51 protein-coding genes, 2 tRNA genes and 1 pseudogene (2 of these 54 cut by a window edge) are annotated in these 57671 nt (G+C 44.0%); 22 read left to right on the top strand and 32 right to left on the bottom strand.

The features are described 5' to 3' along the window. From U2P89_RS00640 to trmB, 6 genes are all read right to left on the bottom strand, one after another. Positions 1 to 100, bottom strand: the beginning of a protein-coding gene (locus U2P89_RS00640) for a tetratricopeptide repeat protein (protein WP_091905938.1). Its footprint begins 2891 nt before the window's first position; the window shows 100 of its 2991 coding nt (coding positions 1–100); the start codon lies at positions 98 to 100; its stop codon lies off the left edge, out of view. An 8-nt stretch (positions 101 to 108) separates the two neighbouring features. After that, positions 109 to 423 carry a type II toxin-antitoxin system RelE/ParE family toxin gene (locus U2P89_RS00645; RefSeq protein WP_091905936.1) on the bottom strand — a complete coding sequence of 105 codons (315 nt, stop codon included), beginning with the start codon at positions 421 to 423 and terminating at the stop codon, positions 109 to 111. Continuing rightward, on the bottom strand, positions 411 to 632 hold the full coding sequence (locus U2P89_RS00650; protein WP_322190351.1) for a hypothetical protein: 222 nt from the start codon (positions 630 to 632) through the stop codon (positions 411 to 413). Before U2P89_RS00650 ends, U2P89_RS00645 begins: the two co-directional genes overlap by 13 nt. Further along, positions 629 to 1162 carry an NUDIX domain-containing protein gene (locus U2P89_RS00655; RefSeq protein WP_091905932.1) on the bottom strand — a complete coding sequence of 178 codons (534 nt, stop codon included), beginning with the start codon at positions 1160 to 1162 and terminating at the stop codon, positions 629 to 631. The genes U2P89_RS00650 and U2P89_RS00655 overlap by 4 nt, the downstream gene beginning before the upstream one ends. A gap of 144 nt (positions 1163 to 1306) precedes the next feature. Next, on the bottom strand, positions 1307 to 2416 hold the full coding sequence (locus U2P89_RS00660) for an Mrp/NBP35 family ATP-binding protein (RefSeq protein WP_091905930.1): 1110 nt from the start codon (positions 2414 to 2416) through the stop codon (positions 1307 to 1309). 20 nt (positions 2417 to 2436) lie between these two features. Then, positions 2437 to 3174, bottom strand: a complete 738-nt coding sequence (gene trmB, locus U2P89_RS00665) for a tRNA (guanosine(46)-N7)-methyltransferase TrmB (RefSeq protein WP_091905928.1) — start codon at positions 3172 to 3174, stop codon at positions 2437 to 2439. 282 nt (positions 3175 to 3456) lie between these two features. Here trmB and gdhA point away from each other — a divergent pair, with 282 nt between their 5' ends. After that, entirely contained in the window at positions 3457 to 4794 is a 1338-nt protein-coding gene (gene gdhA / locus U2P89_RS00670; protein WP_322190352.1) for an NADP-specific glutamate dehydrogenase, read from the top strand. A 94-nt stretch (positions 4795 to 4888) separates the two neighbouring features. On the opposite strand, the gene U2P89_RS00675 is transcribed toward gdhA, so the two are convergent. The 8 genes from U2P89_RS00675 to U2P89_RS00710 all read right to left on the bottom strand — a co-directional run bounded on the left by U2P89_RS00675 (position 4889) and on the right by U2P89_RS00710 (position 18551). Then, the gene (locus tag U2P89_RS00675) at positions 4889 to 6220 is read right to left on the bottom strand and encodes a DUF5121 domain-containing protein (protein ID WP_322190353.1); all 1332 of its coding nucleotides are present in this window, start codon (positions 6218 to 6220) and stop codon (positions 4889 to 4891) included. An 18-nt stretch (positions 6221 to 6238) separates the two neighbouring features. After that, positions 6239 to 7756 (bottom strand): glycoside hydrolase family 30 protein, encoded by a 1518-nt coding sequence (locus U2P89_RS00680; RefSeq protein ID WP_091905923.1) that lies wholly within the window; start codon positions 7754 to 7756, stop codon positions 6239 to 6241. A 204-nt stretch (positions 7757 to 7960) separates the two neighbouring features. Continuing rightward, complete coding sequence (locus U2P89_RS00685) at positions 7961 to 9361, bottom strand: hypothetical protein (protein ID WP_322190354.1); 1401 nt, start codon at positions 9359 to 9361, stop codon at positions 7961 to 7963. Between the two features lie 199 nt (positions 9362 to 9560). Continuing rightward, positions 9561 to 11099: a RagB/SusD family nutrient uptake outer membrane protein gene (locus U2P89_RS00690; protein ID WP_322190355.1), complete on the bottom strand. Its 1539-nt coding sequence runs from the start codon at positions 11097 to 11099 to the stop codon at positions 9561 to 9563. A gap of 11 nt (positions 11100 to 11110) precedes the next feature. Next, entirely contained in the window at positions 11111 to 14341 is a 3231-nt protein-coding gene (locus U2P89_RS00695) for a TonB-dependent receptor (protein WP_322190356.1), read from the bottom strand. A gap of 168 nt (positions 14342 to 14509) precedes the next feature. Continuing rightward, a complete protein-coding gene (locus U2P89_RS00700) occupies positions 14510 to 15499 on the bottom strand; it encodes a FecR family protein (protein WP_091905915.1) in 990 nt (329 codons plus the stop codon). 97 nt (positions 15500 to 15596) lie between these two features. Continuing rightward, entirely contained in the window at positions 15597 to 16133 is a 537-nt protein-coding gene (locus U2P89_RS00705; RefSeq protein WP_091905913.1) for an RNA polymerase sigma-70 factor, read from the bottom strand. A 570-nt stretch (positions 16134 to 16703) separates the two neighbouring features. After that, entirely contained in the window at positions 16704 to 18551 is a 1848-nt protein-coding gene (locus tag U2P89_RS00710) for a ChbG/HpnK family deacetylase (protein WP_091905909.1), read from the bottom strand. Positions 18552 to 18967: 416 nt separating this feature from the next. Between U2P89_RS00710 and U2P89_RS00715 the strand changes: the two genes are divergently transcribed. Continuing rightward, positions 18968 to 20026: a class I fructose-bisphosphate aldolase gene (locus U2P89_RS00715; RefSeq protein ID WP_313381710.1), complete on the top strand. Its 1059-nt coding sequence runs from the start codon at positions 18968 to 18970 to the stop codon at positions 20024 to 20026. A gap of 120 nt (positions 20027 to 20146) precedes the next feature. On the opposite strand, the gene U2P89_RS00720 is transcribed toward U2P89_RS00715, so the two are convergent. The 4 genes and pseudogenes from U2P89_RS00720 to U2P89_RS00735 all read right to left on the bottom strand — a co-directional run. Next, the gene (locus U2P89_RS00720; protein ID WP_416188601.1) at positions 20147 to 22189 is read right to left on the bottom strand and encodes a beta-L-arabinofuranosidase domain-containing protein; all 2043 of its coding nucleotides are present in this window, start codon (positions 22187 to 22189) and stop codon (positions 20147 to 20149) included. Between the two features lie 157 nt (positions 22190 to 22346). Next, positions 22347 to 24362: a glycoside hydrolase family 127 protein gene (locus U2P89_RS00725; RefSeq protein WP_322190357.1), complete on the bottom strand. Its 2016-nt coding sequence runs from the start codon at positions 24360 to 24362 to the stop codon at positions 22347 to 22349. A 14-nt stretch (positions 24363 to 24376) separates the two neighbouring features. Beyond that, the gene (locus U2P89_RS00730) at positions 24377 to 26239 is read right to left on the bottom strand and encodes a glycoside hydrolase family 127 protein (protein WP_322190358.1); all 1863 of its coding nucleotides are present in this window, start codon (positions 26237 to 26239) and stop codon (positions 24377 to 24379) included. A gap of 11 nt (positions 26240 to 26250) precedes the next feature. Further along, positions 26251 to 26886: pseudogene (locus tag U2P89_RS00735) on the bottom strand (RagB/SusD family nutrient uptake outer membrane protein); the annotation flags it as partial. Between the two features lie 125 nt (positions 26887 to 27011). Between U2P89_RS00735 and U2P89_RS00740 the strand changes: the two are divergent. From U2P89_RS00740 to U2P89_RS00745, 3 genes are read left to right on the top strand one after another with little or no spacing between them, the layout of a single operon-like run. Continuing rightward, complete coding sequence (locus U2P89_RS00740; protein WP_076928783.1) at positions 27012 to 27245, top strand: hypothetical protein; 234 nt, start codon at positions 27012 to 27014, stop codon at positions 27243 to 27245. Between the two features lie 4 nt (positions 27246 to 27249). Further along, positions 27250 to 27552 carry a type II toxin-antitoxin system RelE/ParE family toxin gene (locus tag U2P89_RS15205; RefSeq protein ID WP_409568063.1) on the top strand — a complete coding sequence of 101 codons (303 nt, stop codon included), beginning with the start codon at positions 27250 to 27252 and terminating at the stop codon, positions 27550 to 27552. Positions 27553 to 27558: 6 nt separating this feature from the next. Further along, a complete protein-coding gene (locus U2P89_RS00745) occupies positions 27559 to 30558 on the top strand; it encodes a PD-(D/E)XK nuclease family protein (protein ID WP_322190359.1) in 3000 nt (999 codons plus the stop codon). Here U2P89_RS00745 and U2P89_RS00750 read toward each other — a convergent pair. The 6 genes from U2P89_RS00750 to U2P89_RS00775 all read right to left on the bottom strand — a co-directional run bounded on the left by U2P89_RS00750 (position 30536) and on the right by U2P89_RS00775 (position 39708). Beyond that, positions 30536 to 31189, bottom strand: a complete 654-nt coding sequence (locus U2P89_RS00750; RefSeq protein ID WP_092026356.1) for an HAD family hydrolase — start codon at positions 31187 to 31189, stop codon at positions 30536 to 30538. The two genes, U2P89_RS00745 and U2P89_RS00750, sit on opposite strands and share 23 nt — an antisense overlap. Then, positions 31186 to 31998, bottom strand: a complete 813-nt coding sequence (locus U2P89_RS00755; RefSeq protein WP_313381705.1) for a copper resistance protein NlpE N-terminal domain-containing protein — start codon at positions 31996 to 31998, stop codon at positions 31186 to 31188. Before U2P89_RS00755 ends, U2P89_RS00750 begins: the two co-directional genes overlap by 4 nt. Before the next feature lie 235 nt (positions 31999 to 32233). Beyond that, on the bottom strand, positions 32234 to 34744 hold the full coding sequence (locus U2P89_RS00760) for a YfhO family protein (protein WP_322190360.1): 2511 nt from the start codon (positions 34742 to 34744) through the stop codon (positions 32234 to 32236). Between the two features lie 204 nt (positions 34745 to 34948). After that, a complete protein-coding gene (locus U2P89_RS00765) occupies positions 34949 to 35488 on the bottom strand; it encodes a hypothetical protein (protein WP_313381703.1) in 540 nt (179 codons plus the stop codon). 208 nt (positions 35489 to 35696) lie between these two features. After that, the gene (gene metG / locus U2P89_RS00770; RefSeq protein WP_322190361.1) at positions 35697 to 37739 is read right to left on the bottom strand and encodes a methionine--tRNA ligase; all 2043 of its coding nucleotides are present in this window, start codon (positions 37737 to 37739) and stop codon (positions 35697 to 35699) included. Positions 37740 to 38007: 268 nt separating this feature from the next. Further along, positions 38008 to 39708, bottom strand: coding sequence for an alanine/glycine:cation symporter family protein (locus tag U2P89_RS00775; RefSeq protein WP_091905890.1), 1701 nt, complete (start codon positions 39706 to 39708; stop codon positions 38008 to 38010). A 282-nt stretch (positions 39709 to 39990) separates the two neighbouring features. On the opposite strand from U2P89_RS00775, the gene U2P89_RS00780 reads away from it, so the two are divergent. Next, complete coding sequence (locus U2P89_RS00780) at positions 39991 to 41364, top strand: Gfo/Idh/MocA family protein (protein WP_091905888.1); 1374 nt, start codon at positions 39991 to 39993, stop codon at positions 41362 to 41364. Between the two features lie 83 nt (positions 41365 to 41447). Here the strand turns inward: U2P89_RS00780 and U2P89_RS00785 are convergent, their stop codons facing one another. The 3 genes from U2P89_RS00785 to U2P89_RS00795 form a co-directional block, all read right to left on the bottom strand. Further along, on the bottom strand, positions 41448 to 41996 hold the full coding sequence (locus U2P89_RS00785) for an NADPH-dependent FMN reductase (protein WP_076928801.1): 549 nt from the start codon (positions 41994 to 41996) through the stop codon (positions 41448 to 41450). 157 nt (positions 41997 to 42153) lie between these two features. After that, entirely contained in the window at positions 42154 to 42591 is a 438-nt protein-coding gene (locus U2P89_RS00790) for a nucleoside deaminase (protein WP_092026345.1), read from the bottom strand. A gap of 125 nt (positions 42592 to 42716) precedes the next feature. After that, positions 42717 to 42944: a hypothetical protein gene (locus U2P89_RS00795; RefSeq protein ID WP_394333045.1), complete on the bottom strand. Its 228-nt coding sequence runs from the start codon at positions 42942 to 42944 to the stop codon at positions 42717 to 42719. Between the two features lie 133 nt (positions 42945 to 43077). Here U2P89_RS00795 and U2P89_RS00800 point away from each other — a divergent pair, with 133 nt between their 5' ends. The 9 genes from U2P89_RS00800 (at position 43078) to U2P89_RS00840 (ending at position 50255) form a co-directional block, all read left to right on the top strand. Beyond that, positions 43078 to 43440, top strand: a complete 363-nt coding sequence (locus U2P89_RS00800) for a YraN family protein (protein ID WP_076928809.1) — start codon at positions 43078 to 43080, stop codon at positions 43438 to 43440. Positions 43441 to 43508: 68 nt separating this feature from the next. After that, positions 43509 to 43871, top strand: coding sequence for an MmcQ/YjbR family DNA-binding protein (locus U2P89_RS00805; protein ID WP_076928811.1), 363 nt, complete (start codon positions 43509 to 43511; stop codon positions 43869 to 43871). Next, positions 43855 to 44607, top strand: coding sequence for a biotin--[acetyl-CoA-carboxylase] ligase (locus tag U2P89_RS00810; RefSeq protein WP_091908623.1), 753 nt, complete (start codon positions 43855 to 43857; stop codon positions 44605 to 44607). The genes U2P89_RS00805 and U2P89_RS00810 overlap by 17 nt, the downstream gene beginning before the upstream one ends. Before the next feature lie 76 nt (positions 44608 to 44683). Next, positions 44684 to 45391: a UMP kinase gene (gene pyrH / locus U2P89_RS00815; RefSeq protein WP_076928815.1), complete on the top strand. Its 708-nt coding sequence runs from the start codon at positions 44684 to 44686 to the stop codon at positions 45389 to 45391. An 81-nt stretch (positions 45392 to 45472) separates the two neighbouring features. Beyond that, the gene (frr, locus tag U2P89_RS00820) at positions 45473 to 46030 is read left to right on the top strand and encodes a ribosome recycling factor (RefSeq protein ID WP_076928817.1); all 558 of its coding nucleotides are present in this window, start codon (positions 45473 to 45475) and stop codon (positions 46028 to 46030) included. After that, complete coding sequence (rsgA, locus tag U2P89_RS00825; RefSeq protein WP_313381698.1) at positions 46030 to 46992, top strand: ribosome small subunit-dependent GTPase A; 963 nt, start codon at positions 46030 to 46032, stop codon at positions 46990 to 46992. The genes frr and rsgA overlap by 1 nt, the downstream gene beginning before the upstream one ends. Then, positions 46989 to 48419: a cardiolipin synthase gene (gene cls, locus U2P89_RS00830; RefSeq protein ID WP_313381697.1), complete on the top strand. Its 1431-nt coding sequence runs from the start codon at positions 46989 to 46991 to the stop codon at positions 48417 to 48419. Before rsgA ends, cls begins: the two co-directional genes overlap by 4 nt. Before the next feature lie 91 nt (positions 48420 to 48510). Then, on the top strand, positions 48511 to 49050 hold the full coding sequence (locus tag U2P89_RS00835) for a shikimate kinase (protein WP_313381696.1): 540 nt from the start codon (positions 48511 to 48513) through the stop codon (positions 49048 to 49050). After that, a complete protein-coding gene (locus U2P89_RS00840) occupies positions 49047 to 50255 on the top strand; it encodes an NAD(P)-dependent oxidoreductase (protein ID WP_322190362.1) in 1209 nt (402 codons plus the stop codon). Before U2P89_RS00835 ends, U2P89_RS00840 begins: the two co-directional genes overlap by 4 nt. A 65-nt stretch (positions 50256 to 50320) precedes the next feature. On the opposite strand, the gene U2P89_RS00845 is transcribed toward U2P89_RS00840, so the two are convergent. The 5 genes from U2P89_RS00845 to U2P89_RS00865 all read right to left on the bottom strand — a co-directional run bounded on the left by U2P89_RS00845 (position 50321) and on the right by U2P89_RS00865 (position 53304). After that, positions 50321 to 51700 (bottom strand): MATE family efflux transporter, encoded by a 1380-nt coding sequence (locus U2P89_RS00845; RefSeq protein ID WP_139233464.1) that lies wholly within the window; start codon positions 51698 to 51700, stop codon positions 50321 to 50323. A 121-nt stretch (positions 51701 to 51821) separates the two neighbouring features. Next, positions 51822 to 51897: transfer RNA gene (locus tag U2P89_RS00850), tRNA-Gly, on the bottom strand. Positions 51898 to 51990: 93 nt separating this feature from the next. Continuing rightward, positions 51991 to 52073 (bottom strand) — tRNA-Tyr (locus U2P89_RS00855). Between the two features lie 25 nt (positions 52074 to 52098). Continuing rightward, a complete protein-coding gene (ribH, locus tag U2P89_RS00860) occupies positions 52099 to 52590 on the bottom strand; it encodes a 6,7-dimethyl-8-ribityllumazine synthase (protein ID WP_322190363.1) in 492 nt (163 codons plus the stop codon). A gap of 9 nt (positions 52591 to 52599) precedes the next feature. After that, positions 52600 to 53304: a tetratricopeptide repeat protein gene (locus U2P89_RS00865; RefSeq protein ID WP_091908609.1), complete on the bottom strand. Its 705-nt coding sequence runs from the start codon at positions 53302 to 53304 to the stop codon at positions 52600 to 52602. Between the two features lie 240 nt (positions 53305 to 53544). Here U2P89_RS00865 and U2P89_RS00870 point away from each other — a divergent pair, with 240 nt between their 5' ends. The 7 genes from U2P89_RS00870 to U2P89_RS00900 form a co-directional block, all read left to right on the top strand. Continuing rightward, positions 53545 to 54087: a hypothetical protein gene (locus tag U2P89_RS00870; protein WP_019539516.1), complete on the top strand. Its 543-nt coding sequence runs from the start codon at positions 53545 to 53547 to the stop codon at positions 54085 to 54087. A 209-nt stretch (positions 54088 to 54296) separates the two neighbouring features. Continuing rightward, entirely contained in the window at positions 54297 to 54536 is a 240-nt protein-coding gene (rpmB, locus tag U2P89_RS00875) for a 50S ribosomal protein L28 (protein ID WP_026327329.1), read from the top strand. A 19-nt stretch (positions 54537 to 54555) separates the two neighbouring features. Next, a complete protein-coding gene (gene rpmG, locus U2P89_RS00880) occupies positions 54556 to 54744 on the top strand; it encodes a 50S ribosomal protein L33 (protein WP_019539518.1) in 189 nt (62 codons plus the stop codon). 13 nt (positions 54745 to 54757) lie between these two features. Further along, entirely contained in the window at positions 54758 to 54919 is a 162-nt protein-coding gene (locus tag U2P89_RS00885) for a DUF4295 domain-containing protein (protein ID WP_019539519.1), read from the top strand. A gap of 214 nt (positions 54920 to 55133) precedes the next feature. Then, a complete protein-coding gene (gene ftsY, locus U2P89_RS00890; RefSeq protein ID WP_091908607.1) occupies positions 55134 to 56087 on the top strand; it encodes a signal recognition particle-docking protein FtsY in 954 nt (317 codons plus the stop codon). A 50-nt stretch (positions 56088 to 56137) separates the two neighbouring features. Next, on the top strand, positions 56138 to 57436 hold the full coding sequence (gene rimO, locus U2P89_RS00895) for a 30S ribosomal protein S12 methylthiotransferase RimO (protein ID WP_322190365.1): 1299 nt from the start codon (positions 56138 to 56140) through the stop codon (positions 57434 to 57436). Between the two features lie 83 nt (positions 57437 to 57519). Further along, positions 57520 to 57671, top strand: partial view of an HU family DNA-binding protein gene (locus U2P89_RS00900; RefSeq protein ID WP_091908603.1) — the start only. It continues 562 nt past the right edge of the window; only the first 152 of its 714 coding nucleotides appear in the window; it begins with the start codon at positions 57520 to 57522; its stop codon lies beyond the right edge, outside the window.

A 57671-nucleotide genomic window follows, 5' to 3' on the forward strand; every position in this document is an offset into this window, starting at 1 on the left:
GGTTGAACAGTTGTTCAGGCTGGGTGTGGTATGCCGTCCTTTGAGCTATGGAAACCTGTGCTATAAGGGCAAGGATAAACAGAAAGATGATTTTCTTCATATTTTGGATTATTTATTTTCTCGTAATAATTTTAATAATTTTCGTGGGTTTTGCCGGTTATCCCAAAATGCCATAATAAGAATTCGAGAGTTTTCAATTTTGTATAAAATGCTGTAATGTTTGATGGGTAATATTCTAATATCTTGAAATTCTGTCTTTTTTCCAATAAATGGATAACTTTTCAACAAAAGAATACGTTCTTTTATTTCTATATTCAACTTTATAGAATACTCATTACTCTTGTTTCGATTATTCCAATACCGAAAAACAAGATTACGTTGTAAAATCGCTGTTTGAGTCCAAAAAACTTTTAATAAAGCCATGCTTTGTCTATCTCTTCCAATTCTTCTTCCGAAAGGATATTACCGTATGCAACATCCTTTTCACTCATGATCAACATCTCTTTTTGTTCAGGAGAAAAATTTATTACATTTTCCTCTGATTCCGATATGTTGATAAGTTGTAAATCAGCAAGATTACGAAGTAGCTCTTCTGCTCTTGGATTTAAAATATCTATTTTAACTGTTTTCATATTTTGTCTTTTATTTCTCGTAATAATTTTTCAACTCCTTTGCGGATAGATACTAACCCGAAATCGGCCGGATTGAGTCTGTCCAACGCGATAAATTGCAACTCTGAAACATCGTCTTGTGCTGTTAAATAATTGAATTTATTTACTCTACACTTGAAGAAGATATCCACAGTATGTACTTCAAACCCCGAATATAGATAAATATTCGGAATAGAGAACAGATATTGCGATGAATTTACCGACAAACCCGTTTCTTCCCTTATCTCCCGGCTCACCGCCTCTTCCGCCGTTTCATGCATATCTACAAAACCACCCGGAAGATCCAGAGTATCTTTCGCAGGATCTTTTGCCCTGCGGGCGACTAATATTTCTCCCTTACTGTTCTCGATGACGGCCACCACGGCAGCCGAAGAGTTGAAGTAGTATATAAAACCGCAATCAGAGCATTTCTTTGATTTTTCGTTGTGTTCGATAAATTGCTTTGAACCGCATTTCGGGCAAAACTGGAATTGCTGTAGGGGATGCTTCATATGAATGTGACTGATGTGCCAATATAACTAATGAGACTAATGAGATTAATGAAGAAATAAGAAGTTAGAGTTGATCTGATTTTTTCACTCTTCATTTTTTAGTAATTGGTAATTGGTCATTAGTAATTAGTAATTTATAATTAACTACTTTCTGGTGACTTCTACGATCTGTGTTCTGGGTTGTTCCCGGTTTCGTTTGTCGACTGCTGCAATCAAGTTATCAGCCAGTGTGGAGAAAGCCATGCCGGTGATACTGTTTTGCTGCAATGCTACCGGTTGGCCGTCATCGCCACCTTCACGAATGCTCTGGACAATTGGTATCTGTCCCAATAGAACGTAACCCTGCTCTTCCGCCAATCGTTTACAACCCTCTTTCCCGAAGATATAATACTTATTCTCCGGCAGTTCCGCAGGTGTGAACCATGCCATATTTTCCACTAAACCCAGAATAGGTACATTCACCTTATCTCCTGTAAACATGCTGATCCCCTTACGTGCGTCTGCCAGTGCCACCTCCTGGGGAGTACTTACGATCACTGCACCGGTAATGGGAAGTGTCTGTACCAGGGTCAGGTGGATATCGCTTGTCCCCGGCGGAAAATCAATCAGGAAATAATCCAGCTCTCCCCAATCGGCATCGCCGATCAGTTGTTTCAATGCATTGCCTGCCATTGCTCCACGCCAGACCACAGCATCTTCTTTCTTGACAAAGAACCCTATGGAAAGCATTTTTATTCCATAGTTTTCGATCGGAACAATGAGGTCACGGCCATCTTTTTTCTCCAAAGCCGGCCCTTCATCTTCCACCCCGAGCATTTTAGGGACTGACGGGCCGAAGATATCGGCATCGAGCAATCCTACCTTATATCCTTTTTGTGCCAAGGCCACCGCGAGATTGGTGCATACGGTGCTTTTGCCTACTCCGCCTTTCCCCGAAGCCACTGCAATAATATTTTTTACTCCCGGCAGTAGTTCAGGGAGTTCCGGACGAGGAGGTTGTTTTGACTTGACAGAGATATTACCCTGTATCTCGATATTTTTGTCGGCATACATCAGGATAGCCTGCTCTGCCATTTTCACGACCGATTTAATAAACGGATCATTTACTTTTTCAGTGATGAGCGAGAAGCTCACTTTCATACCTTCGATTCGGATGTCGTCGGCTACCATGCCGGCAGAAACAATGTCTTGCCCCGTTCCCGGGTAGCGCACATTCTTGAGTGCGTCGATGATTAATTGTGGATATATAGCCATAATATTGATTTTTATCACATCTATATGCGGGCATCGCGACCAAAGCTGCGATACTCGTCTTTTTCTATTTCTACGTTCGGCTCTGTCCAATTGTGATTTTTCGGACAGAGAAAGCGGATATATTTGATGTTTAAACCACGTGAGAGCCACTGTTGTTCATAGAACGTGCGGATTTCGAGGATATCCCCATTCAATCCGGAGTTGTAGAGATCTTCTGTATCAAAGAAGGTTTCAATCCGGTTTTCCGCTATCATTGCTTTGGTATATCGGTAAAGGAAATTACTGTCGGTTTTCAGATGGATGATGCCTCCCTCTTTCAGCATCCTGCTATATTGCTCCATAAACCGGGTGGCTGTGAGCCGTTTGTTGGTTTTCTTCATCTGGGGATCAGGAAAAGTGATCCATATCTCTGATACTTCATCCTGAGCAAAGAAGTGGTTGATAAGTTCGATACGTGTCCGGAGAAAAGCTGCATTTGTCAAACCTTCTTCCAGCGCCTGGGAGGCACCGGTCCACATTCGTGCACCTTTGATATCGATCCCGATAAAGTTCTTCTCCGGGAATTTACGTGCCAGTCCGACTGTATATTCTCCTTTACCGCAACCCAGTTCAAGTACGACAGGATTGGTGTTGCCAAAATAAGTATGCCATTTTCCTTTGAAAGGAAACCCTTCTTCCTTTAACGTATCGAAGGTATATTGAAACACGTTCTCGTAAGTGGCCATATCGGCAAATTTGGCCAGTTTATTCTTTGCCATCTCAATAGTAGATCAGAAATTCATCACAAAAATAGGCATTTAACCGTTAACATCCGAATGTTTTTTGAATTGCAATAGTGCATAAAGTGTCTGGGTGGTTAGGTGGATGAGTGGTTAGGTGGTGCCTGAGTGGGAGAGTGTCCCAAATTTTGAAATCTTGAATTACAAATCGACGCAGTCAAATCCTAAATTCTGAATCTAAAATCCTAAATTAAATAGTATCAATATTCCAAATTATTCTATACCTTTGTCAGATTGAATTCCTAAATAAACCTTATAAATATGAGAGTGAATGACATTATGACACAGCTCGAGGCAAAACACCCGGGTGAGTCTGAGTATCTTCAAGCCGTAAGAGAAGTGTTGGTCTCGATTGAAGACGTGTACAACCAACATCCTGAGTTTGAAAAGGCGGGCATTATCGAACGGATAGTGGAACCCGACCGTGTGTTTACTTTCCGTGTCCCATGGGTGGACGACAACGGAAAAGTACATGTGAATATCGGTTACCGGGTACAATTCAACGGAGCCATAGGCCCCTATAAAGGGGGGATTAGGTTCCATTCCTCGGTCACCTTGTCTTCCCTGAAATTTCTGGGATTTGAGCAGACTTTTAAAAACGCGTTGACTACTCTTCCGATGGGAGGTGGCAAAGGTGGATCTGATTTCTCTCCCAAAGGCCGTTCCCAGGCGGAGATCATGCGTTTCTGCCAGGCCTTTGTGATGGAGTTGTGGCGGAATATCGGCCCCGATACCGATGTGCCGGCCGGAGATATTGGCGTTGGTGGACGTGAAGTGGGCTATATGTTCGGTATGTACAAGAAGTTGGCCCGCGAACATACGGGAACCTTTACAGGAAAGGGAATGTCATTCGGAGGCTCGAGACTTCGCCCGGAAGCTACCGGATTTGGAGCACTCTATTTTGTGCAGAAGATGTGCGAGGCACACAATATCGATCTCAAAGGAAAGACCGTAGCTGTTTCCGGTTTTGGAAACGTGGCATGGGGTGCAACCATAAAAGCTACTGAGTTGGGCGCCAAAGTGGTGGCGATCTCAGGACCCGATGGTTATATCTATGATCCGGATGGTGTGAATACTCCTGAAAAGATCGACTATATGCTTGAATTGCGTAACTCCGGAAATGATGTGGTAGCACCTTATGCCGAGGAATTCCCGAGGGCAACCTTCTATCCCGGAAGGAAACCATGGGAACTCAAAGTCGATATCGCTTTGCCTTGTGCTATTCAGAACGAATTGAACCTGGAAGATGCCATGCGCTTGAAAGAGAACGGAGTATTGCTCGTCGCAGAGGTCTCTAATATGGGTTGTACCGCCGAAGCGGTGGATTTCTTCCTGGAGAATGAGATACTTTTTGCTCCCGGGAAAGCCGTCAATGCGGGCGGTGTGGCCTGTTCGGGTCTGGAAATGACGCAAAATGCCATGCATATTTCCTGGAGCAACGAAGAAGTTGACAGATGGTTGCACCAGATCATGAGTGATATTCATGAACAATGTGTGATGCACGGTAAAAACGGGCAATATATCAACTACGTAAAAGGAGCCAATATCGCCGGTTTCATGAAAGTGGCCGATGCCATGATGGCCCAAGGGGTAATATAAATAAAAAACATGGGGCGCATCCCGTATTTCGGTATGTTGCCCCATGTCCGATTGTTAACCAATCTCTCTACTTCTTAACTTGACTTTTCCAATATCACTTCTCTTCTACTGTCAATACCGCATTATTTATCCCTCCGGATACATCTACAGTAAATACATAAGTTTTACCGGCCGTCAACGTTTTGCCCTCGATAATACCCAGGTTGCCGTTATCCCGGCCATTGGTTCCGTTACCGACAAATACAATGTCGCTTTCGCTGGTAAGCGATTGACTTCCAAATTCTCCTCCCCAGTCTTTCTGGTGGAAGAATTTGAAGTTTATGGCATCCACACTTACGGTTTCACCCCCAACTACGGTCACCTGATACTTTTTATCGCCTACAGGAGCCATACACAATGCCTTTGGCGGATTCCATCCTACATGATTGGTTGTGTATGAAGGCTTACCAATGTTATCACCGATAATCCAGATCGCACCGGTTCCGTCGGGTTGAAGTGTAGCCAGGTTACTGCCGGCGAGCACTTCCACTTTCAGGTAGTTAAGCGGTAGGTTGGCTGTTACCCGGTACCTGCCACTGATGGGGACGAAAGTCATTTTGTCTTCGTCTTGTGCAAAGAAATCGGGGTCTACCCACCAATTGGTCAATCCTTCAAAAGTAATTTCTTCTCCTTGAGTCAGATCAATATCCAACTGGTAATTGTCCTTGTCGACCATATTCATCTTTTGACCATTGAGTATCACTTCGAAGAATGGTGATGCTTCAAGTGTCCTTGTGTTGAATGTGACAGAGTAGGTACCACCCTCCGGGCTGACGAACGGTATATTGTTTGATGTGCCTTCGGCGATGCCTCCTTGTCCATCATCCCATCCAAAAAGAATTTCACGTCCTTTGCCATCCAAAACCGGCGTTTTTATATAAGCGGGTAATTCGGTTGTCGGAAAAGCTGAAGAGGCTGCATACTCATTGGGTTGTCCTGTCGGTACCATGGGATAAGAGGCATCGGTGGTTACCAGGATGAGGTAGGGGTAGGGAGCGCGGGTAACCGGCACATCGAATGTCTGGGTCGCTTTCTTCATCGTGGTATTCACCAAAATAAATTCCAATGTAGCAGTTCCGTCGGGAATATTTTTCCCGTAAGGGACTTCTATACTTCCTGCATATTGACCGTTCTCTTTCGTACGTATGGTTGTTTTAGACACTTCCTCTTCTCCGAAATACAATATGGCTGTCAACGTAGATAAGGGTACATTGTCATTGACCGTCACTTCGAACGGCAGAACATCTCCAAAATGCACATCGGCAAATTGATTTTCTATCTGCATAGTGGGATTCCCTTCCTGTTGGGGTTCTACTACCTCATTGGAGCATGAGGCCAGTGTAAGGGAAACAATGAATGCAAACATCCAATATTTTATTTTTTTCATGTTCATACTTGTTATTTATTATTTTTTCCATCGATAAGAGATAACTGATTTAGCCGGTACTTCATAGGCGAAGTGATGAGACCCGTCGTCGAGTGTAATCATCCTGTTTGCCGAAGTACTATTGAGCAACACTACGGCGTATGTGCCGTCGGGGTTTTCAAATGCAGAATAGTAGAAACCGGATTCCGAAAAACCCGATGTGCCGATACGTACTGCTCCAGGCTTTACCACCGATGAAAGGTGTCCGACTATATAGTAATGTGAATTACGGGTGATGGTTGAATAGTTGGAACGGTCTATATCGACAGCACCGTAACAGGTTTGGCAACCACCATCGCGATTGGGGCCGCGATCGGTATCGAGCATCAGATTCCACACGATGACACCCTTGCACCAGTTGTTTACAGTACCCAGTGCCACTTCCCTCATATCATCGATCAGTCGGACTTCCAGATTACGGCCGTCGTTCCATGTGCCGATGGATGTTTCGGTAAATACCAGTTCCTTGTCCGGCCGTGACTGATGGATAAAGTTCAGCTCCTCCTTATTCCCTCCATAATTATGATAGGCCGCGCCGGTAATAAATTCAGCCGCTGCCGCATCTTCATATATCTTCAGCGGATATTGTCCCTGATCGGCATTCTCCGGCTTATTGCGGTCGTAATCATAATTATGGTCGTAGATATATATCCTGGTGTTTAACCCTGCAGTTTCCATTTTAGGACCTAACGCGGTTTTTACAAAATCACGCTGTTCCTGCCACGTCATATACAGCGAAGCGGAATTCCCCCTGTTGAGCGGTTCATTCTGCGGTGTTACCGAATAGATTTTTATTCCCTGTGCCTCGAAAGCCTGGATCCACTTTACAAAATAATCGGCATAATCAGCATAATATGCCGGGTTGAGCTGACCGCTGGTCCACGAGTTGAACGGTTGCAGGTCGGTGAGATTATTTACTTTCATCCACCGGGGAGGAGTCCACGGTGAACCCATGATCTTTATATCGGGATTGATAGCCAGGATCTCTTTCAGGATAGGAATCACATAATCCGTCTCTTCAGAGGTTAGGGCAAAATTCTCCAACCCGGGCGTGTCACAACAGGTGTATTCACTCAACGAGAAATCGGAACAGCCGATAGATATCCTGATATAACTTTGTCCCATACCTTCTGTTGTAGAGAATGTTTCCTTCAGGAATTTGGTGCGGTTCTCCTGCGTCATTTGCATCAGGTTATAACAGGTAGATCCTGTTACGGCGGCCCCGAAACCGTCCATGGTCTGGTAACGCGTACCGGGCTCCAGCTTGAGGGTTGTCGGCGACATATTGTCCTTTGTGCTGAAATCGACCGTCTGTTTTTTGAAATCCTGGGAACGGGTGTTGGTGGTGATATACATCGTTACATCGCCTACTACCGGTGGTTCCGGCGGGGGAGTGGTACCCCCGTTATCTTCTTTTTCGACATCGCTGCAGTATGACAGGCAGCATAACGCCAGTATCAGTAGTGTTGTCATTTTTAAATTAAATATTAACTTCATACGATTATATTTTAGAAAGTGAAAAATTAAAAATGAAAAGTGAAAAATGAAATTTCATTCTTCGCATTATTCATAAAATTAATCACATTTAACTACGTTTCACTCCGTTGAACGTTGTTTGTCTCATTGGCATATTAACTACACTCCGTTCCGTTGAACGTTGTTTGATTAATTGGCACTACTTGTCCCGATTTATCGGGATTATTACAGTATTACCTTTTCAATATGTACTGTGTTGTCATTCAGGTTAATAGTGAACCTGTAGTTGGCGGATTCTATCACCGGATCATTCTCTCCGTTCGGGATATCCCAGTTATTGCTGCCGGAAATGATCTGTTCGCCGGTAAAAGTAAATCCACCTGCTTGCTTTTCATTCCCCCAACCGGTATTTTCAAACGGTTTGAAGCTTGCATAATGGTCGTGGTCACCCGGCGTATAGAATGTTCCCTGATACACGCCATCTTCGATCTGACGCAGTAACACATAGTTCATAACATGTCCGAATCCCCAATCGGTATGGGTTCTGCCTTTCCCCGGATATACCGAAGCAATTTGTTCGGAAGTGATATTTGTTGGATACCCCAATCCCCAGCCGCAAGCCAGAAGATAATCAGGATACGAAGGATTCTCTACACCCACGAAAGTGTTCTTACGGACAGGATTATAATAAATGGTATATTCCCCTGTTTTTCCTAAGAAAGTAACCTTATCAGCAGCTGTACGTCCGAAGAAATCCGGATTAAATAGATTTCTTGTTTCAGCCAGTACTCCGAATACCGAATAGGTCTTACCATTCTCCAGTGTACGTTTAAGCACAAGGAAAGATTCGCCGTTGATATCCTGTGGGGTGAAAAGGCTTAATGCCAGGTCTTCCGCGCCGAGAGTACTTCCCGTTGTTGCTACGGAAAATCCATAATGGTCGAAGATGAGTTCTTTTGTATAATCAGCCGATGGGGCATACACAAAAGCCGATTCGCCGGTCTCGTTGATCATCGCTATCCTTCCGTTCACATTTCCATATACATCTCCTGTATAATCAATCGTATTGTCGGCATTGAGTTTTTCCGCTATCCTGAACTGAAATGAACTGTCGAAAGTCAGTTCTCCGGCCTGGTATTTATTTTTATCTGAGGCCTGAGGCTCCAGAATGGCTATACCTCCATTGTCAGTAACCAGATAAAGTTGCTGGTAAACCGGACGGTTCCCGGTCAGACCCGTGACCTGAGTTGATGCGAATCCTTTCAAAATATTCCGTGCAACCAGGTTGACCTGTACTTCTGAATTATCGGCCTGATTATTCAGCAGCGGCACAAAGATTGCATGAGAGACTTCGTACGAGTCGCCTCCGATGGGTATTTCCCCTGACGAAATAACCCGGTTTTCGGAAACTATTTCATAAACCAACGTGGTAAGGGTGGTAGCCGGATCGGTTATTTTTGCCGTAAGCGTAACAGAATCGCCGAACGTAAAGGAGGACGGACTCATACCTGCCGACTCAAATACCGGGGTTGATTCTTTTCGGGGACCGTATTCATCATCATTACACGATATAAGCAACAATGAAATTATTCCGGTCATGAATAATATTTTATGTATCAAGTTCATATGGCTGTTTTTTTATTATTGTATGGAACAATTTTAGAACCAAGACTTTATAAATGAAAAATTAAAAGTGAAAAATTGAATTCGTTATCTTGTTTATCGTGCGAAGCACACTATCATTTTTCCACATTGGATCATTCGTAAATTAGTCTTTATTTTTTGTTCTTGAGTCTTGACTCCTGGTTCTTGGCTCTTTGTTCTTTTAATATCCCGGATTCTGAATAAGGTTCGGATTCTGATCGATCACGTCCTGTGGAATAGGCAAAATATATGACAGGCTTGTATAAGGATATACCTGTGCCGGACGTCCTTCATCTTTATCAAATACAGCATTCATCACCTCTTCCACTTTATCGAGACGAACCAGGTCGAACCAGCGTTGTCCCTCCAACGCCAGCTCAAGACGACGCTCTTTCAGATAAGCGGTGAGAATGGCTTCTTTGCTTGCCGACGCCGAAGCGGGTAAATTATTCAACCCCGCCCGCCGGCGTGTCTGATTGATGATCTGCGCTGCGCCGCTGTAATCGCCTTTTCCGATCAACGCCTCCGCTTTGAGCAGGAGAAGATCGGCATACCGCATTTTGATGATGCTGTTATAAGCGCTACGGCATTTGTACATAAAAGCATAATTATTAGCCGGATAATAGATGCTCCAATCGCACTGATAAAATACAACAGTCTGGTTATAGCGTTTATCACCCTGTTCGCTGTTAAAAGCCCTGATCAGGTCGCGGGATGGCGTGATCCATTTTGCCCAGGTGAACGCTTCCGTCCAGTTATTCAATGGACGACCGAACATCCAGGTGACCCAACTGCCACTTCCCGTAAAAAATTGTGCTTCGAAGATGCTTTCCCTGGTGTTACGCGCTTTTGCATCTATTGCCATGTTTTGTTGTGACGGAGGAAGGTTCGGGTCTGCCAGCACCACTTCAAACAGATCACTGTAATCATCGACCAGCGCAAAACCGTCGGCTGCAAGCTGATCAACGTACTGTATGACCTTATCGTAATCACGTAACGGTTTTTCGGCATAGACCTTCGCCAGCAATGCACGGGCCACGGATTTCGAAAACTGTGTCTTATCAGCCGGATTATTATCGGGAGCATATTGCAATCCTTCCAACAGGTCTTCCTCAATCTGTTGATAGATCGTGAGGGCATCCGTTTGAGGCGGAAAATAAGCGGGATATACTTCGGCAATGGTTTCGGAAGTAATATCCCCCGCTATGGTAGTGATCAGAGGAACATTTCCCCATATTCTTACCATATCGAAATAAATCATGGCCCTCAGTATTTTGGCTTCAGCCTTGTATTGGATTCTTTCTGCTTCGGTCAACGCCGGATCGGGTACTTTGTCGATGTTGACGATCATCCTGTTTGCATGGGCTATGTTTGTCATATGGCCGTTCCAGTCGCGTCTCATGTTTGTGTTCGATCCTTCGATGGAGTTCACCTCAAACGGCGTTGTTTCGGCATTAGGCGCACCGGCATACGCATTATCGGAATGCGATTCGGCAAGCAGCAACATATCGAGGTACCAGTGTTCCTGCCCGTTTTTGAACAGGTTCAACAGCGTTTGCCTGTGGGACAGCAATGCCGCTTTGTCTTTAAATACGATCCTTACACTGTCGGTCTCCACACCTTCGGTTACATCCGAATAGATGCCTACCGGATCATAATCCAGCGAGCAGGAAGCCAGTAAACAAGCGAAAAGGATGGATAAAATATATTTTGTCTTCATTCTTTTATGATTTAAAATTCAAGATTCACTCCAAAAACAAATGTTTTACTATGGGGATAGGTCCCCCAGTCAATACCTTGTACGGCACCGTTATTGCCCCATTGATTCACTTCAGGGTCCATACCCTTGTATTTGGTGAGTGTCAGCAGGTTGTTGGCTGTTATATAAGGTTGGAGACGTGAGATGCCGGCCCTTTCCAGGATACTCCCTTTAAAACTGTATGACAATGTGATATCTTTTACCCTGAGATAACTTCCATCTTCCACGAAGTAGGTCGAAGGTTGGAGGTTAAAGCGTGCCCTGGGCACGTCGGTAATCTGTCCCGGCGTACGCCATCGTCTCAATACCTCTACCGATTGGTTTTTTAAATCATGCATCCCTTGCGTATCACCTTTTGAAGCGTTAAAGATATCATTTCCCTGTGATCCCTGGATAAATATATTCAGCCTGAAACCTTTATAGGAGAAAGAATTGGTCAATCCGTAAGTGAATAACGGATTGGGATCCCCAATATAGGTTTGATCCGTAGCAGAGATTCTTCCGTCTTCATTTATATCGCGGTACATTAAGTCTCCGGTTTCAGGATCTACCCCGTCGCTGATATATCCCCAGAAACCTCCTAAGGGACGTCCCGGTTCGTTGCGTACGATGTATGTCTGATGAAAAGCGTCGGTGGTTTGGGCAGCTTTATAAATTTTCTGCAGTTCAAGACTTTTTAAGTTGTTCCTGTTAAATGAAATATTGAAATCGGTATCCCAGGTAAATGTTCCGGTCATATTACGCGAGTTCACAGAGAACTCAAAACCGCGGTTTGTCATTACACCTTCGTTCCTTACAATGGAGGTTATCTCTCCTCCTCCGGCCGGAACTTCAACATACATCAGCATATCGGTTGTATGCTTGTAATAGTAATCCATGCCGATGGTGAGCCGGTTTTTTAACAACGTTGCATCCAGACCGATATTGGTTTGTGATGTTGTTTCCCATGTAAGGTCAGCCGTACGCAGATTTTCCGGAATAATCCCCGGCACAGCATTTGCTTTGCCATCTTCAAACCAGGGCTCCCGGCGAATAATATACCGCTGCAGATAGGCGTAATCACCGACACCGGACTGGTTACCCGTTTGTCCCCAACCGCCTCTTATCTTCAGGTCGTCAATCCAGCTAAGATCTTTCATGAAGTCTTCTGATGATAAGCGCCATGCACCGGAAAACGACGGGAAATATCCCCATCGGTGGTCGGGATGCAGTTTGGATGATCCGTCGCCACGAATATTGAAAGTAAAGAGGTATTTACTGTCGTAATTATAGGAAACTCGTCCGAATCCCGACATAATAGCCCATTCAGATGCTTCCGATCTTGTACTGTTCCAGTCGATTTTATTCGCTGCATTGAGTGTATGGATATGACCATCCTTGAAATGGGATCCGCTGATATAACTTTTCGACCATTTGGAATCGGTCCATGATGTACCGGCCATACCTTCAAAATTGTGCTTTTCTGCGAAGGTTTTTTTATAGGTCAGTACATTATCGAATACCAGCAATGTATTCATTGCACGGTTATCCCACGCATTTCCCCAATCATCCCTGCCCGGACCGTGTGAAGGAGGGGTGAACCCGGTTTCCTTACCATTGCGACGGTCCAATGTGAATGATGTTTTCAAAACCAGTTCCGGCATGAAAGTGATGGTTGTGTTACCGGAAGCGATCAAACGGTTTTCGTTATTCTTATTGTTTTTACCGTTTTCTATCTCTTCGATGGGATTGGCAATGTTCTGTCCGTAGAAAAGACGGTTATACAATCCGGTCTCTTCATTCCGGATGGTAGCGGCAGTAGGGAGATTTACCACAGCTAACACCACTCCTCCACGATTGGATCCTTGCCCGGTGGTAACGCCATTACTTGTGTTGTCGGAGTAAGATAAGTTTAATCCGAAACGTAGCCAATTGCGTACCTGGCTCTCCACATTGCTGCGTAGATTGAACCTGCGGAAAAATGCAGAACTCAATATGCCTTGTTCATCGAGGTATCCTCCTGATACGAAATAGCGCAACCTGTCGTTTCCATCGGATACCTGTAGTTGATAGTTCTGTGTGATTCCGGTGCCATACACCTCCTTGAACCAGTCTGTCTGGTCGGTGGTTCCCTCTGGGATGGTGCCGGGACGGATCTCATCGATCAATTCCTTGTATTGTGCGGCATTTAATGATTGAATGGGATTACTTACCCGGCTCATCCCATACTGTATATTTGCAGCAACCTTTGCCCCCGCTGTCGCCTGTTTGGTTGTGACCAGCACTACGCCATTCGCTGCACGCGAACCGTAAATGGCCGCCGACGAGGCATCTTTCAAAATCTGCATATCGGCAATATCCATAGGAGACAGGAAATTAAGATTGTCAACAGGCACACCGTCCACCACGTACAGCGGGTCATTGCTGCCGTTAAAAGAGGTTGTTCCGCGTACACGTATAACCATCTCTCCTCCGGGTGTACCGCTGGGACGATATACATTCACACCCGCCGCCTTGCCTTGTATGGCCTGGGCGGCAGAGGTGATCGGCCGTTCATCGAGGTCTTTCAGTGAGACCGAGGAGACGGCGGTCGTAATATCGCCTCTTCTTACCGTGCCGTAACCGATTACTATTAATTCCTCGAGTGTTTGTAAATCTTCCTGTAAAACAATATTGAAAGTGCTTCTTCCGGCGGTATTAATTTCCTGTGACAGATAACCTATATATGAAATATGAAGCACCGCGTTGTTTTCAACGTTCAATGTGAAATTACCATCGATATCCGTAACAGTCCCATTTGTAGTTCCTTTTTCCACTACATTGGCACCTATTACCGGCTCGTTGTTCCCGTCGATAATTGTTCCGCTTATCTGTCTTTGACTGATTTGACTGATTTGTCTCTCCGGGACAATCACTATGTAATTGTCTTTCAGTTGATATGAAAACCCCGTACCCTTCAGTATCTGGGTCAGCACATCCTCTATTGGCTGATTGTTGATGTTTAAATCAAGACTCTTTTGATTCTTCAGCTGTGATTCGTTGTAGGCTACGAACATTTTCGACTGTTTTTCAATTGCCTGTAACGCTTCTATAACCGAAATATTGTTTTGTTTTATGGTTATTAGGGCATTGTTCTGGGCAAACAAAAATGTCTGCGAAGCAATAAAACAGACGAAAAAGATAAAAAATCGGGTTTTTGCCTTTTTCACGTAAAAAAATTTCATAACTTTAGTATTTATTTCTTAGTGTTAGATTAGAAATTTGACTTATTCTTCAAGAGTATAACTCTAACGCTTATTTTGCCGGAATAGAGGTGCCACTTTATTCCGGTTTTTTTTATTATGATGTATCCATATAAAGTAAATTAAAAATTAAAAACTACAAATAGCTTATTACAAAGGTAATATGTAACATTTATCATCTTCTATGCGGTATCTTATGTGTCCCGATACTTCTGCAATGATATCCATCACTTCCTGCAATGAAGTTTTATCCTTGAAACGGAAGGTGTATTTGTCATCTTTTAAGGTATTCAGGGCATAAACGAATGAGTAGGGGTATTTTCGTTCCAGCACGGTGATGATCTCTCTCAGGCTTGTCGACTTAAATACAAGTTCACCTTTTTGCCATGCCGTTGCATCATATAGATCGGGATGGCTGATCGTTTCTTCTTTCGTTTGCCTGTTATACGTAAATTGCTCACTCGGTTTTAATATCAGGGCTGAAGCCAGGTTATTGAACCTGACCTCCACGCTTCCTGAAAGCAGAATAGCTGAAAGGGTCGAATCACCGGGGTATGCCTTCATGTTGAATTCTGTTCCCAGTGCCGTTACCTGAAAATCGTTGGATTTTACAATGAAAGGCTGTTTCTCATTTTTCGCTACTTTGAAATTTGCTTCCCCGAGCAGATAAACACTTCTGCTTTCCCCGGTGAACTGTTCCGGATAGAGCAAGGTAGTGGTGGAGTTCATTTGTACCTCAGTCCCGTCGGGTAAGGTCAGACGGGTCATTTCAGCGACCGGTACATACTGCTCTATAAGGTCGGCGTTCACCAGAGTTTTATTGGAAGGGAAATATAGTGCTGAAAGCAGGGCGATTAGCAGAACAGCAGCCGATACCTGCCAGAAACGGAGAAATCTGACATTGGTCCCGCGTTGGCGTTGTTTTATCTTTTTTTGGACATCATGTAATGATTGTTGAGTTTGAGTTGAAGTTTCTGCAGGAGTGCCTTCCTTCAAGTTATCCCACAAACCGTACAGCGCCTTTTCTTTTTCCACGGAGAATTTTTCTCCGATAAGCCACCGATAAAATTCATCTTGCGAAGAAGTTGAAACATCGGATTTTACAAATAATTCGATAATCTTGTTAAAATAGTTTTCCATCTCGTGTGTCCATCTACTAAAAGCGGTCTTTCTCAATAAGCCGGCTATATTTGGTTTGTCTATTATATATTAGATACAATCGAGACTGGAGTACTACTTAAAATTTTATGAAAAAAATTGCAATAAGAAAAAGTTTTTTGAGATCCTTTAAGACCAAATAGATGTGTTGTTCTACTGTTCGCACCGACAAATTCAATCTTTCTGCAATTTCGTTATTGCTCAAATTTTCAAAACGACTCATCTCAAATATTTGCCTGCGCTTGTCGGGCAACTGTTCCAGTGATAATCTCAATAATAGCTGTAACTCTTGAACGTATATCTCATTAAGAGGGTCTTTAAATTCGGTTATCTCCTCCAAAGAATGCTGGTTCATCCGGGAGTTTATATATTTCGATTCTATATTTTTCCGTTTAATGCGATTAAAAATATGGTTCTTAACCATCGTATACAGATAGTTTCTCACAAGATTTCCTTCCCATAAATCAGGTTGTTCCCATAATTTTACAAAGATATCCTGTGCTATGTCCTCAGCTTCCTGTTCCGATTTAAGAAGAATGGCGGCAAACGTTCTGACTTTCGGAAAATACTGAATGAATATTTCTTCAAACTCCCTCCTGTATGATTCAGTATTCATGGAATATATTCAAATTTAGACTATTTTTTATGCTTGCTTGACAAAACCATTCGATTTCATCAGACATTTTGAGTCGCCTTTGCTCCTCGATTTCCAATTCTCGCAACAACATATTCAAGAAAACTTAGTTGTTTTCTACGCTCAACAGAGTAAAAACAAGTTTTTTCTCTGTGTTCGCTTAACGAAAACATTCCAAGTGAGCTTGTCTTCTGTTCGTATTGCTTAACGAAAATGTTCAATTTCATTAGGCGTTTTCTCGCAATGGCATAATCCAAGCAAGCTTGTCTTCTACTCATATTGCTTAACGAAAACGTTCATTTATCTCAATCATTCATTCACTCACAACCTGATAGTCTTCCATGAGGTCTACACTATCAAAATCAAAAGTACCCCTCGCGGCAAAGATAGTATTATTCAATCGAAATTTATTTGTAAGTCCTTGCCCTTTGTGTCCTTGCCCATAGAAAATGCATCAACGAGTACGTATCAACATATGGCATAATCAAAACGTTTTTCATCGGAGACTTGTTCTCAAGTACGTGTTATTCGACAATCATCCGGGAAAGTTTACTATTTTATTGCAGGTAATAGATATTCCCATATAAGATTAAGTTCTGCCTGCATATCGCCAATATTGGCCGTTGTGACAATAACAGCTTCTTTTTCAGGAAGAACAAGAATAAATTGTCCGTTTGCCCCATCAGCACGATAGCCGTTATGCCGGCTACGCCACATTTGATAGCCATATCCCTGTAGCCAGTCACTCTCATCCGGTTTTATTTTCAGATCTTCTTTTTTTATGCCTGCAGGAAGCGATGCTATATGCGAAGTGGTGGCTTCGACAATCCATGATTCGGGAAGCAGTTGCTCTCCCTTCCATTTCCCTTTCTGTAAGAAAAACTGACCGAGTTTCGCCATATCTTCGGTTTTGACATACAACCCCCAACCACCGATGTTTATCCCTTGCGGACATTCTTCCCATCTGGCTCCTACTATTCCCAATGGACGGAATAAACGGGGATACAGATAATCGATCAGTTTCTCACCTGTCACCTTTTGTATTATGGCTGAAAGCATATAGGTGGCTAAACTGTTATAGCTGAATTGTGTTCCCGGCTTCTCTGTAATGGGTTCAGCCAGAAATGCTTCAACCCAGTCGTCATTATTCCGTGTTTTTTCTCTTACAGCATTGGGATCATGCCCTACGGACATTGTCAATAGATGCTTTATTTCCAGATCTTTTAAATTTTGGCTTATATCGGAAGGCAACTTGTCAGGGAAGAATGATATTACCTTGTCAGTCACATTGAGTTTGCCTTCCGAGACAGCAAAACCAATAGCTGTGGCTGTATAGGTCTTGCTTACGGAGTTCATTATATGGGGTTTATTGGCTGCATGCTCTCCTAGCCAATGTTCTGCAACAACTTTTCCATTCCTGAGAATCATAATGCTATGTAAATCCTGCCCGCTTTTCTTTACAGCATCCAGATAATTCTGGATACCTTTTGCCGAAACCTTTTCTGCTTCCGGAGTACTGCGGGGAAGTGCTTTCGTGAGATCATTATAAGTGATCAGTTCTATCCCTTTTTCTTTGATCGTTTGTTTAACTTTTTCACTGGTTAATATATCTGTGACTCCCTGACGGTCTTCTGCCACCCATTCATAACCAATATGTCCGACGGTTTTCATTTCATCGTTATCCAATGCCGGATGATCAACGAATATGTAATTCTTTCCTGCTTCGAGTTTGTTCAGCATACTGACAAAACCTGCTTCCTTTTTATCCGTTTCATTAGAACCGTCATACCAGACAGAAGTGGCATTGTATTTCTGTCTTAAATCGTCGCTCTCAACAAATGTCAGATTATATTCCCGGGCTAACTTATGAGTCAATTCAAGTACTTTTGGGTCAAAGCGCAAAGCGCCCATGTGTCCGGAAAGATGGCTTGCCTGGGGTATATTTTTTAGCGTCAGCTCTATTTGTGCCCTGAATTCTTTTTCTATCTCATCTATATCCCATTTATTTTCAAGAATGGATTGACCGGGATAAGCATTATGAGGGTTTATCATGGGGTAAAAATAGCCGTTCTCATCTGTCAGGCTTGGACAATAAGTCAACGGACGCCATTTAATGTTTTCCCATTCACTGGTAATAGCCAGATGTATGCCGACATCAATACCTTGATTTTCGTTCAGCATACGGGCTGCTTCCGGAAACCATGCAGTGACAGGCATAACTTCGACAACGGTCTGAATACCCTTTTTATATGCTTCAATACATGCAACATTCACAGAATGGAACGCTCCCATATCATCGGAACGCACAATTAAACGCGGTTTTTCCTGAGAGAAGAGAGTGATCGTGGTGACTGAAAATAGGGTGAAGAAGAATATCCCTTTTATTGATAATGGTTTCATACGATTATTTTATTTTTTTCATTATGGTGTATGACAATTGAGCGAAGCGAAATCACCGACTTCATTAATATCCGGAGGCAACTTGCAATATTGACTATGTCGATTACTTCGTAATTCATGTTTCTTGGGTGTGAACAATTATCATGCTCGTTTCATATGATTCTCATGCATGTTTCTTAAGTGGTATATTTATTACGAATGGCACAAAGATAATGGTTCTTTTTTAAATTGGATTTACATTTTCAACTAAGATTAACGGATATCGGCTTTCACTAAGTGTAACCATTTATTTATCGAAGTACCCTATAATATCTTGTGGGTAGTAGTGTGATAACAAAAGTAAAAAATCGAACCAATCCCTCTACCATTTGTTTGACATGTATTAGATTATTATCCACAATTAATTCATTCATATTATGGCACATTCTACTATAATACAACTGCTGGGAAACCAAAGTGATTATCTCCTGAACCATGTGAGCAAAACCGTTGAGAAGTCAATGATTCATCCTACCGGACCGGATGTTATTGAAAGGTTATGGATTGATTCCGACCGGAATATTCCGACTTTGAATAATCTCCAGCGTCTGTTTGGGCATGGACGTCTGGCGAATACCGGCTACTTGTCGATATTGCCTGTAGATCAGGGAATTGAACATACGGCAGGTGCTTCTTTTGCACCCAATCCTATTTATTTCGATCCGGAAAATATTGTGAAACTGGCACTTGAAGCCGATTGTAATGCTGTAGCATCCACTTTCGGAGTATTGGCTTCTGTAGCCAGAAAGTATGCACACAAGATCCCTTTTGTGGTTAAAATGAATCACAATGAACTGTTGACTTATCCGAATTCCTATAATCAGATTCCTTTCGGTACTGTAAAAGAGGCCTGGAACTTAGGTGCTGCCGCGATAGGAGCAACTATTTACTTCGGGTCGGAAGAGAGTCGCCGTCAGATTGTAGAGGTGGCTGAAGCGTTTGAATACGCACATGAGTTAGGGATGGGCACTATTTTGTGGTGTTATCTCCGTAATAACGCTTTTAAGAAAGAGGGAGTGGATTATCATAGTGCAGCCGACCTCACCGGTCAGGCCGATCATCTCGGTGTGACGATCAAGGCGGATATCATCAAGCAAAAGTTGCCGACCAATAATGGAGGCTTTACGGCCATTAAATTCGGGAAGACAAATCCCGGCATGTATGACCAATTGAGTTCCCAACACCCGATAGACCTTTGCCGGTATCAGGTGATCAACGGTTATATGGGACGGATAGGACTGATCAACTCAGGAGGGGAATCACGTGGCGAGAGTGATCTTGCAGAAGCGGTTTATACCGCGGTAGTGAACAAACGCGCCGGAGGAATAGGGCTTATCGCCGGTCGTAAAGCTTTCCAAAAGCCAATGAAAGATGGTGTGGAACTGATCCATGCCATTCAGGATGTTTATCTTGATAAAGGAATCACCCTGGCTTAGTGGATTGTGATCTCTTTTCATCATAAAATAGAGACCATATTAACAAAGAACACGGATAACCGCTTGAGTTGTCCGTGTTCTCATTTACAATAGGTGTTTTAAATTCAATAATATAGACCTTTAATTCCTGACGGGAAATTCAGTGATCCTGAGTGTGGTGCAGCCAAACGGGATCAATTCGATTTCCACCTCTTCGGTGGTGTCGGGGCCTTGCTGGGTGAAATAGGGAACGGAACCGGCCGAACCCCTGTATTCTTTCCAGGTAGGAATCGGGCGACCTTTCGCTTTGATAGTGATCGGGGCACTTTCTAATGTCCAGGGATAAGTGGCAACTGTAGGCGTTTTCTCTACTTTAAAATGATCATTGATAACCTCAGGGCGGAGTTGCCGACTGCTCAGTGCGAAATTCCAGGGGCTATCGGAAGTTACCTCGTAGTACCATTCGCCGTATTCACGCACTTTTTCGGGTTCCATTGTTTTCTTTTCCCAGTTTTCCTCCATTTTCAATGCATAGACCAGTGGTCCGCGTTCGATTACAGCAGCGCCATCAAACCAATACGTGGCTTCGAGATGCATCGGAAGTTCGAGCGTCAGTTTATCTCCCTGTTGCCATTCCCGGTTAATACGCAAAATCTCTCCCTGATAGGCATCGACCGGAATCACTTCTCCGTTGAGACGGACAACCGGCTGTTTACACCATGCCGGTACACGCAAATGGAATGGGAAAAAGGCTTTCTTTACATTTTTATCTGTAAAGGAGATATTGAAATGAATAGTTTCCTCAAACGGATAAGCAGTCTCTTCGGTAATATATACTTCCGTACCGTTCGCCACCTTGGCTTTTACTTTGGAAGGAGCATACACCAACGCCGCAATACCATTATCGGTAGTAGCATACCACAGATTCTGCAGAAATTTCGGCCAACCCTGATGCAGGTTGGAAGTACAGCATGGATAACCACACAGGATACCATGAAGGTTATCCGTATCTTCGTGAGGCGTCACAAAATCACGCCATTCACGGCTGACGGCTATCTGGTTGATCTGATGATAATACTGGCGGGCAGAGAAATCATCGGTAATCTGGGTGGGCAGGGCGTTAAAAGTGACCCGTTCCAGATGATCGGCCCACTGGACATCACCTGTGATTTCGAGCATCTTTTCCAAAGAGAACATCATCTCGACAGCCGTACATAATTCCGAACCCAGATTCGGGTTCCCAAAACGAAGCAGTTCGTCACCCGCCCATAAACCGGTAGGAAAAGCAATGGTAGTACGCATGTCTTTTACGGCTTTTTTTACAGCCTGTATCTGTTTAGCGTCTTTATTCTGCTGGTAATAGATTACCGGCTCCTTAAAGCCCTGTGCCAGATTTACACAGTGAAGGCTATGCTGGCGCTTCAGGTGATCCTGATGGAGAAAGATATCAGTCCAGTCCAGGGTTTGTTTGTGAATAAGTTCCCCCAGTTCCAGAAGGAATTTATCGCCGGTGATATTGTAGAGCCAATAAACAACCATCAGGTTATCCCCTCCACGTTGTTGCCCCCAGAAAGTCCAGTGTCCCAGTGGAGTTTTGGGTAGTTCCTGTAATTGATACCTGAAGTAATTGGTCATAAACGGAATAACCCGTTGGTCGCCGGTTGCAGAATAATACTGTTGCATTACTTTTAGCATGACCATTTTAGGCCACCAGTCGTGTGAATTATCCCTTTGCAACCCGTGTTCATGTGGACGGTCGGTATCCGGTCCAAAATAACCGTTGGGTTTCTGTGAGGCCAGAGTCCATTCGATCCAGGGTTGTACCTTGTCAATCAACTCTTTATTTTCCAGTATATAAGCCAATGGAAGCAGGCCATCGATCCAGTAAGGGCCGCGTTCCCATACATCACCGTCTCCACCAAGCCAGCCGTTACGCGGTCCCATCACCTGTTCGTAAATAGTATCCATGTGTCCGGTCATTCCGGTCACCATACGATTGAGTTGCTCTTCCAGCCAACCGGAAGGTTTGATATCGCCAATGGGTAGTTCCATATAAGGCTTCGTCAACAAAGGAGCACGGTTATTCAGGTAATTACCGCTCAGATTTTTCCCTTGTGGGTTAGATGCAGTGACCATTACAGTTAAAGTAAATAAAGAAAGAAATACTAATTCGATTTTTTTCATATAATTCAAAATTAGACTCAATATCCAGGGCTTAAGAGCCAGGACATCTTAAACATGCGCTTGCATAAGAATGATTCTCATGTTCGCTTCATTTCTTTGTAAACGGTTATAATATGACAAATATATGAATAAACTGACTAAATATCTACTTTGGCTGTTAATGTTGAATAGTATCGGATTCAGGAAACCAGACCATCATGCTTCCATCGTTCCGGTTATTCCAGGCATAATAAGGCAAAAGTACCAGGCTGATCTCTTTATTTCCTGCGGGATTCTTTTCCCATGCAGCTACTTCTACTCTGGGAATACCATTCATCACTGTATCGGTATATGTGGAAATATGTGCCGGACCGGACATATCCATAATAAAAACATTGGGTAACCGGTCGTTATTGTCGATGCCTTCTGCTGCATACACCAATGGTCCGCAGGTAATACAGACACGTCCACGGTCGGCGACTACCTGGTCGGTTGCTTTGGAATAACGCAACGGCATAGGAAGGGTCAACTCCACGATATCTCCTTTTTTCCACGAACGGTTAATGATAGCAAAACCTTTTTTCAGATCAGTTTTCGTTTCTTTTCCATTGATTTTGATTGTCCAGCCGGAAGGTTTAGCATTTACATATGAGTATAACTCTCCGGGTACAAACTGGTTGCCTGTCCAGGTAGGTATCCTCAGATGCATGGTGAAGGTCAATCCCTCTTTTTCGGGTGTAACTTCCCATCTGATTGTTTCGCTGAACGGATATTCCGTGGTCTGTTTCAGGTGAACATTCCCCTTTTCTAATGTAAGGGTTGTTGTGCTTCCCGCATAAAAAGAACAATAGATTTCATTCTGAGTGGTAGCATACATTAATCCCGGAACCTGAGGGATCAGTCTTGCCAAATTCGAAGGACAACAGGCTGTACCGAACCAGGGCGAACGGCCCGGTATTCCGTGATTGAAAGGGGTAATGCCATCCGCTTCCAGGGGATTCAAATAGAAAAAGCGGTTACCTTCAAGGTTGACGCCTGCCAATACATTATTGAGCAGGGCGACTTCAGCCACATCCATAAATTTGCCGTCTTTCTCCATCAGGAACATCCGATGGTTGAAAAAGACATTGCCTACGGCTGCACAAGTCTCATCAAAAGCTTCTTTATTGGGCAGGTCATATTCCGGGCCGAATCCTTCAATACCATGTACTGCTCCCAAACCACCGGTGATATGCATCCTGGTATCCACAATATTATGCCAGATGCTATCCAACGCCGGCCGTAGGCTTGGATCCTGAGTATATACACTTACATCCGCCATTCCGGAATAGAGATATGTCGCACGTACTGCATGACCGACCGCTTTGGTCTGTTCCCTTACCGGCAGATGTTGCTGGGCATATTCGGGAGACATGGTGCCCTCTCCTTCCGGGCGATAAGTAACGCCCCGGATATCGATAAATTTCTTCGCCATATCCAAGTAGAGGCTGTCGCCGGTTACCCGGAAAAGTTTTACCAGTGCCAGTTCGATCTCCTGATGTCCGGGCGCCTGATTGACAGGTTTACCGTCGTTATAGTTGGGATCACCTTCAAAGAATACTTTGTTAATATGGCGGGCATTGGCTTCCGCCACACGTAACCATTTATCTTTACCGGTAGCCTGGTAGTAGGCAATAGCTCCTTCATACATATGCCCCATATTATACAATTCATGGCTATGCACTACATAAGAGTAAGGTCTTTCCCCCATACCGTTCACATCGTGTGTAGCTACTCCCGTAATATGGGATTCATAATTATAACCGTCTTCCTGTTGGGCCTCGGAGATAATATCGATGATCCGATCCATCTCCTTTTCCAATTCAGGATCGCGTTCCAGTTTCAATAAATAAGCAGCCCCTTCCATTACCTTATACAAATCGGAAGAAACAAACCGGTGAGGGAAAGGTAATTCATCCGGAATGCCTTTCAGATAATTGGCTGTCCTTTGTAAGTTCTCAACCGCCGGTTTGGTTTTATCAAGAGCAAAAGGTACCAATATCTCTTTTTGCGTATGCAAGCGAGGGAGCCAGAAATTATCTTCTAACGTAACTTCATTAAATGGTATTGGGGTTAATATCTCTTGTCCTTGTACTACCGGTAATGAAAGAGATAAAATTGTGAGCGTCACAATTAATAGCTGCTTAATTTTCATGATGTAAATGTCTGTTATTCTTTATAATCAATCCAAACTTTCATTTCTCCTGCTTCCCGGTTATCCCATGCATAGTAAGGGATTAAAGTGATGTCCTTTCCCGGGGTAGAGGCTGTAATGGAAACTACTCCATGTAAGAGTGAAGGATTATAAACCGTCGAAAATGTAGTATTTGGGGTGAGAAAAGCTTTTTCAAAAGAATTTGTATTGTCGGTTTCTTCCATGCAATACACTAACGGGCCTCTTTGAACGGCTCGCTTCCCTACATTCTCTTTCACTTGCGGATCAGCAGCAATAATCTCAACCGGCATTTCAAAAGAAAGCGAGATCTTGTCACCTGTGTTCCACTTGTTCTTTATAACAGCATATCCTTTTTCTATTACAGGAGATATCTGCGTTTGTCCGTTGATCGCTAATGAATAGGATTTGCACCAATCGGGTATACGCAAACGTACTTCTTTCTCAATCGGTGAAGATACGGATTTTATCGTTAATGAAATATCGCCTTCCCATGGATAATTGGTTTCCTGGACGATCGTTAACTTATTTTTATCAATATCTAGCACTGTTTCACCTCCAATGTAAAGATTTACCCATATAGCTTCATTGGAAAGCCCATATAGATAATTCCCGATAGAAGGGAGAAACCTTGAAATCTGGCTCGGACAGCAAGCACAACCATACCACTCCTGGCGATGGTGATTACCCCGGGAAGCCAATGGATTTACATAGAAGAAACGGTCGCCTTCCAGAGAGATTCCGGCTAAGGCTCCATTATACATTGAACGTTCCAGCACATCTATATATTTACTATCACCAGTGAATTGATTCATTCGAGAATTCCAATAGACCATACCGACAGAAGCACAGGTTTCACAATATGCATCGTAGTTAGGAAGGTCATAAGGTTCAGTAAATCCTTCATTGTGTCGGGAAGAGCCGATTCCTCCGGTAACGTACATCTTACGAAAAACGACATCATTCCATAAGCGATCTAAAGCTTGAATATATCCTGTATCATTTTTTAAAGCCGCTACATCAGCCATTCCACAATACAGGTACATTGCACGGACAGCATGGCCGGCTATATCTGTCATTTCCCGCACAGGTTTATCATCCTGGCAATACTCCGGGTTCCAGTCATTATCGTCCTTACCCCGTCCGTGCCCATGACCACGTTCTTCTATTAACCAATTTGAGAAGTCAAGGTAACGTTCATCGCCGGTAACATTATACAGTCTTACCAGCGCCAGTTCAACCTCTTCATGTCCGGTAACCCAATGCCGTTTTCCTGGCCCGAAGATATCCATCATATGTTCCGTCATGCGGATAGATACATCCAGCAGTTTCCTCTTCCCCGTAGCCTGGTAATAGGCGACAGCGGCCTCTATCAGATGTCCCGCACAATACATTTCGTGCATCCACATATTTTGCCAACGTTTATCCAATCCGGTCAGAGAGTAATAGGTATTTATATATCCATCCGGCTCCTGTGCAGCCGCAAACTTATCGATCCATTCATCTGCTTTTGCTTCGAGTGCCGGATCGGGATTATTAATTAATGAATAAGCAATACCTTCCAGAGCTTTGTATACATCAGAGTCATCGAAATAGATCCCTGAGTGTTCTCCTTGCTTTTTTGCCACATTCTCGAAATTACGAATACGTCCTGTCTGATTCTCGATCTGATCGATACACACAGCCAGGGTAGTAGTAGCATGTTTCTCTAACCGGGGAGCCCAGAAGTCATCTGTAATCTGCACATTCGAAAAATCAACCTGTTCGATCATTTTGAATGGCTGTTCTTTTATCTTTTGAGATTCCTGGCAGCCCAAAAGGGCTGCACAGGATATGAGTAATAACCAATAATGTTTCATAACTTCAAAAATTATTTGTAATCAGGATTTTGTTCCAGATTCGGATTCGCATTTATAATACCGTCAGGAATCGGGAATACAGTACGATAGTCCCCTTGTGGCTTGTGCGATAACCAGCTTTTTTTAGTATATATTCCAAAACGGATCAAATCTCTTCTACGATGTATTTCCCAAACGAGTTCCCAGGCATATTCATCGAGTAATCTTCCGAACTGGATAGGATCCTGGTTACCCGGATCTACAATCTGATAATTTTCTACGTACCCGTATTGATAGGCAGAGTTTTGTCTCAATTGTTCATCGGTAACCGTTGCCTTTGCCGGGCTGTCCTTAAAAGCCCGTTGCCTTACTTGAGTCACCAGTTCACCGGCGCCTCCTTGATTTGTGCGAAGTAAGCATTCGGCTTTCATTAATAATACATGAGTGTACCGAAAGACGGGAATGTCTGTTGTACTATTGTGAGTACTGCCTTCGGCAACTTCAAATTTATTCATACGGTAGCCTTCCATTTCGCTGGTATAGCTTGCACTTGGTACTTCTTTTGTATACACAAAAGGTTCTCCTTGTTTATCGTAGGTTCCTTTGAGTTGTTCTCCGTTGGCATCGTATTGAGGTCCCATCAACCATGTGTCTGTCAGACGGCTATCTATGCGTATGCAAAATAATGAAAAAATAAAAGAAAAAAGAAATATATTCGTGGAAAACAAAAAAATAAACGTTTCCTGTTACAAAATAAATTGCGTAAATTTGTACAAGAAAGGAGATTCATCACATGGGTAATAACAAAGTAATAGCCACCATAGACATATCCCGGCCATCCGGTCGCAAGATTGTGCGTGAACTGCAAAACAAAAGAGCCGTAACACTTGAATACCCCTTGCCTGAAGAAATTATTGATAAGGGGCATGACTGGGAAGAGGTGTATGAACGGGGGCTGGATAAATTGAGTGAATTATACAATACTGATATACGTAAATTGGCAAAAGAGCATGATATAAAATTATAATGAAATGTATCGCATAAAGCTTTCAGACGAAGCGGAAAAGGATTTTGATGAATACATATATCATATTCGGGCTGTGTACCATGCACCTATTACAGCTACAAAACATTATGCAGGACTTTCAAATTGTATTAATAGTCTTAAATTTTTTCCTGAACGTCATCCATTGCAAATCTCAAATTTTTTTCTGCGTTTTGGACCAAATGTCCGTCGTATAAATTACAAAAAAATGGCGATTATCTACACTGTACACGGCGATATTGTATATATTCACCGGATTATACCAGCGAACCTTGTAACCAGTTTATAACCTTTTATGACCCCATTCCTGTATAAAATAGCGGAAGTCTTTTATGCGCAATACGGTAACGAACTATATCGACATACGTTTGTGTTTCCAAATCGGCGTGCCGGTTTTTTCTTTCAGAAATACCTTGCGGAAATTGCCGGTAAGCCGCTTTTTTCTCCTTCCGTAATAACTATCCAGGAGCTTTTTGCGTCTTTGTCACCCTACCGGCCGGCCGATAAAATAGAGATGCTTGTGATGCTCTACGATCATTTCGGCAGGATCAGCGGTTCCGATGAGTCGTTCGACGATTTTCTGTACTGGGGCGAAATGCTGCTGAATGATTTCAATGATGTGGATAAGTACATGGCGGATGCTAAACAGCTATTCCGCAATGTACATGATCTCCGGTCGATGGATGATGATCTGACCCATCTTACCGAAAAACAGAAAGAAGCTATCCGTCGTTTCTGGACCAATTTTATGCCGGTCGGGGAGAGCGAAACCAAGAAAAAGTTTCAAAAGACATGGCAGATATTGTATGAATTGTACTTGTCTTTCCGTGCGGAATTACAAGAAAAGAGGCTCGCTTATGAAGGAATGATGTTCCGGGAGGTGGCAGAACGCGCCGGGGCGGGGGGATTAGACAGTCCGGGTAAACATGCCGGGTTGGCAGAACAAGGAAATCAGGATAAACCTGGACAAGACAGAGAGGGTAAACCAAACGGACAGGGAGAGCAGAGTTATGACCAGTCAGCAAGCTACATATTTGTAGGATTGAACGCGCTCACACCGACGGAAATAGCACTACTCGAATATGTGAAAAACCAGGGGATCGCCGATTTTTACTGGGATTACGAATCACCGCAGGTGCATGACAGCCAAAACCGGGCGTCGTTATGGGTCAAAGACAACCTGCGGAGATTTCCTTCGAAATTTATCCTGCAGGATAGTACCGGCAATGGAGAGGGTGGGAAAACAGATGCAGGGAGGCCGGAGAAAACAAGCATAGAAGTGATTGGTATCTCCTCCGGAGTAGGACAGGCGAAACATGTTACGCAGATCCTTTCGCGACTGATCGGTTCAGGGGCTATCCCCAATCCGGATGAGGCGATCAATACGGCCATAGTGCTGCCGGATGAACGACTTTTGTTACCGGTACTCTATTCCATTCCTGAAGAGATTGAAAAGATAAACGTCACTATGGGGTATGGGCTCTCTTATTCGTCAATCTCGGCGCTGATGGAACATATTGCCGGTTTACAGCGTAATATACGGGAATCGGCCGGAGAAATGATGTTTTATCACCGGAATGTGTTATCGATCCTGAATCATCCGTTGGTGTATACATCGGCCAAAGAGGAGGTTGAAGCGCTAAAAACATATATCCTAACCAATAACCGGATTGTTGTGTCGGATTCGGAGTTTCCGCAACATCCTCTGCTTCAACTGATATTTCGACCGTTAACTGCATGGCATGATATTTTTGAATATATAAAAGACATCCTCACCTTTATCTACAACACCCTTACAGATGAAAAACGGGTTAAGGAAGAAGCCGGAGACAGTACACGGCCGGTAGATCTGGAACGGGAGTTTATTGTACAGTATCATAAAACCGTGACCCGTTTGCAGGATAGGCTTCATACTGCGAGAAACATGTCGCTGGAAACCTGTTTCCGGCTGTTGAAAAAACTGGCACATTCCATCAGTGTGGCATTCAGCGGTGAACCGCTCTCGGGCTTGCAGGTGATGGGTGTGCTGGAAACACGTGTGATCGATTTCGAAAACCTGATTATCCTTTCGATGAATGAAGGCGTTTTTCCCTTGAAAGATCCGGTCAACTCTTTTATCCCGTTCACATTGCGGAAAGGATTCGGTCTTCCGGTATACGAACATCAGGACAGTACCTATGCATATCATTTTTACCGTATGATCAGCCGTGCGAAGAGGGTGTTTATGCTGTATGATACGCGTACGGAGGAGATGCAGACGGGCGAAGTAAGTCGCTATTTTTATCAGTTGAAATATCTTTATCCTGATTATTTCAATATTTCGGAGCGAGTGGTGGCTTACGATGTGGCTGCACCCGAAATATTACCGGTATCGGTCACTAAAACGCCGGAAGTATTGCGGAAATTAGATGCATTTAGAAAGGGTGGGGAGTCGTTTCTGTCGGCCTCGCTCATCAACAACTACATCAATTGTCCCCTGCAGTTTTATTTTACAGCGGTGGAAGGTCTCTACGAAGAAGATGAAGTGCGGGAGTCGGTAGAGTCTGACCTGTTCGGCTCGATCTTCCACAAGTTGATGGAGACGATCTATAGTCGTTATAAAGCCAAAACGGTTACGCCTGATGTGCTGACATCGATTGCTAAAGATGATGCTTTGCTGACGAAGCTGCTCGAAGAGGCATTTGCCGAGTATTATTTCAAACAGAAGGATGAACCCCGGCCGTTGCTGGGGCAGCATTATCTGATCGGGGAGATTCTCCGGAGCTATGTTAAACAAACCCTGGAAACGGACAAACAGTTTACACCCTTTGAATTTGTAGGGGCGGAATATCGTTTCCGTACACCATATCGTGTGAATGCTGGACTCTCGGTGAATTTCAAGGGGATTATAGACCGGATCGACAAAGTGGGGGATAGTTATCGTATCATCGACTATAAGACCGGAACGGGAATGACTGATTTCAAGCAGATCGCTGACCTGTTTGACGGATCAAAACCGAACCGACCATACCAGATCCTGCAGGTATTCGTGTACGCACTGTTTTACGCCCAGGAATATCCTGATGTGCGATTATCACCGGCCATTTATTACCTTCGTTCCATTTTTGGTGATCCATCACCGGCTGTTACCTGTAATAAACGTCCTATATCTGATATCTCGGTTTTTATGGACGAGTTTCTGTCGTTATTCAACAATTGCCTTGAGGAGATTTTCAATCCCGAAATCCCGTTTACCCAAACAAGGAATACCAAAAACTGCCAATGGTGTGCTTTTAAGGAACTTTGTAATAGGTGAATGGGGGGAGATCGGAAAAACTGTTGATCACCCAATCTGCTCCGGCATCTTGTAAGGTTGCAGCGTCAAATGAAGTAGTCAATCCGGCTACCCTACATCCGGCTGCTTTTCCGGCGAGTATCCCATTGATGGAATCTTCAATAATGAGGGTCGATCTGTGATCAGCCCCTAAATTTTCCAACGCCAGAAGATAAGGTTCCGGATTTGGTTTATGCTTTTGGGTATCCTCCTCCGTGATGACAATATCGAAAAAAGAAGTCAGATTCAATAGTTTGTCCACTTTTCGCACTGTGAAAAGCGAGGAGGAGGTAACCAATCCGGCCTGTAGTTTTATGGATTTTACTTTTTGAATAAAATCAGTAAAACCTTCTACATACTTCAACTCTTTCAAAAGATCTTCAAAAAAAGCATTTTTCTCTTCCAGCAGCTCTTCCATGGAGTGAGTGTTGTCCATGTTTTCATATACATACCGAAAGAATGACTCATCCGATCTCCCCACATAATCGTTTAGAAACGATTGTGAATATTTGATACCATGCTGTTCCAAAGTGAGCCCCATAGCCCGGAGGTGTAGTTTTTCCGAATCGATGACCACACCATCCATATCAAATAAAATAGTCTTTAACTTCATTGTAAATAGATTGCCGCAAATCTGGCCAGCGGCGTTTCTCCCTTACTCAGTGTGAGCGTATCATTCTGAACAACATAGTTATCACTCAATTCAAATACCTGAAGGTATTCATGCTCGTAATCGATCCCGATGCAGGCCATCCTGGTGGTTGCCAGAGGCGTGAAATGGATACCGTTGTCTTCTTCGGAAAAAGAGTAACTTCCATTCATGTTGTTGCACCCCGTATTACCTATTATCCGGTTATCTTCATTTTTCAGGATAAAATGGGCTTCCCTGCCACCGGTTTCGGAAGGAGAGATCTCTTTTCCGTTCAGTTCTACCAGTTTCCAGTATTTTTCGGTGATGACATTGTCCATATCTATCTTCCTGAAAATATAGATTTCCGCTGGTAAGCTGCTTTCAATCGGATTCCCTTCGATATCGAGTGCTATCAGTTGGTTTTCGCCCACCTTAAACCATCTGTCCGTATCGTTGGTAGAGGTGGTGCTGGTCAGTTTGATCCTGCTTCCCGCTTCATCCCATTCGAACCGGCCGTTATCTGGAAACCGGTTTTCACCCTTTCCCAGATAGGTCGAAACCATTTCATAGGTCAGGTCATCGTTCAGGCGGATCTCTTCCTGTATTCCTTCACAGTCAGCACAAGGTAGTGTTCCCTTGTATACTCCCGCCCAATCCAGTGAATTGCGGCTGTTATGGGCCGGGTCGGCAACTTCTGTTTCATTTGTCTGGGCATTACTGCTCCGTTTACCTGTATTGCACGCACTGAGCGCAGCCACTACGATACATAATAAAACGATACTTTTCTTCATAGTTTTGTTTTGATTGTTTGTGTAATTAGTCAATTAAATTTTTTAACCTATTCTTACTCTTCGTGCGCTTGTCCCCTCACACGGAGCCCAAATAGGATCACCTCTGCTTCGGTATCTCGGATTTTGATCCTCGTACCGAACAATTTACAATCTCCTGCTACTCCTTTACAGTCATATTACAAATATATGCTATAATTTTTAGATTATGCGGCAGACACAAGAAAAAATAGGGGAATTATGGTCGATCATTGCGTCTTACCGCATTGTACACAAGAAAGAGGACAGTGAGCAGCATGATAATCAGCGCTGCATAGGCGATGCTGTCCGTCACCTTGATGCTTTGCGGATCGAAATGGAATTCGACTGTATGTTGTCCCGCCGGAATATGGAGTGCCCGCAGGGTATAGTTGGCCCGTAGCATCTCTGCCGGCTGTCCGTCGATAGTAATCTGCCATCCCTTGGGATAATAAATTTCTGAGAACAAAGCCAGTTCATCTTTTTTTGCATCTACAGCATAAGTCACAAAATCGGAATCGTAGTCGGTTAACTGGATGGTCGACGCCGAATCGGCCGGTGTCGGTCGGAAGCCGGCGAGGATTGACTCATATTTTTTATCGGCTACTGCTTCTTTCCGGAGATCGATAGCTCCCAATGCGTCGATTTCTTCGTCGGCATTCTCTACAAAACGTATATCATCTACAAACCACGCATTCCCCATGGCATACGGATTCTCCAGAGGAATAGTGGCGCCATCCTGTGCCGGCATAATGATCCATTTGGCATTGAGCATATTCAACACTTTGAACCTGTCGGCATTCAAGGAATCCATTTCGCCTTGTGCCTGGATAATTCCTTGTTGTAAAGCCATCATTTCGGATCTGAGATGTATGTCTATCAGATCCTGATAACGACGCAGTTTTGCGGCATGATACCCTCCGATCACTTTATGGTGGTAGGGTGTAATACCGTCGTCAAAGGTACTGGTTGCCATATTCAACACACGATAATATTTGGTGGTATCCTGTAATATATACTGGTCGGCAGGTGATGGGGCAAATAGTTGTTGCTGGTTACTTTCCGGTACGAAATCACTATCGTTCAGGTAACGTTTGTTCACCCCCCACATATCCACTAAACAAAGCAGTAAAATGGCTGCTACCGTCCATTCTGCTTTTAACTTTTTATTGATGAACAGCCAAACAAGAACTCCTCCGATGGCAACAATAAAAAAGCTGCGCCAGGCATCCGCCGTAAAGATGGCAACACGCATATCGGTCAGGTTGGCGATCACCGCTTGAATATGCTCGGGTGGCAGTGATTGTAATGCCTGCGTTTCCTGTCCGGAGATAAAGGAAGAGAAGAAGAGTTTTGGTGCGACGGCAAATAATAATGCCATTCCACCGGTTACCCCAAGGCTGATATAGAGTTGTTTTACATTGTTTTTCAGTATTTCCGGCTTTTGAATCAGTTCCTTCACTGCCAGTACGGCCAGGAGCGGGATACAGAATTCGGCTACCACCAGGATAGAGGAGACTGCCCGGAATTTATTGTACATCGGGATCCAATCGATAAAAAAATCAGTCAATCCCATGAAATTCTTTCCCCAGGAGAGCAGGATAGAGAAGAGGGTCCCGGCCAACAGTGCCCATTTCAATGGCCCTTTCACAATAAAAAGCCCCAATACGAAGAGAGCCAACACAAAGGCTCCTACATAGACTGGTCCTGCTGTAAAAGGTTGCTCCCCCCAGTACTGTCCGATCTGTTGATAGAGTTGTTGATATTCCGGGCGTGCTTTACTCATTGCCCTTTCATTCTCAGCAATTCTAGCGGCGGAAGTTCCACCTTTGGTATTAGGTACCAGCAATGTCCATGTTTCACCTATACCATAGCTCCAGGCGGTGATATAATCACGTTCCAGCCCATTTCCGGTTTTATTCTCTTCTCCATGATGGGCTAATTCTGATTTACCCCGCATGGTCTCTTTCGAATATTCGTAAGTGTGGTAAAGGTTACTCGCGTTGGCCGCCACACCGATGATCCCCGCTGCAAGCAGCACCGCTGTCGATCTCACGAAACCGGGTAACTCTTTTTTTTGAATGGCTTCTATAAAAAAAGCAATCGCTATAAAAAGCATGACGAACAAAAAGTAGTAGGTCATCTGCGGGTGGTTGGACGATACCTGGAAAGCAACGAAGAGCATGAAGACCAGTCCGCCCAAGAGGTATTTCTTTCGGTAGATATAGATCATCCCGGCTATAGTGGGTGGAATATAGGCAAGCGTGACAAATTTCCAGATATGTCCTGCTGCGATAAGGATGAAGAAATAGGATGAGAAAGCCCAGATAACAGCTCCCAGTGCACTCAATAGAGGGGAGGCCTTCAATGCACGCATCAGGATATAAAACCCGAGCAGCATAATGAATACCAGACCGACATAATTCGGCAGAAAGAGCGAATAGGCCTTTTTAACAGCATCCTGTGGTTTGGATGAATCGTAAGTGGGACTCATCTGATAGGAAGGCATTCCGCTGAACATGGAGAGATTCCATCTTGTACGTTTTCCATCGTGGCGTTCCATATAATCGCGCTGCTCCTGTCCCTGTCCGATGGCAGCCAAGGAGTCGCTTTGTGCTATTACACGTCCCTCTGTCACGGGCGAAGCGAAATAGATAAATGAGACCAGGATGAATCCCGCGATCACGATCAGGTCGGGTAGTATTTTTTTGAAATCGAAAGAATTTTTCATATGATTAAAATAAATTTCCTGCGGATTCAATTCACGTCAGCATATCATTAAATTGACTACCGTTTATTGTTTAAATCACAAAATTAACAGATTATTCCGTGAAAGCCTTATTTTTGGTACAATTCTTTTGGGCTCCACCGGGCAAAAAAAGAGAGAACCACTTTATAGTGGCTCTCTCTGCTGAATATCTTATAACTGTTTCTTTTAAAACCGCTTTCCGATAGAGATACCTAACCGGGGATAAGCTCCGTCGTTGACAAAATCCCGTCCGGCTCCAAAATAGAATTCTCCTACCCAGTTATTGCGTGTAAGATATTTCCATCCTAAGGCTAATCCCAATCCGGCGCCAAATTCAGAAGTTGGGCTTCCGGCACCGTCGTAATATTCTTTTTGAGATAACAGGGCTCCGTTGGCCTCAATGAAAAATCCGGCGCCATACTTTTGTAAATTTTGGGAACTTCCTCCAAAAAACCAACGTGCATAAGGCATTAGTCCAAAACTCAAAGGATATTCGTCCTCATCAAGACTAATTCCTGCTGTTACCCCCAGGCTGAAGTCTTCGCTAAGGATCCGTTCGTATGAAATTTCGGGATACAGCCCGAAAATAGTAGTTCCGAGGTTTAATTTCACTTCGTTTTGTGGAATATCTCTCGATATTTTCCATCCCATCACGCGGTGTGTCTTTTGGGAAAAAGCACTGAAGCTAACCAATAACGCGATAGCGAGAATAGCTTGTTTTTTCATAAAAGTAGTTTTTAGTTTGGAATTCGTTTATTTCACGCAACAGCAACCTTGTATTATGCTTATTACGTGCTGAGCACCTCTTGTCTCTATTCTCAAGATGCAAATAACGAAAAAAGGTTACCTGTAACTATGTTAAAAATAACGAAATGTTTAATGAATCCCAATTTTTCTTCTCTTACTTTCAACGAAAGACTATCTCTATTTCAAATCACACTACCTGGCTCCCGGGCAGTACATTCTTTGTTGGTGCAACTAAGGTGAGGCTACCATCGGCATTTTCGGCCGAAAGGATCATCCCCTCGGAGAGCAGGCCTCTCATTTTTCTTGGTTCTAGATTGGCAATAAAGCACACCTGTTTACCGATCAATTCTTCAGGATTGGGATAGTAGGCCGCAATACCGGAGAGGATAGTTCGTTTCTTCAGTCCATCGTCGAGGAGGAAACGGAGCAATTTGTCGGTTTTGGGGACTTTTTCACATTCCAAAACCCTGCCCACCCGGATATCCAGTTTTTCGAATGTGTCGAACTGGATAACCTCTTTTATCGGTTTGGCCTTGTGTTCACTTGCTTCATTCGCTTTCTTTGTGTCGAGCAACTTTTGAATCTGTTTTTCAATTACCTCATCTTCTATTTTTTCAAATAGCAATGCTGACTCTCCCAATGTATGCCCTTCCGGAAGCAGGTTGAATTTGCCTAAATCGTTCCATCCCAGATTTTCGGTATTGATGAAGGTTTTGATCTTTGCCGATGAGAAGGGTAGGAACGGTTCAAAAACAATGGCGAGGTTGGCTGTGATCTGCAGTGCTATGTTAAGGATGGTGGCAGTCCGTTCCATATCGGTCTTGGCTATCTTCCACGGTTCAGAGTCTGCCAGGTATTTATTTCCGAGACGGGCAAGGTTCATTGCTTCTTTTTGTGCTTCACGGAAATGATAGCTTTCAAGATTGTATTCAACAACTGCCTTTACTTTTCCCGCTTCGGCAATTGTTTCACGATCATATTCGGTCAGTTCTCCCGGTGCGGGCACTTTATTGTCGAAATACTTCTGAGTAAGTACCAATGCGCGGTTCACAAAGTTGCCAAGTACGGCTACCAACTCGTTATTGTTACGTGCCTGAAAATCTTTCCAGGTGAAATCGTTGTCTTTGGTCTCCGGAGCATTGGCAGTGAGTACGTAGCGGAGGATATCCTGTTTGCCGGGGAATTCTTCCAGATACTCATGCAACCATACCGCCCAGTTGCGTGAGGTGGATATCTTGTCATTTTCAAGGTTGAGGAACTCATTGGCCGGAACGTTTTCCGGCAGAATGAAAGAACCTTCTGCTTTCAGCATGGCAGGGAAGACAATACAGTGGAACACGATATTGTCTTTGCCGATGAAATGCACCAGTTTGGTTTCTTCATCTTTCCACCATTTCTCCCAGTTGTCGGGCAACAGCTCTTTGGTATTGGAAATATATCCGATGGGCGCGTCAAACCATACATAGAGTACTTTGCCATCGGCACCTTCCACGGGTACCGGTACGCCCCAGTCGAGGTCGCGGCTCACGGCACGCGGTTGTAATCCCAGATCCAGCCACGATTTACACTGGCCGTACACGTTTGTTTTCCATTCCTTGTGATCCTCAAGTATCCATTGGCGCAGCCACGCTTCATGTCTATCCAGAGGCAGATACCAATGTTTGGTCTTTCGCATTACAGGCTTGCTGCCGCTGAGCGTGGATTTTGGATTAATAAGGTCCGAAGGGCTGAGTGATGTGCCGCATTGTTCGCACTGGTCACCGTAGGCTTTCTCATTTCCGCAGTGGGGACAGGTTCCGGTGATATAACGGTCGGCAAGGAACTGTCCGGCTTCCTCATCGTAATATTGCTCGCTCTCCTGCTCAGAGAATTCACCTTTGTCGTACAAGGTGCGAAAAAAATCGGATGCTGTCTCCTTGTGGATATCCGATGTGGTACGTGAGTAGATGTCGAATGTGATGCCAAACTCTTCGAACGATTTTTTGATCAGCGTATGGTAGCGATCCACGATATCCTGGGGAGTAACTCCCTCGTTACGGGCTTTGATGGTGATAGGAATTCCATGTTCGTCAGAACCACCGATAAGAAGTACCTCTTCCCCTTTCAGGCGCAGATAACGGGCATAGATATCGGCAGGGACATACACCCCGGCCAGATGTCCGATATGTACCGGACCGTTCGCATACGGCAGCGCCGATGTAATGAGCGTGCGTTTAAATTGTTTTGACATATTCGAATTTCAAATTACGGACTGTGTGCTCATGCTTCGAAAAAACGTTTTCACATGGACAAACACCCCTTTCATTAGAGCTTGCAAATATAGTGAAAGCTGAGAGATAAGCCAAACTTGTTTGAGCTTATCCGAAGCGCATCCTATATTGTGGAAATTTACATGATTTTTTTGAAACTAACTTTATTCGATGGTTATTCAGTAGTTATTCGATAGTTGTTCAAATTTACAGAGTAAATCTGTATTGGCACATTAGCATATTGGCACATCAATTTTTTGGATGTTCTTTCTTAAAATCTATCCAGTAATCTTTGATTGTCGATTTCACCTCTTTGTGCAGAATAAGTAGTCCGATCAGGTTCGGGACTGTCATAAGGGCGATGGTGATCAACGATAAACTCCAGATGATTGTGGTATCGGTAAAGGAAGCAAGAAAAAATCCCAATACGAAAATGATCCTATAGACCACTATATATTTTGCTCCTACTAAGTAAGTAACACTTCTGTCCCCGTAATAAGACCAGGCGATAGCGGTGGAGAAAGCAAACAGGAGTAATGCAATGGCGACAATATATTGTCCGGAGTTGCCTAGTATGCTTTTCGAGAAAGCCGCGGTAGAGAGAGGGGCACTGTGAATAAGGGATTGCCCGGTGAAGGTTAAATTACCGGACCGGTCGGTTATCTTACCATTAGTGACCGGAATTTTGCCGGAGAAAAGATCTCCACCCTGTCGAACTTCAATATTTTCTGCCAATGAACGTGCATGAATAATGGAAATCTTATCCAGGATTTTACCTTCTTCTATCTGAATTTCCCCTGTGAAGAGGGATACCTTATCCTTATTATTCAGATGGTTCTTGAGGGCAGCTAGATTTTCTTCATTTTGTTCGTGATAATAACCTGCCAGAATTTCGATATCGGTTTGCTGGAACTGATTGGAGAGTTTTTCATTCCATACACCTGATGATAAGAGCACCATGCCGGTAAGAAAACAGATGATGATGGTGTCGATGAACGGTTCCAGGATGGCAACCATCCCTTCTGAAACCGGTTCATGGGCTTTGGCTGCAGCATGGGCGATGGGTGCGGAACCCTGTCCCGCCTCATTGGAGAATAATCCTCTGTTTACTCCATTGTTGAATGCGAAAGCGAATCCGGCTCCCAGAAAACCGCCGACAGCAGCTGTACCGGAAAAGATATCACTGAATATAGATATAAATGAAGGGATAATATTTTGATAATTGGAGAAAATGACCGCTATGGCTCCTGCAAAATAGATGATCGCCATGAAAGGGACCAGTTTTTCGGTTACCTGTGCTATCCTTTTGATCCCTCCGATGATAATCAAGCCGAGTAAGACGGATAAGACAGCCCCCGTTACCATATGTTGTATCCCGAAAGTGGCAAACATGGCATTCGATATGCTGTTTATCTGTGGCAGGCTTCCGGTCCCGAAAGAAGATAAAATGGTAGCTATCGCGAAAAATCCCCCTATCCAGTATCCTGTTTTGATTTGCTTCCCATTTTTCAGATTGATATTTAACCGTTTTTTCATATAATACATGGGGCCACCGGCTACCATCCCTTTTTCATCAAAATCCCGGTATTTATGTGACAGGGTTACTTCCACGAATTTGGTACACATCCCTAAAAATGCAGTCATCAGCATCCAGAACAGCGCTGCCGGTCCTCCCAAATGAACGGCCAATGCTACTCCGGCAATATTTCCGGTACCCACCGTTCCTGAAAGGGCGGTAGCCAACGCCTGAAAATGGGATGTGTCGCCTTTGTCTGTCTTTTTATCGTATTTCCCTTTTACAATCCGGATAGCATGTGAAAAATACCTGATTTGGGGGAATTTTAAATAAAATGTAAAAAAAATGCCAGTCCCCAGAAGAAGGAAAATAAACCAGTTGTTTCCTGCAATATATTGATGTATAAAGAGAAAGAATTCGTTGAGTTGTTGCATAAAACTAAATTATGGGTAGAGTAATCGATGACCAATTTGCAAATATAGTTATTCATTTAAAAAATCAAACATTCACTTAAAAAAAGATTAATATGACGTTTTGTACAAACTTTATTATCTTTGTCTTTACTTTTGATGTTATTTCTTTTCTATTGCAGTACTGAGGTGTTGACGTGAACATAATTGCCAATCCGATAATTTTCCAGTGGATAGTCCGTACAGGCCGAAACTAACAAAATATATAGAAACAGACCAAATATAAATTTAAAATAATACTTTATCATGGACAGACGAAATTTTTTAAAGAAATCCGCCATTTCAGCAACGGGGTTAAGCCTGGCTCCGTTGATGGGAAGCTCCTATTCTTCCGTTTTCGGTCAATCTTCACCGGGTAATAAAATCAAGGTAGGCCTGATCGGGTGCCGTAATCAAGGATGGAGTAATCTGAAAGCTTTTCTTCAATACCCCGACGTGGAGTGTATCTCCATGTGTGATGTGGATGATCAATGGCTCTATCAACGTGCTTCTGATTTGGAAGAGTTGACCGGTAAAAAGCCACCTCAGTTGGTAAAGGACTGGCGCAGGGTGATCGATAACAAAGATGTGGACATGGTGATTATCGGGACCCCCGACCATTGGCACTGTCTCCAGTTGATCGCTGCCTGTGAAGCAGGTAAGGATGTGTATGTAGAAAAGCCGCTGGCTAATACTATCGAGGAGTGCGACCTGATGGTAAAAGCTACCCGGAAATATAACCGTATCGTGCAGGTGGGACAGTGGCAACGCAGCGATCCGCACTGGGACGAAGCGGCTGCATATGTGCAAAGCGGAGAACTGGGCCGTGTGAGAACCGTAAAAGTATGGGCTTATCAGACCAGCAAATGGACATTGCCGGTAGTCCCCGATTCGGCACCACCTGCAGGCGTGGATTATGACATGTGGTTAGGTCCGGCGCCTAAGCGTACTTTTAACCAAAACAGGTTTCATTATAATTTCCGTTTCTTCTGGGATTACGCCGGTGGGTTGATGGCCGATTGGGGTGTGCACCTGCTTGATTATGCCATGAAAGGGATGAATGTGGGATTACCTTCATATGTCTATGGCGCCGGAGGAAAATATGGCTATCCGGATGATGCCATGGAGACGCCCGATACACTGATGGTGACTTATAAATATCCTGATTTCAATATCATCTGGGATCATGCATGTGGAATAGGTACAGGATTGTTCGGTCTCAGGGAAGGGGTTGCCTTTTTTGGAGAGAACGGTACGCTGATCCTTACCCGCCAGGGGTGGGAGGTAGTCCCCGAACAAGCTATCAATAGCCGTACGTTCCCATATTGTTACCCTTGTGACGATGAAAGAAAACCCAATACGCTCCGGATGGAAGCAGTGGAAAAAAAGAAAGGTACAGGCAGAGGTCTCTATCTGCATGCCGGCAATATGCTCGATTGTATGCGTTCACGTGAATTGCCTAATGCTGATATCGCCATTGGCGCTGAAGTGGCTAAACTGAGTCATTTGGGGAATATCTCATGTCGTGTAGGGACTGCACTGAACTGGGATGACAAAGCTGGGAAATTTGTCGGTAATGACGAAGCCAACAGGTTAATCAAGGCAAATTACCGGGCTCCATGGAAATTGCCGGAACTCTGATATTTTTTATGGGTATAAATGAAAATCGCTCCGGAAGTATAATCACACAGCCGGAGCGAAATTTTATATAATAGGTGGATATCTTAAAACTTGTATACCCATTTGGCAAATGCATTTACCCAATTCTTCAGAAATTCTTTGGTGCTTTCGTTCTTCAGGTTGTTTTGTTCGTCGAACAGCTCCCATGAATTTCCGATATATGCTTCGGGTTGTTGCATCATATAGATGTTCAGGAAGACCATGGGTTGACGCAGTGCGTGGTTAGCTACTGAGCCGCCAAGAGGACTCATGGAACTGCTCACGATAGCTCCCGGCTTTCCTGCCCATTTATTCTGCCCATAAGGTCTTGATCCTACATCAAGTGCATTTTTCATTACCCCGGAAGTACTTCGGTTATACTCAGGAGTGAAAAAAAGATATCCATCAGCCTCACCGATCTTTTTGCGGAATTCAACCCATTCTGCCGGAGGATTTGCATCGAGGTCCTCATTGTAGTGAGCTAACTGCCCTATTTCTATAATCTCCAACTCCAAGGAATCAGGAGCTAACCTAATTACCTCATTTGCCAACTTTCTGTTGACCGATTCTTTTCGCAGGCTGCCTACCAGGACAGCTATTTTCTTTTTACTCATAACACCTGTTTTTTAGTTGATTTGCAGATTTGTACATAAAAATTTCCGTATTAGTATTAACGCTTTTTCCATGGCTTTTGTTTGATAGTAAATATTGATAGGCTATCGGGTTCCGGTTTTGGAATAACGGCAGAGGGAAGCAGTAAAAGTCTTTGAATTATTTCCTGAAACGTGCGAAGAAAAGTTTCATCAGGTCAGCGCAATCATCGGCTAGTACACCAGAAGTAACGGTAGTCTTGGGATGGAGGAGATAAGGTGAGATCTGTGTATAGCCTCTTTTTTCATCTGATGCCCCGTATACTACACGCGATATTTGTGCCCATCTCAGTGCACCGGCACACATAGGGCAGGGTTCTACTGTCACGTAGAGGGTGCAATCGGTCAGGTATTTCCCCCCCAACACATTGGCTGCAGCAGTGATGGCTTGCATCTCGGCATGGGCTGTAACATCATTCAGGGTTTCTGTTAGATTGTGAGCACGGGTAATAATGCGTTCGTTCACTACGACAACTACACCGACGGGTACTTCTCCATTTTCGAAAGCTTTGTGTGCTTCCCGCAAAGCCTGTTGCATAAAATATCGATCGTCGAGCATCAGTTAGAAAAATTACTAATTACCAATTAGAAGTCCAAGAAGTCAAAAATCTTGAATCTTGAATCTTGAATCTTGAATTCTTGAATCTTTAAATCATCAGATCATCAAATTATGAAATCAAAAGATTATCTCCTCATCTCATTTTCTTCGAACAGTGTAGGATAGTCCTGTTCCATATTTTTTAGCACATGGTTGAGAACGGTTTCACGGAACCATCTGGAACGGTTTGTGATTTTATACTTTTTCAGATAGAAATGAATCAGACTGTATTCTTCATCGCTGAGCAAAAACACGGCCTTTTTTGTACGTGGCTTGATCTTGCCCTGCGGTTTGTATTGTTTCGTTCTCATCAAATAACTATTGAAATTTCTGCATGCGCTTTTCCTTTGCCAGTGCAAAAAAACAAAATATTTTCGATAAAACGGGGGATTTACAGGGTAAAGTTGTATTTTTACAAGGTTTAAAAGCTGTTTTGTATCAAGAGAGATGGCCAAACACAATGAGTTGGGAAGGAAAGGTGAAGAAGCTGCGGTGAATTGTCTTAAAAGGAAGGGACACCGGGTTCTGGAACGGAATTGGTCTTTTTCCGGTTATGAAATCGATATAATATCAGAATATGAAGAATTTATCGTGTTCGTAGAGGTTAAGACCCGTAGTTCTGTCGAATGGGGTAATCCGGAAAATGCTGTTACTGAGCAACGTATGCGACGTATGATACGTGCTGCCAGTCACTATCTGAAAATAAACCATATCGATAAACCGGCCCGCTTCGATATTGTTACGGTAATAGGCAAAGAACAGAATTTCGAACTGGAACATATCGAAGATGCATTTTTACCTTTTTTGTGAAAAGAGCTTTGACTGAATACAATATGGTATGACAATTTTAATTGCATAAAACGGGAATCAAACGGGGTATGAATATCGAAGAACTTTTTGATTATTGTCAATCCATTCAGGGTGCGGAAGCGACGACCCCCTTCGATGAGTGGACCATCGTAATGAAAGTGATGGGGAAGATGTTCGCATTGATACCTACGGATGGGGACAGATTTTGTATCAGTCTCAAGTGTGACCCGGCAAAAGCCATCACACTGCGTGAAAAATATGTATGTGTGGAAGGGGCTTATCATATGAACAAAACCTACTGGAATACCATTTATTTGGATAGGGATATGCCCGATGATGAACTCAGGGAGTGGATTAATCATTCTGTAGAAGAGGTTATAAAGAAATTGCCAAAAAAGCAGCAGCAACAATATTATGGAACAATTAAGTAAAGATCGCCGGATAATCCGGTTGGAAGAGACTGAGTCAACCAATCTCTATTTAAAACAACTAGCCAGGGAGGAACACCTTGAAGAGGGATCGATGGTTATAGCCGATTTTCAGACCGTTGGACGAGGGCAGATGGGGAATTCCTGGTTTTCTTCGAAAGGAGAAAATCTCTTATTCAGCCTGTTGATCTATCCCAAGGAGGTACTGGCCAATGAACAATTCATTATTTCCCGTATTGCTTCACTGGCTGTTAAGAATACGCTCGACCGGTTTGCGGACGATATTCGTATCAAATGGCCGAACGATATCTACTGGAAAGAGCAAAAAATAGCGGGGATACTGATAGAAAATGATATTGATAACAAATATATCGCCAATTCAGTGATTGGGATCGGGATCAATGTCAATCAGCAAATATTTCCACCCGAGCTTTCCAATCCTGTGTCACTTTGGCAAATTATCGGCTCAGTACAGGATCGGGATTACATCCTCGATATTTTTCAAAGGGAGTTTTTCCTGCTCTATCGTGATTTTGAGAAAGGGGAAATCAAAACTATTGAAGATGAATATATGCTCGATCTGTACCGGGTAAATGGTTATTATTGGTACGAAGACAAGAATGGCCGGTTTATGGCGAAGGTCGAAGATGTACTCCCTTCGGGTCATCTGGTGTTGAAAACAATCGATACAGAAGAGGAACGGAAGTACGCGTTTAAAGAGGTCACCTTTGTGGAATGAGTGGGTGACTGCATCGGGCTTCTAATATCTAACATTTTCATTTTTAGTTTTTCACTATTAGTTTTTAGTTTAAAAAATGCAATTTAATAGGATTTTACTCAAACTCAGCGGCGAATCGCTGATGGGCGACAAACAGTACGGAATTGACGAAAAGCGTCTGCAGGAATATGCCGAACAGATATATGAAGCGGCACAGACAGGCGTGCAAATAGGTGTCGTGATTGGCGGAGGAAATATTTTCCGTGGCCTGAGTGGTGCTACCAAAGGATTTGACCGGGTAAAAGGCGATCAGATGGGGATGCTGGCCACTGTAATCAACAGCCTTGCGCTGAGTTCGGCACTCACCGCCGTTGGACAGGAAAACCGTGTTTTCACGGCGGTTCGTATGGAGCCTGTAGGTGAGCTTTATTCTAAATGGAAGGCCATTGAGTCGCTGGAAAGAGGTGAAATCGCAATTCTCGCCGCCGGTACCGGAAATCCTTTCTTTACGACCGATACTGCATCCGCACTCCGGGGAATTGAAATCGAGGCCGATGCGATGTTCAAAGGAACCCGTGTAGACGGCGTATATACGGCTGATCCGGAAAAAGATCCTACCGCTACCAAATTCAAGACGATCACTTTCGATGAAGTGTACAATCGTGGACTGAAAGTGATGGATCTGACCGCTACAACGATGTGTAAGGAGAATAACCTGTCCATCGTCGTCTTTGATATGGATAGTTATGGAAACCTGAAAAGAGTGCTTGAAGGCGAAGATATCGGAACACTGGTGCATGTTTAGAAAAATTTCACTATTTTTGTTCACAACTTTTTCGTTAAGTGCAATGACGATTGAATTCACTAAAATTTATTGAAGATACTTATGGAAATAACGACAATCAGAAAAGAGGCCGAGGAAAAGATGCAGATGACCCTCGAATTCCTGGATGAAACTTTTTCACGTATTCGTGCAGGCCGTGCAAATGCCCGTATCCTGGACGGTATACGCGTGGAATATTATGGTAGTCTTGTGCCGTTGTCGAATGTTGCAACAGTAACCACACCCGATGCCAAGACTATTATGGTTCAACCCTGGGAAAAAGCGATGTTGAGAATAGTGGAAAAAGCTATTTTGGACTCCGATGTGGGCATTACTCCCGAGAATAACGGAGAGGTAATTCGTTTAGGGATTCCGCCGCTTACGGAAGAACGGCGCAAGCAATTGGTGAAACAGACCAAACAGGAGGCAGAAGAGGCAAAGATCAGTATCCGCAATGCGCGCCGTGAAGGAATTGATGAGGTGAAAAAGGCTGTCAAAGAGGGTATGGCCGAAGATATGGGAAAAGATGGAGAAAACGAACTGCAAAAACTTCACGATAAGTATATCAAGAAAGTGGATGAGATGTTCGCCGAAAAGGAGAAGGAGATACTTACCGTTTAATGGCAAAAGGCGGGGATGAAAGCGGTAAGATAGGACTGCAGGGGCTGGTTGTCAGGAATACCGGGAATGCCTATCTGGTGCGTGATGATAACGGCAACGATATCATTGGCATAGCAAAGGGAAATCTGAGACTTAAAGGGATCAGAAGTACAAGCCCTATTGTAGTGGGCGACCGGGTCTTTATGGATCCTAACCCCGACGGTACCGCTTTTATCACCGATATCGCCGAACGGAAGAATTATATCGTCCGTAAGGCTTCCAATCTCTCCAAACATGTGCATATACTGGCTGCCAATATTGACCTGGCATTCCTTTGTGTTACGGTGAGTTATCCTGAAACAACTACCGTATTCATCGATCGTTTCCTGACTACCGCAGAAGCATATTCGGTACCGGTCTGTCTTATTTTCAATAAAATAGACTTGTATGATGAGGAGGAGAGTGAATACCTGAATGCGCTGATACATCTCTATTCCACAATTGGCTATCAATGTTTGAAAACTTCGACGGTGACCGGTGAAGGTAAAGATCAACTGGAGGCTTTGGCAGAAGGAAAGACCGTTTTACTTGCAGGGCATTCGGGGGTGGGGAAATCGAGCATCGTTAACCTTCTGGTAGGGGATCAGGCGCAAAAAGTGAGAGAGATATCCGGTTATCATCATAAAGGGATGCATACCACCACTTTTTCGGAGATGATCGAATTGGAGAATGGTGGTTTCTTGATTGATACCCCGGGTATCAAAGGTTTCGGTACCATTGATATGAGTCGTGCCGAAGTATCGCACTATTTCCCTGAAATATTCAGGATATCGAAAAACTGTAAATATAACAGTTGCCTGCATCTTAATGAACCTGGCTGTGCAGTGTTGGAGGCAGTCGAAAATCACTACATCAGTGAAAGCCGCTATCATTCATACCTGAATATACTGGAAGACATTGAGGAAGGAAAATACCGGTTATGACTATACAACTTAACAGTGCACTGCTCCTGATCATTGAAATACTCTACCTGCTCACAGTAGTAGGTATTGTAGTGGTGGTGATCTCCGAAAACCGGAATCCCATCAAAACGGTGGCATGGATAATGGCGGTGGTGTTTCTGCCCTTTATCGGTATTATCTGGTACGCCTTCTTCGGACAAGACGCGACAAAAAAACAGGTAATCTCCCGCCGGATGTACAGCAAGTTGAAGAAACGCCCCCTGGACGGGATGGAAACTGCCGTAGAGCATATTTTCCCGGAAGAGTATATTAACCTTATTAACCTGCTCCAGAATATGGATTATACGCCGTTGCTGGGAGGAAATGATGTGACGTTGTTTACCAATGGGGAGGATAAATTCGCAAGCCTGTTTGCCGATATCGAAAAGGCCGAAAAACATATTCATATAGAGTATTATGTATTGCTTGACGACGAATTGGGCCTGAAACTCCAGCAGGCGCTTATCCGTAAGGCCAGGGAGGGAGTGGAGATACGTATTATTTATGACAGTTTCGGATCGAGGAAGGCGAAGAGGAAATTTTTTGAAGATTTCAGGAAAGCAGGCATAGAAACCGAACCTTTTTTAAAGCTGAGTCTTTCGAGACTTACTTCGAGGCTCAATTACCGTACACACCGCAAGATTGTGGTTATCGATGGACGGATAGGCTACGTGGGAGGAATGAATGTGGCTGACCGCTACCTGAAAGGACTTGATTGGGGCTGCTGGCGTGATACCCACGCCCGGATCGAAGGGAAGGGGGTACAAGGATTGCAGTCGGTCTTTCTGATCGACTGGTATTTTGTATCGCAGACGCTGATTACTTCTCGTGATTATTTTCCTGTACTTGAAAATTATGGTGAATGTCCCATGCAGATAGTAAATAGCGGCCCCCTGAGTGAAACGAACGAAATATCGCATGGCATTATGCAGGCTATTTATGATGCACGTAAATCGATTTTTATCCAGACTCCCTATTTTCTGCCTCCTGACGCGATGGCCGATGCACTACAGGCAGCAGCTATCAAGGGTGTCGATGTGAGGGTTATGATGTCCAAACGATCGGACGTCCCTCTGGTGCAAAGAGCTTCATTCTCTTATATTAAAGATATGTTGAAGGCCGGAGTGAAAGTATATATGTACCACAAAGGGTTCCTGCATTCCAAGATGATGGTATTCGATGGTTCACTTACGCTGGTTGGTTCGGCCAACTTCGACTCGCGTAGCTTCGAACAAAATTTTGAAGTGGAGGCATTTATCTATGACGAAAAATTGGGGATGCAGGCTAATGATATTTTTGTGGAGGATCAACGTTTTTCAGATCCCGTTTCAATGCGTGAATGGTATAAGCGGAGTGTGAAAAAGAGATTTATAGATTCTTTTCTACGACTCTTTGCTCCTTTGATGTAAAATCATAGAACACTCATGAGATACAGGTTTATGCACATGCTTAAAGTTAAAATGTCTTGTATCTTGATTCCTGGCTCTAATATTTAATCATATGGAACGAATTTTTATTATAGGCTATATGGGTTCGGGTAAAACCACGGTAGGGAAACGGTTGGCCGGATCGCTTTCTCTTTCGTTTGTCGATCTCGATGCTTATATCGAGAATAAGTATCGAAAGGCCATTCCTGCTCTTTTCGAAGAGAAGGGAGAGGATGGTTTTCGGAAAATAGAGAGCCAATCACTTCGGGAAGTTGCAGAGTTCGAGGATGTGGTGATCTCTACCGGAGGAGGTACACCCTGTTTCTTTGATAATATGGAGGTAATGAATCGTGCCGGCCTCACTATTTACCTTGAGGCTCATCCCGAAGATCTTGCCGATCATTTACTGGCGTCGAAAACAGTGCGACCTCTCATTGCCGGGAAGTCGAGGGAGGAGCTTATCCCCTTTATCACGGAGCATCTGGCCCGCAGAGAGAGCCATTACCGGAAAGCAAAGATTATTTACCCCATTGACCGGATGAATACAAAGGATGAGATCCATCTAACGGTGTGCGGTATTGAAGAACTAATAAAAAGGAGGAACGCGGAATGATGTTTGACGCCCATAAAGGCACCTCGTTTGTGGTACGCGAATTGCTGCAGAAAGTAGAAAAGCAGAGAACGTCTCTGGTGATTGGAGTCCCCAAGGAAGACCACAAACATGAAAAACGGGTGCCATTGACGCCCGAAACCGTTTCATTGCTGAACGAGTCAGGTTACAGGGTACTGCTTGAAGCCGGAACGGGGATGACCATCAATTATACCGACAGCTATTATGCCGAATCGGGTGCAGAGATAGTCGGGACTCCTGAAGAGGTTTTCCAGGCCGACCTGATCCTGAAGATATTACCTCCTACATTGGAAGAGGTAAGTATGATGCGGCCGCGTGCTACTGTTTTTTCGTTTCTCCATATCCATAAATTATCTCTTTCTTTGCTGGAGTTGATGTCTGAGAAGAAGATCAACGCGCTGGCTTATGAACTTTTATACGACAATACGGGCATCTCTCCGTTTGTGACATCCATATCCGAAATTGAAGGTACTTATTCCATTACCCTGGCGGCAGAACTGTTGAGTAATGCTCATGGAGGGAAAGGTATCCTGTTGGGAGGCATCCCCGGCATATCACCTACCGAGGTGGTGGTGATCGGGGCGGGGGTGGCCGGTACCATGGCCGCCCGTGCGGCGTTGGCCATGGGTGCCTCGGTGAAAGTGTTCGACAACGATGTGGTGAAGCTGCGTACTATCCGCCATGAACTGGGTAATCTGGTATTTACTTCCACGCTTCAGCCCAATGTACTAAGAAATGTGTTTCGCTCTGCCGATGTGGTAATAGGTGCCATGCAGTATATCAATAAAACCCACTTTTACCGTATCTCCAACGACCTGATCCGGGAGATGAAGCGGGGAGCCGTGATCATCGATATACGAATGGCGCAGGGAGGATGTTTCGAAACCACCATGGAAGCCTGTTTGCCCGGCCATCCGGCGGTTTTTGAGAAATTCGGCGTGTTGCATTTCTGTGAGATGAGTCTTAGTTCCCGTGTGGCGCGTACTGCTTCCATCGCTCTGAGCAATATTTTTGTGTCATTGTTCTCTACCATGGCTGATTGTGGAGGAACCGACCATTTTGCACGATTCGACCGCGGTTTTGCCGCCGGCTTCTACCTTTACTCCGGAAAGATGGTCAACCGGTATGTGGGCAACCACTTCAATATACCTGTAACCGATATCGGATTGTTCTTGCCGGGGTATTAACATATTATTTGAATATTCCACTGGGCTGGGAAAATGATCTCCCGTCAGGATCGATATGAAATAAACTACTTTTCCGAAACGGGTTCGGAAGACAACCTCTTCTGCAGGATCAGATACCAGATAAACAGGATGATCCCTTTGAATATTGAGGTGATGGACAGGGCCCACCAGACTCCGGTCACACCCATGCGGGTGCCCAGTACCATGGCGATAGGGATCCGTAATGTGTTGAATACAATGCTGATGATGGCCGGTGGAGTGGTCCTGCCTAAACCATTGAACATGCCCTGGGTGGTGATCTCCAACATCATAAAAACCTGGGAGATCCCTATGATCAACAGATACTCACCGCCGGCTTCATAGGCTTCTTTTTCCGGGACAAAGACAGAAAATATCCCTTCCCCGTATAATACAAATGCCAGGGTTACTGCGATTCCCAATGCTCCCATCATCATCAAAGTATAACGGAAAGCCCTGTTGGCACGACTCATCTTAAGTGCGGCAAAATTCTGCGCCACAAAGCTGCCGAGTGCAGTGGAAAAGCCGGTGGAGGTATTCCATGTAATCCCCTCGATCTGTCCCCCGGTGGTCTGGCTGGTGATACCCAAATGTCCTCCGTACAACGATGCGATACGGGCCAGATTCATATTGATAAATGCGAAATAGGTATTCATGGCGGCCACCGGCAACCCTAATTTCAGGATATTCAGTGTGTACCTTCTGCGTGGGCGGATCAGAAATGGGAATTTCCCCAACAATCCGTTCTTCTTTTTCAGGTGTCGGACGAACAATAGGAGTACCACGCTCTGAGACAGGATGGTAGCCAGTGCTGCGCCTTTTACACCCATAGCAGGAATAGGCCCAGCCCCGAAGATCAGAAGCGGGTCCAGCACAATATTTAAAACAAGGCCGGTAGCGTTGAAATAAAAGGGGATATCACTCCGTCCGGAACCGATATAGATGCCGGAGAAGTTGAGAATCAGAAACATGATAGGAATCCCTAAGGAGATGATCTGCAGATATCCGGTTGCTTCCACTGCAATCTCCTGTTCCAGTTTGTAAAATGATATATAAGGGTGGGGGAAAAGAAGGAAAAACATACCGAAGAGGAGCCCTAGCAGTATAGCGATGGTGGTGGTATGCGAAGCATAGAGTGATGCCTGGTCTAACCGACGGGCGCCGATGGACTGTCCGATAGATATCTCGGCAGCCACCTTGGAAATAAGCGCGACTGAGTTCATCATCCACATAAGCATCCCCACGGTGCCTACTGCCGCGACCGACTGACTGCCCAACCGTCCTATCCAGATGATGTCCACCAGGTTGTAGGCCATCTGGATAAAACTGATTGCCATCAACGGGAGGGCTAACGTGAGCAACTGCCGGAAAATGCCTCCCCGGGTAAGATCGCGCACTGCAGATGTTTGTAAAGATTGAGATTCCACCGGCAACCCTTTTTTATTAAAAAAGGAAGTAACCGTTGAAGTTACTCCCTTATATGCTGTTTTAGATAAGAGGAAGAGGAGATTTTCCGGTGGTACCGGAGTAAATTTCCCCTCTCCTCTCTGGAGCGGAAGACGGGACTCAAACCCGCGACCCTCAGCTTGGAAGGCTAATGCTCTATCAACTGAGCTACTTCCGCAAAATTAATTGACAATTGAAAATGGGTAATTGACAATTTTGATTGGTGTTCCCCTCATTGTGCATTGTTAATTCTCAATTGTCCATTCGTCAGTGGGCAGTGATGGATTCGAACCACCGAAGGCGTAAGCCAGCTGAGTTACAGTCAGCCCCATTTGGCCACTCTGGTAACTGCCCTTTGCGAGTGCAAAGATACAAAAAATTATTTGTATTTTGATTGAAGTGCCATCATTTTTAACGCGGTGATGGCCGCTTCGTCACCTTTATTTCCGTGTTTACCACCGGCCCTGTCCTGTGCCTGTTGGAGCGTGAGGGTGGTCAGTAGTCCGAAAATTACCGGAATATCGTAATTGAGGTTTAGTTGGGTAGTTCCTTCTGTCACACCGTCACAGACAAAGGTGAAATGCGGTGTCTCTCCCTGGATGACACATCCCAGAATGATAACGCTGTCAACCTTCGCTTTCTCGATCATCACCTTTGCAGCGTATGTCAGCTCAAAACTGCCGGGCACGTGTTCAATGATTATATCATCGGCCGATACGCCGAATTTCAGGAGAGTGTTGGTTGCTCCGTCCAGCAAACTGTGTGTAACGGATGAGTTCCAATCGGACACCACGATACCTACCCGTTTTCCTTTCCCTTCGGGAACTGCCGTGGGATCATATGACGAGAGGTTACTCAATGCTGTTGCCATGACCGCTTATTACTTATTTTCTTTCAGGAAGAGAGCCTGTTGGATGAACTTATCTGCTTCCCGGGATTCAGGAGAGTTGAGATAGGTTTCTTTGATCTGTGTGAAAACCTCAATCGCTTTGTCGTAGTCGGCTTTACTCAAATATGCTTCGCCTGCTTTTTTATAATAGATGGGGCTGAGCATTTCGTTGTCAGCTTCTTTGGCCGCTTTGAGAAAGTTGTTAATAGCCTGGTCGGTCTGTCCCATATTCATATATACATCACCTATCGCACCGGTGACGGCCGGAGTGATCAGCAAATCTCCTCCTTTGAATTTCTTCAGGTGTTCCAGCGCTTTCTCATTATTCCCTATCCGGCTGTAAGAAATGCCGGCATAAGCATGTGCCAAGTCAGCCGTTTTGGTTCCTTTATAACGATCTATGATGGATTCAAATCCTATATAATCGTTGCCATTCCCGAAAAGAGCCAGGGAGTCGTCTCCGTTCTGGAAATAGCGTTCTCCCTTAAAGAGAGCAGCTTGTGCTTTCTCAGTGCGAGGTGTCTTGTGCAAATAGTGGTAGGCGAGAAAAGCCCCTACGAGAGCAATTACTATCAGCAATCCAGTTACAATGATTTTCTGATTTTTTTCGAGAAATTGTTCGGAAGTGGTAAGTGCCTCCCCGATATTTTCGAAATTCTTTTCGGCTTTCGACTCTTTTGTTTTTTTAGCAGACATATTTCTTTGAAAAAATGTTACGTTTTATTTTTCGAGATGCAAAAGTACAGTTTTTTAAATGATAAATAAAATTTCAACACCGGTTTTTTATAAAAATGATGAGTTGTTTTAATCTTTTTCGTAGGTTTGTAGTCTTATAAAGGTGAAAAGGTGAAAAAGTGGTAATGTTGATGCGATAATTAGTCATTCAATTAGCAAATTGGCACATTAGTTTGTCTTGACTCTAAAAAAGAATTTGATATGAAGAAATATATATTGATTGTAAGCCTGCTCATAATTGGCCTGTCGCGTATGGAGGGACAGGTGGATGCCGGTTTTAATACTGTTCCGGTGGTGAACGGAAAGGTGGTTTTTGAGCAGTTTATTCTCACGGATCAGGGACTTTCGGCTAATCAGAAATATGTCACCCTGCAAAAATGGGTGAAGGATAAGTATACCGGCAGTCCATTGGTGTCGAGTATTCGTTTTGATGATAAAAACCAATCCGCGACGGTAAGTGCAAAAACGGAGCTGACGGGGGTGCCGGGGAATACTGTAATGAATTACCGGTTCGACCTCTCCGTAGCCAATGCCGGATGTGTATTGGTGGTAAGAGATATTACCTATCAAAGTGCACCAAAGCAGGGGACATCTTCTTTTCCGAGGACCATTACTGCTGAACAGACCATTACCGATCAGGCCGTGGGTGCTCCGGGAGAAGAGGGGCAAATAAGAAGTAGTACACGAAAAGCTACCCTCTCGTTTCTGAATAGTCTATATAAAGAGGTGTCGGGGCTGTTTTAATAAACTACCTACAGTCATACAATTGGACGTGATCGATTTATCTGCTTCCTTTCTTTGCAAATTAATTTGCAGAAAGCTTTGGTAATTTGAAATTATATGCTTAATTTTGCGCCCTGATTTACCGGAAAATGATGTTTCGGTGAAGTGCTGTGGGTGTGATCCATGGATATAAATGTTGGTGAATAATAAAGTAAACACAGTATATAGCAATGTCTAAGATTTGTCAAATAACAGGAAAAAGAGCAATGGTTGGCAACAACGTTTCCCACTCCAATCGGAAAACGAAACGTAAGTTCAACGTCAATTTGTTCAGAAAAAAATTCTATTGGGTGGAAGAAGATTGCTGGATCAGCCTCAATATATCGGCATCCGGTTTGCGTACCATCAATAAGATCGGTTTGGATGCAGCCTTGAAAAAAGCCGCTGCAAATGGATATTTAAACGCTTAACGATAGGGAGGAAGCAGCAATGGCAAAAAAGGTAAAAGGAAACAGGATACAGGTGATCCTTGAATGCACTGAGCATAAGGAAAGTGGTATGCCTGGCACTTCGAGGTATATCACTACAAAGAACAGAAAGAATACTACAGAACGGTTGGAATTGAAAAAATACAATCCCATCCTTAAAAGAATGACTGTTCATAAAGAAATCAAGTAAAACAAGATAGACTATGGCAAAGAAAGCAGTGGCGGGATTCCGTGACAAAAATACAACTACCGGGCGTAGTCATACCAAAGTGATCAAAATGGTAAAATCGCCTAAGACTGGTGCATACAGCTTCAAAGAAGAGATGATCCTGAACGACCAGGTGAAAGATTATTTTTCGAAATAAATCTGTTCCATTCAGACTTTTTACTCTGCTCGCCAAAATAGATTTATTTTTTGAGGAGCTTGATGAAAAGAGTCGGTTAAAAATATATAAAAGCTTCCCTGTGCTCAAACGCAGGGAAGTTTTTTATTGACTATTTTGTAGCTTTGTAGATTGTGCGGGTTGCCTGCCAAATCCTAACAAATGGAAAAATCAAAGGTATCTTAATAATTGTTCTATGAGCTTTTTTGACAGATTCACAAAAGGGAAAAAAGAAACACTGGATAAAGGTCTCGAAAAGACAAAGGAGAACTTTTTTTCGAAGATCACACGTGCAGTTGCCGGTAAGTCGAAGGTCGACGATGATCTGCTCGACAATCTGGAGGAGATATTGGTTACCTCCGATGTAGGCGTGGATACCACTCTCAAAATTATTGAACGTATCGAAGCACGTGTGGCCAGGGATAAATATGTGGGGACAGATGAGTTAACGGCTATGCTTCGCGATGAGATTGCGCTGCTTCTGACTGAAAATAACAGTGACGACCTGTCGGAATTCACTCTTCCCGAAAGGAAAAAGCCTTATGTGATTATGGTAGTGGGAGTAAATGGTGTAGGAAAAACAACTACTATTGGTAAGTTGGCATATCAATTCAAACAAAAAGGATACTCTGTTTATCTGGGAGCAGCCGATACGTTTCGTGCAGCGGCAGTGGAGCAGCTTGATATCTGGGGGCAAAGGGTAGGTGTGCCGGTAATCAAGCAAAAAATGGGATCCGATCCCGCTTCTGTGGCGTTCGATGCAGTCAGTTCGGCCAAAGCGCATGATGCCGATGTAGTAATCATAGATACCGCCGGCCGTCTGCATAACAAGGTCAATCTCATGAACGAGCTGACCAAGATAAAAAATGTGATGGGAAAAATTGTACCCGGCGCTCCCGATGAGGTGCTTCTCGTTCTTGACGGTTCCACCGGGCAAAATGCATTTGAACAGGCCAAGCAGTTTACGGCAGCAACCGAAGTGACGGCACTTGCCATCACCAAACTCGACGGAACCGCCAAGGGTGGTGTAGTGATTGGTATCTCCGACCAGTTCAGGATCCCGGTGAAATATATCGGTCTGGGTGAAGGGATAGAAGATCTGCAGGTGTTCCGCAGAAGAGAATTTGTAGATTCCCTGTTTGGAGAGTGAGCTGTTGTGCTGAGTGGAATAAAATTTGAAGGTATTGCAAGATACAATATATGGTTAATAACAGGATAGATGTCGTTACGCTGGGTTGTTCCAAAAACCTTGTCGATTCGGAATTATTGATGAGGCAACTGGTGGCCAACGGGTATACCGTGGAACATGATCCTGAAACGCCTCGCGGCGATATTGCCGTGATCAATACATGTGGCTTTATTGGCGATGCAAAAGAAGAATCGATCAATATGATCCTCTCTTTTGCCGAAGCCAAAAAACGAAATAAACTCAAAAAACTGTTTGTAATGGGATGCCTCTCGGAACGATATAGGGAAGAATTGTTGGAAGAGATCCCCGAAGTGGACAGGTTTTACGGTAAATTCGACTGGAAAGGCCTTATTACAGACTTGGGTAAATCCTATTATAAGGAGTGGGAATTTGATAGGTCACTGTCAACCCCTTCCCATTACGCTTATGTGAAAATATCGGAAGGGTGCGACAGGACCTGTTCATACTGCTCTATCCCGTTGATCACCGGGAAATATAAATCGCGCCCTGTCGAAGAGATCGAAGATGAGATCCGCCGGTTGGTGATCAAAGGTGTAAAAGAATTCCAGTTTATTGCGCAGGATCTTACCTATTATGGGCTCGACCTGTACCGGCAGATGAAATTGCCGGAGTTGATAGAGCGGGTTTCTGATATAGAGGGAGTGGAATGGATACGTCTTCATTATGCTTATCCGACCCATTTCCCGACCGACCTGTTACGGGTGATACGCGAACGGGAAAATGTATGTAACTATCTTGATATTGCCCTACAGCATATCAGCGACCATATGCTGAAAACCATGCGTCGCAATATCACCAGGCAACAGACTATTGATCTGATTCAACGTTTTCGCGAAGAGGTGCCGGGTATCCATCTGCGTACTACTATGATGGTGGGACATCCCGGAGAAACGGAAGAGGACTACCTGGAACTACTTGAATTCATCGAAAAGACCCGGTTCGAACGGCTTGGTGCTTTTCCCTATTCGCACGAGGAAGATACGCATAATTACAGGTATTATTCCGATGACGTGCCTGCGGAGGTGAAACAGCAAAGGATGAACAGGCTGATGGAACTGCAGGAGGGGATAGCCCTGTCGGTGAATGAAGCAAAAGTGGGAGAGACCCTGAAAGTGATTGTCGACCGGGAAGATCCTGAGTTCTACGTCGGTCGAACCGAATTCGACTCGCCGGAAGTGGATGGAGAGGTGTTGATCGATAAGTCGAGAGTATTGGGAATTGGCCGGTTTTACGATGTGAAAATCAATGCTGCAATGCCTTTCGACTTGATGGGAACGGTGAGTGTTTGATTCTGAATTTCGGATTTCGGATATGAGATATGGGATTTTGGATTTGAGAACTGCGTTTTTGTTTACAAAATATCTTGATTGACATGACCTACGAAGATTTTATTGCTGAAGTAGCCAGACGCCTTGAGTGGCCGGATGAAAAAACTTCCGGTATCATTGAGACAATTCTGGAAGTGGTGAGCGCGGAGTTGAAAATGAATAATTCCGTGATCCTCGATAATTTTGGTACTTTGAA

It is taken from the genome of Proteiniphilum sp. (assembly GCF_034331125.1).
GTDB lineage: Bacteria > Bacteroidota > Bacteroidia > Bacteroidales > Dysgonomonadaceae > Proteiniphilum > Proteiniphilum saccharofermentans.

Coding starts and splice junctions, on each gene's coding strand:
- frr (WP_076928817.1), top strand. CDS start 45,473: ATGGAAATAACGACAATCAGAAAAGAGGCCGAGGAAAAGATGCAGATG.
- U2P89_RS00870 (WP_019539516.1), top strand. CDS start 53,545: ATGAAGAAATATATATTGATTGTAAGCCTGCTCATAATTGGCCTGTCG.
- U2P89_RS00680 (WP_091905923.1), bottom strand. CDS start 7,756: ATGAAGTTAATATTTAATTTAAAAATGACAACACTACTGATACTGGCG.
- trmB (WP_091905928.1), bottom strand. CDS start 3,174: ATGGCAAAGAATAAACTGGCCAAATTTGCCGATATGGCCACTTACGAG.
- U2P89_RS00645 (WP_091905936.1), bottom strand. CDS start 423: ATGGCTTTATTAAAAGTTTTTTGGACTCAAACAGCGATTTTACAACGT.
- U2P89_RS00785 (WP_076928801.1), bottom strand. CDS start 41,996: ATGAGTAAAAAGAAAATAGCTGTCCTGGTAGGCAGCCTGCGAAAAGAA.
- U2P89_RS00720 (WP_416188601.1), bottom strand. CDS start 22,189: ATGAAAAAAATCGAATTAGTATTTCTTTCTTTATTTACTTTAACTGTA.
- U2P89_RS00760 (WP_322190360.1), bottom strand. CDS start 34,744: ATGAAAAATTCTTTCGATTTCAAAAAAATACTACCCGACCTGATCGTG.
- U2P89_RS00780 (WP_091905888.1), top strand. CDS start 39,991: ATGGACAGACGAAATTTTTTAAAGAAATCCGCCATTTCAGCAACGGGG.
- U2P89_RS00765 (WP_313381703.1), bottom strand. CDS start 35,488: ATGAAAAAACAAGCTATTCTCGCTATCGCGTTATTGGTTAGCTTCAGT.
- rpmB (WP_026327329.1), top strand. CDS start 54,297: ATGTCTAAGATTTGTCAAATAACAGGAAAAAGAGCAATGGTTGGCAAC.
- U2P89_RS00655 (WP_091905932.1), bottom strand. CDS start 1,162: ATGAAGCATCCCCTACAGCAATTCCAGTTTTGCCCGAAATGCGGTTCA.
- ftsY (WP_091908607.1), top strand. CDS start 55,134: ATGAGCTTTTTTGACAGATTCACAAAAGGGAAAAAAGAAACACTGGAT.
- U2P89_RS00710 (WP_091905909.1), bottom strand. CDS start 18,551: ATGAAACCATTATCAATAAAAGGGATATTCTTCTTCACCCTATTTTCA.
- U2P89_RS00775 (WP_091905890.1), bottom strand. CDS start 39,708: ATGCAACAACTCAACGAATTCTTTCTCTTTATACATCAATATATTGCA.
- U2P89_RS00690 (WP_322190355.1), bottom strand. CDS start 11,099: ATGAAGACAAAATATATTTTATCCATCCTTTTCGCTTGTTTACTGGCT.
- U2P89_RS00885 (WP_019539519.1), top strand. CDS start 54,758: ATGGCAAAGAAAGCAGTGGCGGGATTCCGTGACAAAAATACAACTACC.
- U2P89_RS00685 (WP_322190354.1), bottom strand. CDS start 9,361: ATGAACTTGATACATAAAATATTATTCATGACCGGAATAATTTCATTG.
- U2P89_RS00750 (WP_092026356.1), bottom strand. CDS start 31,189: ATGAAGTTAAAGACTATTTTATTTGATATGGATGGTGTGGTCATCGAT.
- pyrH (WP_076928815.1), top strand. CDS start 44,684: ATGCAATTTAATAGGATTTTACTCAAACTCAGCGGCGAATCGCTGATG.
- cls (WP_313381697.1), top strand. CDS start 46,989: ATGACTATACAACTTAACAGTGCACTGCTCCTGATCATTGAAATACTC.
- U2P89_RS00695 (WP_322190356.1), bottom strand. CDS start 14,341: ATGAAATTTTTTTACGTGAAAAAGGCAAAAACCCGATTTTTTATCTTT.
- U2P89_RS00650 (WP_322190351.1), bottom strand. CDS start 632: ATGAAAACAGTTAAAATAGATATTTTAAATCCAAGAGCAGAAGAGCTA.
- U2P89_RS00705 (WP_091905913.1), bottom strand. CDS start 16,133: ATGAATACTGAATCATACAGGAGGGAGTTTGAAGAAATATTCATTCAG.
- U2P89_RS00725 (WP_322190357.1), bottom strand. CDS start 24,362: ATGAAAATTAAGCAGCTATTAATTGTGACGCTCACAATTTTATCTCTT.
- U2P89_RS00660 (WP_091905930.1), bottom strand. CDS start 2,416: ATGGCTATATATCCACAATTAATCATCGACGCACTCAAGAATGTGCGC.
- U2P89_RS00835 (WP_313381696.1), top strand. CDS start 48,511: ATGGAACGAATTTTTATTATAGGCTATATGGGTTCGGGTAAAACCACG.
- U2P89_RS00800 (WP_076928809.1), top strand. CDS start 43,078: ATGGCCAAACACAATGAGTTGGGAAGGAAAGGTGAAGAAGCTGCGGTG.
- U2P89_RS00745 (WP_322190359.1), top strand. CDS start 27,559: ATGACCCCATTCCTGTATAAAATAGCGGAAGTCTTTTATGCGCAATAC.
- U2P89_RS00675 (WP_322190353.1), bottom strand. CDS start 6,220: ATGAAAAAAATAAAATATTGGATGTTTGCATTCATTGTTTCCCTTACA.
- U2P89_RS00790 (WP_092026345.1), bottom strand. CDS start 42,591: ATGCTCGACGATCGATATTTTATGCAACAGGCTTTGCGGGAAGCACAC.
- gdhA (WP_322190352.1), top strand. CDS start 3,457: ATGAGAGTGAATGACATTATGACACAGCTCGAGGCAAAACACCCGGGT.
- U2P89_RS00865 (WP_091908609.1), bottom strand. CDS start 53,304: ATGTCTGCTAAAAAAACAAAAGAGTCGAAAGCCGAAAAGAATTTCGAA.
- rpmG (WP_019539518.1), top strand. CDS start 54,556: ATGGCAAAAAAGGTAAAAGGAAACAGGATACAGGTGATCCTTGAATGC.
- metG (WP_322190361.1), bottom strand. CDS start 37,739: ATGTCAAAACAATTTAAACGCACGCTCATTACATCGGCGCTGCCGTAT.
- ribH (WP_322190363.1), bottom strand. CDS start 52,590: ATGGCAACAGCATTGAGTAACCTCTCGTCATATGATCCCACGGCAGTT.
- U2P89_RS00715 (WP_313381710.1), top strand. CDS start 18,968: ATGGCACATTCTACTATAATACAACTGCTGGGAAACCAAAGTGATTAT.
- U2P89_RS00730 (WP_322190358.1), bottom strand. CDS start 26,239: ATGAAACATTATTGGTTATTACTCATATCCTGTGCAGCCCTTTTGGGC.
- U2P89_RS00700 (WP_091905915.1), bottom strand. CDS start 15,499: ATGGAAAACTATTTTAACAAGATTATCGAATTATTTGTAAAATCCGAT.
- U2P89_RS00740 (WP_076928783.1), top strand. CDS start 27,012: ATGGGTAATAACAAAGTAATAGCCACCATAGACATATCCCGGCCATCC.
- rsgA (WP_313381698.1), top strand. CDS start 46,030: ATGGCAAAAGGCGGGGATGAAAGCGGTAAGATAGGACTGCAGGGGCTG.
- U2P89_RS15205 (WP_409568063.1), top strand. CDS start 27,250: ATGTATCGCATAAAGCTTTCAGACGAAGCGGAAAAGGATTTTGATGAA.
- U2P89_RS00810 (WP_091908623.1), top strand. CDS start 43,855: ATGGAACAATTAAGTAAAGATCGCCGGATAATCCGGTTGGAAGAGACT.
- U2P89_RS00805 (WP_076928811.1), top strand. CDS start 43,509: ATGAATATCGAAGAACTTTTTGATTATTGTCAATCCATTCAGGGTGCG.
- U2P89_RS00840 (WP_322190362.1), top strand. CDS start 49,047: ATGATGTTTGACGCCCATAAAGGCACCTCGTTTGTGGTACGCGAATTG.
- U2P89_RS00755 (WP_313381705.1), bottom strand. CDS start 31,998: ATGAAGAAAAGTATCGTTTTATTATGTATCGTAGTGGCTGCGCTCAGT.
- rimO (WP_322190365.1), top strand. CDS start 56,138: ATGGTTAATAACAGGATAGATGTCGTTACGCTGGGTTGTTCCAAAAAC.